Source organism: Natronotalea proteinilytica (assembly GCF_055379935.1).
Map to the genome: position 1 here is coordinate 57,672 of NZ_AP043947.1, position 57,671 is coordinate 115,342.

The 57,671-nt window shown below is 55.8% G+C and carries 39 protein-coding genes (2 of these 39 cut by a window edge); 24 read left to right on the forward strand and 15 right to left on the reverse strand.

Annotated features, from left to right (window positions below; all coding sequences use genetic code 11):
- The 10 genes from ACZ5AL_RS00575 to ACZ5AL_RS00620 form a co-directional block, all read left to right on the forward strand.
- Positions 1–239 carry the 3' portion of an IS630 family transposase gene (locus tag ACZ5AL_RS00575; RefSeq protein WP_464511462.1) on the forward strand. The gene continues 802 nt to the left of window position 1, outside the view, so 239 of the gene's 1,041 nt are visible here — the last part of the coding sequence; the start codon falls outside the window, past its left edge; it ends in the stop codon at positions 237–239.
- 61 nt (positions 240–300) lie between these two features.
- A complete protein-coding gene (locus ACZ5AL_RS00580) occupies positions 301–1,506 on the forward strand; it encodes an O-antigen ligase family protein (RefSeq protein WP_464511463.1) in 1,206 nt (401 codons plus the stop codon).
- A gap of 575 nt (positions 1,507–2,081) precedes the next feature.
- The gene (locus ACZ5AL_RS00585; RefSeq protein ID WP_464511465.1) at positions 2,082–2,456 is read left to right on the forward strand and encodes a glycosyltransferase; all 375 of its coding nucleotides are present in this window, start codon (positions 2,082–2,084) and stop codon (positions 2,454–2,456) included.
- Positions 2,457–2,476: 20 nt separating this feature from the next.
- Positions 2,477–3,595, forward strand: a complete 1,119-nt coding sequence (locus ACZ5AL_RS00590; RefSeq protein ID WP_464511466.1) for a glycosyltransferase — start codon at positions 2,477–2,479, stop codon at positions 3,593–3,595.
- A 690-nt stretch (positions 3,596–4,285) separates the two neighbouring features.
- The gene (locus tag ACZ5AL_RS00595) at positions 4,286–5,101 is read left to right on the forward strand and encodes a glycosyltransferase family 2 protein (RefSeq protein ID WP_464511467.1); all 816 of its coding nucleotides are present in this window, start codon (positions 4,286–4,288) and stop codon (positions 5,099–5,101) included.
- Positions 5,102–5,236: 135 nt separating this feature from the next.
- On the forward strand, positions 5,237–6,574 hold the full coding sequence (locus ACZ5AL_RS00600; protein ID WP_464511469.1) for a capsule assembly Wzi family protein: 1,338 nt from the start codon (positions 5,237–5,239) through the stop codon (positions 6,572–6,574).
- Positions 6,575–6,692: 118 nt separating this feature from the next.
- Positions 6,693–7,751, forward strand: a complete 1,059-nt coding sequence (locus ACZ5AL_RS00605) for an NAD-dependent epimerase/dehydratase family protein (RefSeq protein ID WP_464511470.1) — start codon at positions 6,693–6,695, stop codon at positions 7,749–7,751.
- A gap of 54 nt (positions 7,752–7,805) precedes the next feature.
- A complete protein-coding gene (locus ACZ5AL_RS00610) occupies positions 7,806–9,689 on the forward strand; it encodes a hypothetical protein (protein WP_464511472.1) in 1,884 nt (627 codons plus the stop codon).
- Positions 9,690–9,733: 44 nt separating this feature from the next.
- Complete coding sequence (locus tag ACZ5AL_RS00615) at positions 9,734–11,194, forward strand: nucleotide sugar dehydrogenase (RefSeq protein WP_464511473.1); 1,461 nt, start codon at positions 9,734–9,736, stop codon at positions 11,192–11,194.
- A gap of 338 nt (positions 11,195–11,532) precedes the next feature.
- On the forward strand, positions 11,533–12,762 hold the full coding sequence (locus ACZ5AL_RS00620) for a class II D-tagatose-bisphosphate aldolase non-catalytic subunit (RefSeq protein WP_464511475.1): 1,230 nt from the start codon (positions 11,533–11,535) through the stop codon (positions 12,760–12,762).
- A 10-nt stretch (positions 12,763–12,772) separates the two neighbouring features.
- Here ACZ5AL_RS00620 and ACZ5AL_RS00625 read toward each other — a convergent pair whose 3' ends face one another.
- Complete coding sequence (locus ACZ5AL_RS00625; protein WP_464511476.1) at positions 12,773–13,327, reverse strand: isochorismatase family protein; 555 nt, start codon at positions 13,325–13,327, stop codon at positions 12,773–12,775.
- Positions 13,328–13,526: 199 nt separating this feature from the next.
- Here ACZ5AL_RS00625 and ACZ5AL_RS00630 point away from each other — a divergent pair, with 199 nt between their 5' ends.
- Positions 13,527–14,420, forward strand: coding sequence for a bacteriorhodopsin (locus ACZ5AL_RS00630; RefSeq protein ID WP_464511478.1), 894 nt, complete (start codon positions 13,527–13,529; stop codon positions 14,418–14,420).
- An 814-nt stretch (positions 14,421–15,234) separates the two neighbouring features.
- On the opposite strand, the gene gcvP is transcribed toward ACZ5AL_RS00630, so the two are convergent.
- Positions 15,235–18,117 carry an aminomethyl-transferring glycine dehydrogenase gene (gene gcvP, locus ACZ5AL_RS00635; protein WP_464511479.1) on the reverse strand — a complete coding sequence of 961 codons (2,883 nt, stop codon included), beginning with the start codon at positions 18,115–18,117 and terminating at the stop codon, positions 15,235–15,237.
- 222 nt (positions 18,118–18,339) lie between these two features.
- Between gcvP and ACZ5AL_RS00640 the strand changes: the two genes are divergently transcribed.
- Positions 18,340–20,055: an amidohydrolase gene (locus ACZ5AL_RS00640; RefSeq protein WP_464511480.1), complete on the forward strand. Its 1,716-nt coding sequence runs from the start codon at positions 18,340–18,342 to the stop codon at positions 20,053–20,055.
- A 135-nt stretch (positions 20,056–20,190) separates the two neighbouring features.
- Here ACZ5AL_RS00640 and ACZ5AL_RS00645 read toward each other — a convergent pair whose 3' ends face one another.
- Positions 20,191–21,072, reverse strand: coding sequence for a tetratricopeptide repeat protein (locus ACZ5AL_RS00645; RefSeq protein ID WP_464511482.1), 882 nt, complete (start codon positions 21,070–21,072; stop codon positions 20,191–20,193).
- Between the two features lie 142 nt (positions 21,073–21,214).
- Entirely contained in the window at positions 21,215–21,895 is a 681-nt protein-coding gene (locus tag ACZ5AL_RS00650; protein WP_464511483.1) for a YiaD family glycine zipper/OmpA-like lipoprotein, read from the reverse strand.
- Between the two features lie 351 nt (positions 21,896–22,246).
- Between ACZ5AL_RS00650 and ACZ5AL_RS00655 the strand changes: the two genes are divergently transcribed.
- The 3 genes from ACZ5AL_RS00655 (at position 22,247) to ACZ5AL_RS00665 (ending at position 26,897) form a co-directional block, all read left to right on the forward strand.
- Complete coding sequence (locus tag ACZ5AL_RS00655; protein ID WP_464511484.1) at positions 22,247–23,257, forward strand: sugar phosphate nucleotidyltransferase; 1,011 nt, start codon at positions 22,247–22,249, stop codon at positions 23,255–23,257.
- A 149-nt stretch (positions 23,258–23,406) separates the two neighbouring features.
- Positions 23,407–25,863, forward strand: a complete 2,457-nt coding sequence (locus ACZ5AL_RS00660; RefSeq protein WP_464511486.1) for an endonuclease MutS2 — start codon at positions 23,407–23,409, stop codon at positions 25,861–25,863.
- A 230-nt stretch (positions 25,864–26,093) separates the two neighbouring features.
- The gene (locus ACZ5AL_RS00665) at positions 26,094–26,897 is read left to right on the forward strand and encodes a response regulator transcription factor (RefSeq protein WP_464511488.1); all 804 of its coding nucleotides are present in this window, start codon (positions 26,094–26,096) and stop codon (positions 26,895–26,897) included.
- Positions 26,898–27,450: 553 nt separating this feature from the next.
- On the opposite strand, the gene ACZ5AL_RS00670 is transcribed toward ACZ5AL_RS00665, so the two are convergent.
- On the reverse strand, positions 27,451–28,170 hold the full coding sequence (locus tag ACZ5AL_RS00670; protein WP_464511489.1) for a response regulator transcription factor: 720 nt from the start codon (positions 28,168–28,170) through the stop codon (positions 27,451–27,453).
- A gap of 241 nt (positions 28,171–28,411) precedes the next feature.
- Here ACZ5AL_RS00670 and ACZ5AL_RS00675 point away from each other — a divergent pair, with 241 nt between their 5' ends.
- Both ACZ5AL_RS00675 and ACZ5AL_RS00680 read left to right on the forward strand, forming a co-directional pair.
- Positions 28,412–29,497 carry a M42 family metallopeptidase gene (locus ACZ5AL_RS00675; protein ID WP_464511490.1) on the forward strand — a complete coding sequence of 362 codons (1,086 nt, stop codon included), beginning with the start codon at positions 28,412–28,414 and terminating at the stop codon, positions 29,495–29,497.
- Between the two features lie 56 nt (positions 29,498–29,553).
- Positions 29,554–30,255, forward strand: coding sequence for a TIGR04283 family arsenosugar biosynthesis glycosyltransferase (locus tag ACZ5AL_RS00680; RefSeq protein ID WP_464511492.1), 702 nt, complete (start codon positions 29,554–29,556; stop codon positions 30,253–30,255).
- A gap of 515 nt (positions 30,256–30,770) precedes the next feature.
- Here the strand turns inward: ACZ5AL_RS00680 and ACZ5AL_RS00685 are convergent.
- Positions 30,771–31,049, reverse strand: a complete 279-nt coding sequence (locus tag ACZ5AL_RS00685) for a DUF4290 domain-containing protein (RefSeq protein WP_464511493.1) — start codon at positions 31,047–31,049, stop codon at positions 30,771–30,773.
- Between the two features lie 178 nt (positions 31,050–31,227).
- Here ACZ5AL_RS00685 and ACZ5AL_RS00690 point away from each other — a divergent pair, with 178 nt between their 5' ends.
- A complete protein-coding gene (locus tag ACZ5AL_RS00690; RefSeq protein ID WP_464511495.1) occupies positions 31,228–31,512 on the forward strand; it encodes a hypothetical protein in 285 nt (94 codons plus the stop codon).
- A 15-nt stretch (positions 31,513–31,527) separates the two neighbouring features.
- Here the strand turns inward: ACZ5AL_RS00690 and sov are convergent, their stop codons facing one another.
- From sov to dnaX, 5 genes are all read right to left on the reverse strand, one after another.
- The gene (sov, locus tag ACZ5AL_RS00695; RefSeq protein WP_464511496.1) at positions 31,528–39,105 is read right to left on the reverse strand and encodes a T9SS outer membrane translocon Sov/SprA; all 7,578 of its coding nucleotides are present in this window, start codon (positions 39,103–39,105) and stop codon (positions 31,528–31,530) included.
- 719 nt (positions 39,106–39,824) lie between these two features.
- Positions 39,825–41,024, reverse strand: a complete 1,200-nt coding sequence (locus ACZ5AL_RS00700) for a saccharopine dehydrogenase family protein (RefSeq protein WP_464511498.1) — start codon at positions 41,022–41,024, stop codon at positions 39,825–39,827.
- 28 nt (positions 41,025–41,052) lie between these two features.
- On the reverse strand, positions 41,053–41,751 hold the full coding sequence (locus tag ACZ5AL_RS00705) for a recombination mediator RecR (RefSeq protein WP_464511499.1): 699 nt from the start codon (positions 41,749–41,751) through the stop codon (positions 41,053–41,055).
- Positions 41,752–41,862: 111 nt separating this feature from the next.
- The gene (locus ACZ5AL_RS00710; protein ID WP_464511500.1) at positions 41,863–42,204 is read right to left on the reverse strand and encodes a YbaB/EbfC family nucleoid-associated protein; all 342 of its coding nucleotides are present in this window, start codon (positions 42,202–42,204) and stop codon (positions 41,863–41,865) included.
- A gap of 122 nt (positions 42,205–42,326) precedes the next feature.
- Entirely contained in the window at positions 42,327–44,483 is a 2,157-nt protein-coding gene (gene dnaX, locus ACZ5AL_RS00715; RefSeq protein WP_464511502.1) for a DNA polymerase III subunit gamma/tau, read from the reverse strand.
- 238 nt (positions 44,484–44,721) lie between these two features.
- On the opposite strand from dnaX, the gene ACZ5AL_RS00720 reads away from it, so the two are divergent.
- The 4 genes from ACZ5AL_RS00720 (at position 44,722) to ACZ5AL_RS00735 (ending at position 48,280) form a co-directional block, all read left to right on the forward strand.
- Positions 44,722–45,294 (forward strand): ankyrin repeat domain-containing protein, encoded by a 573-nt coding sequence (locus ACZ5AL_RS00720; protein WP_464511503.1) that lies wholly within the window; start codon positions 44,722–44,724, stop codon positions 45,292–45,294.
- Between the two features lie 110 nt (positions 45,295–45,404).
- On the forward strand, positions 45,405–46,433 hold the full coding sequence (locus ACZ5AL_RS00725; protein ID WP_464511504.1) for a hypothetical protein: 1,029 nt from the start codon (positions 45,405–45,407) through the stop codon (positions 46,431–46,433).
- A 154-nt stretch (positions 46,434–46,587) separates the two neighbouring features.
- On the forward strand, positions 46,588–46,830 hold the full coding sequence (gene rpmE, locus ACZ5AL_RS00730) for a 50S ribosomal protein L31 (RefSeq protein ID WP_464511505.1): 243 nt from the start codon (positions 46,588–46,590) through the stop codon (positions 46,828–46,830).
- A 103-nt stretch (positions 46,831–46,933) separates the two neighbouring features.
- Positions 46,934–48,280 carry a thymidine phosphorylase gene (locus ACZ5AL_RS00735; RefSeq protein WP_464511507.1) on the forward strand — a complete coding sequence of 449 codons (1,347 nt, stop codon included), beginning with the start codon at positions 46,934–46,936 and terminating at the stop codon, positions 48,278–48,280.
- A gap of 24 nt (positions 48,281–48,304) precedes the next feature.
- Here ACZ5AL_RS00735 and ACZ5AL_RS00740 read toward each other — a convergent pair whose 3' ends face one another.
- Genes ACZ5AL_RS00740 through hmgA form a run of 4 tightly spaced genes read right to left on the reverse strand, consistent with a single transcriptional unit; the run spans position 48,305 to position 52,557 of the window.
- Positions 48,305–49,096: an isopentenyl phosphate kinase gene (locus ACZ5AL_RS00740; RefSeq protein WP_464511508.1), complete on the reverse strand. Its 792-nt coding sequence runs from the start codon at positions 49,094–49,096 to the stop codon at positions 48,305–48,307.
- A gap of 11 nt (positions 49,097–49,107) precedes the next feature.
- Positions 49,108–50,100, reverse strand: coding sequence for a diphosphomevalonate decarboxylase (gene mvaD, locus ACZ5AL_RS00745; RefSeq protein WP_464511509.1), 993 nt, complete (start codon positions 50,098–50,100; stop codon positions 49,108–49,110).
- A complete protein-coding gene (locus tag ACZ5AL_RS00750) occupies positions 50,093–51,181 on the reverse strand; it encodes a mevalonate kinase family protein (protein ID WP_464511511.1) in 1,089 nt (362 codons plus the stop codon). Before ACZ5AL_RS00750 ends, mvaD begins: the two co-directional genes overlap by 8 nt.
- A gap of 47 nt (positions 51,182–51,228) precedes the next feature.
- Positions 51,229–52,557, reverse strand: a complete 1,329-nt coding sequence (gene hmgA, locus ACZ5AL_RS00755; protein ID WP_464511512.1) for a hydroxymethylglutaryl-CoA reductase (NADPH) — start codon at positions 52,555–52,557, stop codon at positions 51,229–51,231.
- Positions 52,558–53,407: 850 nt separating this feature from the next.
- Here hmgA and ACZ5AL_RS00760 point away from each other — a divergent pair.
- The gene (locus ACZ5AL_RS00760) at positions 53,408–54,604 is read left to right on the forward strand and encodes an MFS transporter (RefSeq protein WP_464511513.1); all 1,197 of its coding nucleotides are present in this window, start codon (positions 53,408–53,410) and stop codon (positions 54,602–54,604) included.
- Positions 54,605–55,382: 778 nt separating this feature from the next.
- Positions 55,383–57,671, forward strand: the 5' portion of a protein-coding gene (locus tag ACZ5AL_RS00765) for a choice-of-anchor D domain-containing protein (RefSeq protein WP_464511515.1). It continues 6,123 nt past the right edge of the window; only the first 2,289 of its 8,412 coding nucleotides appear in the window; its start codon is at positions 55,383–55,385; its stop codon lies beyond the right edge, outside the window.

The window sequence follows — 57,671 nt, forward strand, 5'->3', positions numbered from 1 at the left end:
GGCACACTTCGAAACGAGTCCAGCGCTTCATCGAGGACCAGGAGCGCTTCGAGACGTTTAGGCTACCGAAGCGGGCCCCGGAAGCGAACCCGATGGAGGACCTCTGGCGCGAACTCAAAGAACAGGTGGCGGCGTGCCTGGAGCGAAGCCTCGACGCGCTTCTGAGCAGTTGTCGCCGATACTTCCAGAACCTCTCGCCGCAGCAGGCACTCCGCACTGCAGGTATCGGCTACGAGTAATGTTTTTCTGTCGACCTACTTAGTAGTAAATAGTGTATGATAAAGCAGTATAACCAATAAAATGCCTAAAATTAAAAGCGATATTAAGCTAGTTGTAATTTTATTTGTTTTAGGCATTTTTATATCCTTTGCTCGGGTTAGTAGCTACAGTGGAATAAGTTATGCTACAAACGTAATATTTAACGCTTTAACAGTAATTCCAATATTATTATCTGTGGCGTTCTTGGCCTTTAATAAAAAAATAAACAAAGCCTTGGGAGGGGTCGTTGTATTATTTTTATTGTTTATAGGTGTTCATTTATTGTCATCTATATTAAACAGTAATGTGTTTAGTTCTGCACGCAGAGTTTATCAGATAATTAGCGTTGCCTCACTTGTTATATTGATATCCATTCTTTTTTTTAAAACGACCCTGATAAATAAGTGGTGGAGCTTTTCGATTTTTTTAGGTGTTTTAAGTTGTGCCACGTTATTTGCGTGGCTAATATTCGACAGAAGTATGGCATACTCGGGAATTTTTAATAATCCTAACTCGCTTGGAGTTTATTCCCTAGTGAGCATGCCATTTTTTATGATTGCAAGAGTCTTAAGTGGTGATAAACTCGTTAGGTTTGGGTGGGGTACCCTTATCATAATAACAGTTATATTGTCATTCATATCAGGTGCTAGAGCATCATTACTTGCATTAATTATACTTGCTGCTGTGATGATGCTCTGGACTTTTATATCGGAGAGTAAAATAAAACACAATTTATTTTTAATAAGTGTTATGCTCGCACCTGCTTTAATTCTTTTGTCTATTATTGTTGATGAGGGCGGCGTTATATATTATGCGGAAGTAGTATCGCAACTTATTTCGGATAAGGGAAACATCTTATCTGGACGAGATCTGCTTTGGATATCAGTGGTCGACCTGATATCGGTTAAACCGTTTTTGGGATGGGGACCAAGCGCTTTGCTAGAAAATCTCACAGAACAACATACAATGTCAACTCACAACTTGTACTTGCAGATAACACTCCAAGTAGGCTTAGTAGGAATATTGGTTTTTATGGCAATTATATTTAAGATATGGAACGTTATGTATTATGGTAGAGGCAGTAGAATTGTGCAGATCTCCGCCTCTTTTTTAGTGGCTGTTTTGTTTCATCAGATGTTCTCAATATCATTGACGCAAAATAGCTTAGCATTTGGTTTTGGTATGTGGTTTATTGTATCTGTCGGGATAGGGGTTTCGTTAAGGACAGCCAGGTTGGAAAACGCATAGTGACAAAAGTTGAGTGTCTCTTCAAACGCGAGCCATTGCCTATTATCCCCAAGAAAGCCGCTGAGGTGTGTCGTTAAAGCATACTTAAACAGCGAAAGAGCGCAGCGTCTTGCCGTTCGAGGATCATAAGCATGTGCTGCAGCCAATCTAACCCATACTGGAATAGATTTGGCTGGCTCTGGTGCGCCTTTTTCTCGTTGTACAGAGGTAAACGACAACCGGGTAGCTATATCCCCGAACCGGCTTTGTGGGATCTGCAGGTGGGTGCCGCAGTCAGTTCAGTGGCAAAAGTTTAAAATGCAATCGCCCTGTCACATGGTACACGACAAAAAATTGCCAGCCTTGACATTATTCCGGGGCATCAGCGGGGCATCCCTCTTAAATCGGCACAAATGGATTCGAGACGACCCGTACTGGGGATCGCTTCCCACGAAAGTCGAAGCGTTTCTTCGGGAAAACCATGCTCAAAACCGTTTAAACCAGACTATGAAGGGACGTCTGACTTTTGTCGTGTACTGTGGCCCTGTCCACCTTACAGAGTGTCGAACAAGAACTATTATTCTCATTTTTTTGCCATGAATGTATTCATTATAGCAAGCGGCAAGTCGGCACATGCTCCACGTTGGGCACGTGCGCTAAATGATAGAGGATTAGAGGTGTCCTTCGTTACGATCCATAACGTCACCGCAAACTTTCCGAGTAGCATTGAGGTTTTAGAGTTGTCATCGAGTGCCCCACTCGGGTATTTTACCGGTTCGGTTCAGTTGCAAGCGTACCTCAATCGTAGAAACCCTGATTTAGTTCACAGTCATTATGCGACGGGATATGGCACATTGGGAGCATTAGTAAGGCATCCACGGAAAATCGTATCTATATATGGATCTGATATTTTTGATTTTCCACACAAGTTGCCCGTTCATAAGTGGTATCTAAAAAAGGCAGTTAGCTAATTATGCATTAAAGCAACATTATGAAAATAGTATTGTTGGCGCCTAGAAGCGAAATACATACTGTCCGGTGGGCAAATGCTCTTGCTGAAAGAGGGCATTCAGTTCATATCATTTCCGGGCACAATAATTCTGGAGATCCCCTTTGTTCAGACGTATACCTGCACAAAATAAATATATGGTCTTTTATTGGTTATTATACCAGTTTTTTTAAAGTAAGGGGGATTCTTAACGAGGTGGCTCCAGATCTCTTCCATGCACACTATGCTAGTGGCTATGGTGCACTGGGAAGATTAGTTGGATATCACCCATATGTGTTGTCGGTATGGGGAAATGATGTCTATGAGTTTCCATACCGTTCTCCGCTTCATCGTTCAATACTTAGAAAAAACCTTTGTGCAGCAGATTGCCTTTGCTCAACGAGTCAAGCAATGGCTGATCAAGCTTATGAAGCAACTAATGTCCCTTCTTCTAAGTTTTACATAACTCCTTTTGGGGTTAAAATGAGCAAATTTACTCTATCTAAAAAGAGTGTATTCAGCACTCAAGAAGAAATATTCATTGGTACAGTGAAAAAGCTAGAGAAAAAATACGGAATCGATCTTCTTTTGAATAGCTTTGCTAGACTACTAAACTCTCTTAATGACAACAAAAAACTGAGGTCCCGGCTACGACTTCTAATAGTTGGAGGAGGACCTGATCGAGAAAAGTTGGAAAGCTTGAGTGAGACTCTTGGAATAAGAGACGTGACCTCATTTGCGGGCAAAATTTCTCATGAGGAAGTCCCTACGTACCTCTCAAAGCTAGATATTTTTGTCGCGCTTAGCAGGTATGAGAGTTTTGGTGTCGCTGTTATAGAAGCGTCTGCTTGTGGGTTGCCTGTTGTAGTCTCTGAAGTTGGAGGGCTTCCAGAAGTTGTGAAAGATAGAAAAACAGGGCTCATTGTCCCAGACGAATCCCCAAAAGCTGCAGCGGAAGCTATAAAAAGTCTGCTGGTAAACCCCAGTCTGTCTCGGAAAATGGGCCGTTTGGGCAGAAAGCACGTCAAAAATAACTATTCTTGGTCTTCAAGTGTAAGTCAAATGGAATATGTTTATAACTCAGTTCTCTCTAGTAATAACAAAAGTAAACAAAAGTGGTGATCAACCTAACTGCAGATAGCAAAATCCGGAAAGGAGTTCGGTTTGGTAGTGCGCAGATTGTGTCGAGATTGCTATCACGAAAGCAGTATCTCGCTATTGCTCGGTCCTATTATAGAAATCGTTGGTCTTCCCGTGAGACATCAAGTTTCAAGCCATTGGATGATCCAACAAAACTAGCTTGGATTAACCCGAGGTCAATTATCCGCTTTACAAATCGACCTGGAATATCTTGTCACAGCAAAATATCGGATATTGCTAAAGTTAAATCAGGTGACTGGGATTTAGGGGGAAAGAAAGTTAAAGACACCTGGATATATAAATCATTTAAAAAAAGGTTTAAGAAGGGAGTGATATGGGAGAATACAGAAATGTACCACCGCTATTGTAGTAGGTACTCCAAGGGAAAAGCAGTAGAATTATGTAAGGATTATGACTTATTATATAGGAGTATTAAGGGGAGTGGGTATAAAACTCAGTTTGAGCTGTTTCTTGATAAAAAAGATCCGATAAGGTCATTTCCATATATGCTGACCAACGAGATTACAGTCGATATAGGTCGAAATGGCAACCCTCTACTTGTAGACAGTAAACATCGTGCTGTAATCGCCCAACTTCTAAATATTAATAGAGTGCCTGTTTTCGTTTTAGTAAGACATAAAAAATATATACATTAATATTTTGTATTGAGCTATGGTGAGCGCTCTCGTTAGCGTAATAATACCGTCGTACAACATGGCAGAATATCTGTCAGCATCGCTTGACTCTGCATTGAATGCAGGAGTTGAAGATGTCGAGGTTATCGTTGTGGATGATGGATCAACGGATGAGACGGAATCGGTGATTAGTCAATATATAGACCCATCCAATTCGCGTTATGACCCACGTATTCGCTACATACGCCAAAATAACCAGGGGAAACCAGGAGCTGTCAATTCTGGGCTCTCGGCTTCCAAAGGTCGCTTCATTACAATTCTTGATGCTGATGATATGCTCCCTACCAAGGGGTTGAGCATGCGGTGCAAAGCACTCGAAGACGAAAAAAAAGACTTGGCTATTGGTGGATTTGAAGTTGTGGACGAGAACGGCTCCTCCGTTGGGAATCGTCCCATCCCTTACGCTCCAACTTCCGAGACTATACGGAAACAGTTTTGTATCTCATACAAAAGCCCTTTTCATTTAGGAGCGTGTCTGTTTTCGCGTTCGCTCTACAATAAGGTGGGAGCCTTTGATAAGAGGCTTCAGCGATGCCAAGACATCGATTATTCTCTCCGGCTTTTGAGAGAAGCAAAAGAAATTGCATGGGTTGATAAGGCCGTTTACCAGTACCGAAAGTACCGAGGCAGTTACTTCGACCGTGCAAAGGTGCGTTTGCGTACACTCTGGCACCGGCCCGCTGTCTATTGGAAGAATTATAGAGGGGGGTATCGCTACATTGCGGTATTCGTTGGTGTTGCCTTAGATACTGGGAAGTTAGTGTACGAATCTATAGGGAATTACAAAAGCTAATATATGTGTGCAGTACATTATAAAGAAGGCCTTTTGGTTTTTGTTTTCTTATTTGGCCTATCTATCTGCTTTGAGTCAGTTGCACAAAAGCAGACAGATAGCGAGGGTAACAAAGCGAAGTACACAATCAGCTCCTTGGGACAAGCCTCTTTGGCAGGCACAACCCCCTTCTGGCACCACGCCAATACGTATGGGCGTATCTCCTCGCAGTCCCATGCAAATCATGTGACGGGCATACGTGGTGAACTTCCTTACTACACATGGAAGGGCGTTGATATCGCAGCAGGTGCTGAACTGACAGCGCGTGTATCAGATGCCCAGAACACCGCTCACTTCACTCAACTGTACGGGGCCTTGCAGTACCAAGGGCTTCGCCTGCGGATCGGACGCTTTCATCATACGGTCGGAGGACCGGCAGTTGAGTCGCTGTCGATGGGAAGTATGACGACGAGCCGCAATGCGACGCCTGTCCCTAAAATTGAGTTGGCGACGACAGATTTTGTTGACATTCCCTTATCGAATGGACGGCTGCAGGCACAGGTATATTTGTCGGAAGGACAACTGGAAGCGAATCGTCACGTGTCGAGTGCTCGCTTACACCAGAAGGCACTGCACCTGAGGGCGCTTATCGGCAACGTGCGAGTCGTTGGTGGGGTGATTCAGAGTCTCCAGTGGGGCGGAGAGAATCGACGCAATGGATGGAGCGAGTATCGGGATATATTGTTTAGTCCTAAAGGCGGTGGAGGGGAAAACACGGTTGCTGCGTATGAGGCGGGTGTTGAACTGCTTCTGGATGAATGGCAGCTGCAGGCCCATCGCCAGTTCTTTCTGGAAGACTGGATTGGGCTCTTTCTGCGAAGTCCGTGGGATGGCATCTGGAGCATCGGAGCACAGCGTTCGTCCGATGATAGCCCCAAATGGATTGACGGCGTCCAGTATGAGTTCATGAACACGATCCAGCAGGATGCCTTACCTGGACTTCCACAAGGAAGAGCTGGGTACTATACACATCACACATATCAAAGCGGGTGGACGTACCATGGCAATGTAGTTGGCAATCCGCTTATTCGTAATCCGCAGTTCCGGTCTTCCACGCAGGCCCTTGATGAGCCTCCCAATACGATGGTCATTGCCCATCATCTGGGAGTTAAGGGGACACCGACGACGCGGCTCAGCTACGAGGCACGATTCACCTACAGCCGCAATTACGGAATCTGCCAAGACCAGATTATCTCAGGTGTTGGAGCATGCAGAATTGGGTCAAGCAATATAGTGCCCCCTGACCTCGAAACCATCCCCCGCAGCGAACTTCGCCAGGATCAGTACGCCACGCACCTCGATATGCGCTATCTGCTTTCAGAGACCTACGGCATGCGCCTGCGTAGCTCCGTGGCGGTGGATTTGGGCGAATTCGACGGCACGCAAATTGGGTTTATACTAGGCTTACAGTGGGATGGGACAATCTCGTTGTAGAGCATCCCCCTCATGATAAACTTATCGTAATATTGACGTGCAGCACACGACAGGATAGCTACGTCCTTGTATGCTATAGCTGTGCCCATCTAACTATTTCATAGCTGTACGATTGTTCATGCACTATCTCATTACCGGAGGCGCCGGCTTTATCGGAAGCCACTTGGCCGACCACTTGTTGGCCCAGGGGCATCACGTCCATGCATTCGATAATTTGTCGACAGGTTCGCTCGATATTATTGCGCATCTGGCTGACCACGACCGATTTACGCTGACCGTGGGTGATGTGTGCGATAAGTCTGCGCTCGAAGCGGCAGCCGATGGATGTGATCGCATTGTGCATCTGGCGGCAGCGGTCGGGGTGAAGCGTATCCTGGAGCACCCGGTCGAAACGATCACGACGAACGTTCGGGGTACAGAGCATGTGCTTGAAATTGCAGCTGCTCGGTCGGTGCCTACGCTGATCGCCTCTACCTCTGAGGTCTATGGTAAAGCGATGGAAACGGTGGAGGGACTCGACGCACTTGCAGAAGACGGCCCCTGGATGCTTGGAGCCACTTCAAAGCGTAGGTGGGCGTATGCCTGCACCAAAGCGATGGATGAGTTCCTCGCGCTGGCCTATGCCGACGAGCGTGGACTTCCCGTTGTGGCGGCGCGCTTCTTTAACACCGTAGGTCCACGCCAGACGGGCCAGTATGGCATGGTGGTGCCTACATTTGTGCAACAAGCGCTCTCGAATTCTCCCATCAGTGTGTATGGAGATGGCCGCCAAACGCGCTGTTTCACGCATGTATTAGATGCGGTGGATATTGTGGATCGTCTTCTTGAAAACGAGGCAGCACACGGCGATGTGTTCAATATTGGACGCCCGCAGTCGGTCTCCATTAATGAGTTGGCAGAGCGCGTGCGTGAAAAAGCAGGGGCGGATGTGGAAATCGATCATATCCCATACGATGAGGCATACAGCGAAGGGTTTGAGGATATGCGGCGTCGTACCCCAGATGTAGACAAGTTGCGTCGCGTCGTAGGAATTGTACCTGCACGTGACCTAGACACGATACTTGAAGACGTTATTGCATACACACGAAATCAGATCGAAGCAAAGACCAATACGACCAACACTGCTATCAACGGTCAATCATCTGATCTAACCCCCGCTGATTTCGCTCGGGCATGATCTGTTCTTTATCAGCGGCTCGTTCTATACGTAAAATAACAGTGCCCATCCCCTATGTTACCTTCGTTACCAGCAGACTTCTGGTGGGTTGTTCTCCAGTCAGGAGGTGTCGCATTCGTGCTTACGCTGTTGGCTACACCGCTGGTTATCCGACTGGCGCACCATTATGATTGGCTCGCGTATCCGCGTGAAGACCGGTGGCACGCGACCCCCACCGCACTGATGGGCGGAATTGCACTGATGAGCGGGGCGTTTGGAGCCGCCGTGTTCGCAGGTGTGCTTGCCGAGTTGCCTTTAGTCTGGTTGGGCGGCGGGCTTCTCTTTGCGGTGGGACTGTACGATGATTGGATAGGCGTGCAGCCTGCGGGTAAGCTTGTGGTGCAAATCGCGGCTACCGCGCTCCTTATTGCAGATGGCTACATGTTTGGAAGCGGATGGCACTGGCTCATCGCTGGGCCACTTACGCTGTTGTGGGTAGTGGGCATCACCAATGCCATTAACTTACTCGACAACATGGACGGCTTGTCTGCCGGCATTGCGGGCATTGCAGCTGTTGTATTGCTGGCTGTAAGCGGTGTAACAGAGCTGATGGCGCTCGCTGCAACCATGGCGGCGGTCATGGGAGCGGCACTTGGATTCCTGCTCTTCAACTTCAAGCCCGCTCGCATCTTCATGGGCGATTGTGGGAGCCTCTTCCTCGGCTTTATGCTGGCGGCAGGGGCACTGGGCGTACAGAATGAGGCGTCCATCAATGCACCCGTGGCGCTCACCCTGCTCCCCCTGGCGGTGCTCGCCGTTCCTATTCTTGATACGACGCTCGTTACGCTTGTGCGCCGATGGGCGGGGCGCTCCATCTCTAAAGGAGGACGCGACCACACGTCGCATCGGCTGGTTTTTATGGGCTTGTCGGAGGCACAAGCTGTGCTCACGCTCTACACGGTGAGTGCTGTGTGTGGCGCGTTGGCGCTTGCAGTACTCTACGTAGATACGCTACTCTTTTATGCCCTCTCGGCGTTTGTGTCGGTGGCCCTGATCGTCTTTGGCATCTATTTGGCACGCGCCAATGTCTACGATGACGAGGTCGGAGTGAACACGGGCGATGGCATGGCGCTTCCCGATACGTCGGAATCATCGGGGCATGTGCTGTACCGACTCTTTGGACACCGGTGGAAAGCAGTATTCGGCGTGTTCGCGGACAGTGCGCTGCTTGCGGCGGCGTTTATTGTAGCCCATTACCTTCGGTTTGAAGGTGGGCTTACATCTGTTCACGAAGAGCGCATGCTGCAGGCGCTGCCACTCATCGTGGCAGCTAAGGTGGCGATCTTTACCGGAATGGGCATGTATCGTGCCATCTGGCGACACGCTGGAACGCCTGAAATTGTGCGCACCATCGCAGCCTCAGCGGTTGCATCGGTAGCGGGGGCAGCGGTGTGGGCAGGGCTGTTTTCATGGTCCACGTTCTCCGTATCGGTCTGGTTTATCGACTTGCTCGTGGCTACCTTAGCCGTTGTGGGCGTTCGGTTTGGGTTTCGCGGGATGCGACAATACTTCCTGGCGCAGTCCACAGCGGGCAAACGGGTACTTATTTACGGGGCAAGCGACTCGGGGGCCTTGCTCCTGCGCGAGATTCGCCAAAACCCAGAACTCGACTACGACCCCATCGGCTTTGTAGACGATGATCCGATGCGCCAGGGGCAGCGTGTGCAAGGCATACCAGTCCTTGGGAATGGCAATAAGTTACCCGATTTGTGCGCGCGATACGACATCGATTTACTCATCGTGTCGCCACGCGCAATGACCGATGCGGAGCGCGCGCAGGCGCAGGCTGCCTGTGCTGCGGTAGATATTCCCTGCCGCGTCTTTGCCATGCGCCTCGCCCCAGCCCGCGGAACGTCCGCGTCGCTGGATATCTCTGAACCCTCTTCAATTTCCTCCTGAAGCAAAAAACTTTTGTTTTAGGACGTTAGCCAATCACATAATTTATGGATGCAAACGGACAACTTCCGACAACTGCCGCTTCGCTAACCAATGCGCTGACCGACAAATCAGCCACCATCGGGGTGATCGGACTTGGATACGTGGGGCTGCCGCTCGCTGTTGAGTATGCGGCGGCAGGGTTCCAAACTATTGGTATTGAACTCAATTCTGAGCGCACAGATCAGCTTAACCGGGGCGAGAACTACATCGATGACCTTGACGATGTGCAGGTCGCGGATCTGGTTGAGCAGGGCCTTCTGCAGGCAACAACCTCCTACGATGATGCGCCCGACATTGATGTCTTTTTTCTGTGTGTGCCGACTCCCGTTACCGAGCACAAAGAGCCCGACACCTCGTACATCGAATCGGCCACAGCATCCATTGCCGAACATTTGCGTCCTGGACAACTCATTATCCTCAAAAGCACAACGTACCCCGACACCACCGAAGGGATCGTGCAGCCCATCTTAGAGAACGCCGCGCAGGCAGAAGGTCTCGGGCTTGGCCACGACTACTTTCTTGCGTTCAGCCCCGAGCGTATCGATCCGGGGAACGAGGAGTTTACCACCGCAAACACGCCGGTTGTGGTAGGCGGGGTGACCGATGCCTGCACCGCCGTTGCTGAAACAGCCCTCCATGCCATTATTGAGCACGTGCATGTGGCTCCGTCGCCCAAGGTGGCAGAAATGGAGAAGCTGCTCGAAAATATATTCCGATCGGTCAATATTGCGCTCGTAAATGAGCTAGCCAAGTTGTGTGACCGAGTCGAGGAACTGTCGATATGGGATGTGATTGAGGCGGCGAAAACCAAACCGTTTGGATTCATGCCGTTCTACCCGGGTCCGGGGCTGGGTGGCCACTGCATCCCAATCGACCCGTACTACCTGTCATGGCTCGCCCGGCGCTACGATTTTGAGACCAGCTTCATCACGCTTGCAGCGCGGGTCAACGAGAGCATGCCGTACTACGTGGCAGAAGCTGTGGTCGAGCAGATTGCACGGCAGCCCGTTGCGCTGTCTGGTGCAACCGTGCTGGTGCTTGGGGTGGCATTCAAGGGCAATGTTGATGATACGCGCCATTCCCCTGCTGAAACCGTTATTCGGCTTCTAAACGAAAAAGGAGTAGAGCAAGTCGCCTTTGTGGATCCGCATGTGGACCATTTTGAGGTGCACACAGCCAATGGAGAAAAGCACGCCGTAAAGAAAGAAACGCTTACGCCCGACGTGTTGGAAGCGTACAACGTGTCGGTTCTCATCACCGACCACGATGCCCTTGACATCGAAGCCATTGCAACCCATGCGCCGGCGATCGTCGATGCCCGCAACGCACTAGCCGATATCACCGACGAGCGCCGCTCTAAGATTCAGCTGATTGGTGGGGGCAATCAAAATGGACTGCAGGTTTCCCCACTGCATGCCAGTGATGGGCACTCTGGGCATCCATCCAACAAGGCAACGATTCAATAGCGCAACAACCGCATGGGGTGTGGGGTACACCATTTCCCATGAGCGCTTCGCGCGCCGTTTGTTTTCCATCGCACTGTTTTTGGCACTATGGCTTTGTTCTGGACGCTTTTGCTGCAATCGCCTCGGGAGGAATTCATTGTTGGTGCGCCTCCTTTGGGCATTGAGTGGTTAACGATCGCCAGTGTGATCGTGCCCGCCGTTTTGCTCGCTGTAATCATATATCTCGGTTCCGAAAAAGCGGTACACTAACCTTGCAAAGATGCTTTCGGTGTAGAGCAAAGCAGACGGAAAAGAGCGCTCATGGGTGCCGTATCTAACCGTACAGGCCCCCCGTTGGTATGAGCGTATCGTCTATGCCGCAACGCACTGATCTTGACCGTTGGCTTGCCGACCTGCGCAACGGAGAAGCACACTACACGCTCCTGGCAGTATGCCCCACCTCCGATGCGGTGCTGCGGGCTGCGCTGTCGGCGGCCTCCGATGCGCAGGCTCCTCTCCTTCTCGCAGCCACCCGCAACCAGGTGGATGTGGACGGCGGGTACACCGGATGGACCCCCACGTCTTTTGTCCAACGGGTGCGCGCGCTCCGTCAGCAGATGCCGCTGTCTCCTCCTGTCTTGTGTTGTCTGGATCATGGCGGACCGTGGTGTAAGGATGCCGAGCGCCGTGCTGCCGTCGACTGGGAAACTGCATACGAGGGCACACAAGCAACGCTTCGGGCAGGACTTGAGGCCGGATATCGCTACGCTCATATCGATACGACAGTAGACCCCCACCACGATGGTCCGCTACCGGTGGCTATCATGGTGAAGCGAGCCGCCATGCTTATCGAGTGGGCCGAGTCGTACCGAACGCGGCACGGACATCCGCCAATCACCTACGAGGTGGGTATTGAAGAGGAGGCGCCAGGCTCCTGGGGGGATCACCTCGAACGCCTCCAACAGTTCTTGGATCAACTCTATACGACATTGCCAGAGGCCCACTATCCGTCGTTTGTGGTGAGTGATGTCGGTACGTCGTTTGGCACGGGGGCGTTTGACGAAACCAAAGCACGCCGTGTGGTCGAACAGGTGGATACGTACGGAGCTCTCGTCAAATCACACTACAGCGACTTCGTGACGCCGCTTGACGGGTTTCCGCGAACCGGAATCGGGGGCGCTAACATTGGGCCCGGGCTTTCTGCAGTGGAATATGACGCACTCTGTGAGTTAGAAGAGTTGGCTCGTCGGCTCGATCGGACACCGCACTGGCATGACGCGCTGCGCCAGGCGCTTGTCGCGAGCGGACGGTGGCGCAAGTGGGTGGATACGGACGATGCACCGTTCGAAGCGTTACCGACCGCTACGCAGCGTATGCTTTTGAGTACGGGCAGCCGCTACGTGTGGACAGATCCTGACGTGCAGGCCGCCCGATCGGAGCTGTTTGATCAGGTTGCCGACTACCGCGATGCCGATGCGTATGTGCAGTGGCGTTTGCGCACCGCTGTGTTAGAAATGCTGCATGCGTTTAACCTGGTTGGCCGTGCGCGGTCGCTACGCCGTGAAGAGGCAGATGTGAGCAGATCATAAGCCGTTGAGCTTACAGCGCTTCCGGTCCATCACGAAGCAGCGGCTGGATGGCTCGGAAGGTGTCGGTATCGGCGCGACGGAGCCACTCAAACGCCACCATTTCGCGCGTAACGATGTGCGCTCCGGCTCGGCGCATGCGCTCAAGCGCTCGTTGCTTGTCCAGGGCGCGGCGCGATCCTACGGCTTCATCCACCACAAATACCGTGTGGTCTAAAGCGCATGCCTCTAACACCGTCTGCTGCACGCACACATGCGCCTCCGTGCCCGTCACGACCCATTGCGGGTAGGCGTTTTTTACAGTGTGCGATGCGTCGGTCTGCATCCACGAAAAGTGCATTTTCTGATGCAGACAGTCAGAAGCAAGATAACACTGAAGCGGCGAGACCGTCGGTCCAAGTCCTTTCGGGTACTGCTCGGTCGCATGGACGGGAATGTCGAGTTGTTCGGCAATGGCGGCCAGCCATGCAATGGATGAAATGACGGCTTCTCCGTCATTAATCGCCGGAGCAAGTCGTTCTTGCACGTCAATAATCAGCAAGCAACTCCGGGTTGCGTTGAGTAGCATAGCAGCGAATAGACGTAAAAAAGGAAAGCGCTTTCGGTTAGTGTGCAATTTACGACCTCATAGTTACATAATCGCACGTCTAAAACAACAAAGTTACTTTAGAAACTTGACCGATAGTTGGTGAAAAAAGTATTATACAACCGTGGCAATCCGGCGCCGCACTCCGCATCACCCATTGAAAAACAGAGAGGTTTCACGAATGGACGACTTCGACTTACAAGGCGCAAAAGAAGCGCTTGGCAACGCAACATTTGAAAACTACGTGGGCCTGATGGAAGGCTACACCGAGATGGCATACCAGCTCTCGGCCCACGTGCTTACATTGGGATACGCCGTTATGCTGGCGGGGCTGCTCTTCTTCGTGTTGACGATGAACACGGTGAAGCGCAAGTACCGCATTTCCAGCGTGCTCTCGGTTGTCGTCATGGTCTCGGCCTTCCTGCTTCTGCTTGTGCAGCAGCAAAACTGGCTGAGTGCCTTCGACTACAACGTCGAAAATGCACGGTACATGCTTAGCTCAACCGACCCGGGCGACCTGTTTAACAACGGGTACCGGTATCTGAACTGGCTCATTGACGTGCCGATGCTGCTGTTCCAGATTCTGTTTGTGGTGTCGCTTACCACCAGCAGCTTCAGCTCGGTGCGTAACCAGTTCTGGTTCTCTGGTACGGGTATGATCTTGACCGGATACGCGGGTCAGTACTACGAAGTGACCGATCCCACCCTCTTCTTCATCTGGGGCACGATTTCGACCCTGTTCTTCTTCCACATTCTGTATGTGATGAAGCAGGTCATCGACCAAGGTAAAGAAGGCGCTCCGGCAAAAGCCCAGAAGTACCTCGGCTCCATCTGGACGCTCTTCCTCTTCACCTGGATGCTGTACCCCGGTGCCTACCTCATGCCGTACCTCTTCAGCTTTGCCGCTGAGCCGGCTTTGAGCGAGGCTGCTGTTGTTGGGCGTCACATGACGTACACGGTCGCTGATATTGGTTCGAAGGTCATCTACGGTATCTTCCTGACGCTCACGGCGCAAGAGATGAGTAAGGCCGAAGGCTACGATTGGGAAGCGATGGAAGAAGGCGCAACGGCGTAACTGCGCTTAGATCCTGACGTGACTTTGTATTCTCCAAAGGATACAAAGACAAAACGCCCTCCCGGCACTGTGCTGGGAGGGCGTTTGTTATGGAGGCTGTTTGTGTCTCTAGTTCTCTGTCACACGTCACTCTTCGGGTAACACATGTACCTCTAACGTACCGAGAATAATCCACAATCATGTCATTGCGAGCGCAGCGAAGCGCCCCGACCCCAGGAGTACTCGTTCGCTAGTGCTCACAGCGCCACGCCGGTCGCAAGCTGCCTCCTCGCGATGACAGTTTCGGCCCCTAACTTTCAGGTGTAATAAAGCACTAAGTGAAGTCACGTGTCAATATTGGAGTTCAAGAGGGAGTGACAGCCTGCCCGATGATAATAACAAAACACCTGTCCTCTCGTGGCGATGTGCAACAGGAATGACCTTACGGCCCCTCTGCCTCGCCACGCTTGCCGGGACGCTCCAGCATTCCTAATCCACCACCTGGTTTCTTTACTTCGGGGGGGGGGTACGTTGGACGCAGAGCGTCCATTCGTCCGTCGCGACGCAGAGCATCGCGACGAGGACGCAAGCGGGAGTTCGCCTCCGGGGTTGCGTTGTGTATACACCATAGCTTCTCTGAGGGGGACGTGATGAACGCCTTCCACGGTTCCTTCCTCCTCGGGGAGGAAGGGTAGGATGGAGGGGAATCCATCCGGCAATCCCCAAAACCATTGTTGAGGGCACTTATGGTGCCAGGATTTACGGATAAAGGAACGGATGGCGGGGGTTGCTCATCCACCCGTCCACACATCCACCCCTTCATACCTAACTGGCATCACGCCACGCCTTCTTTGTACGCGTCCATTGGAGGGCAAGCACACACGAGATTGCGGTCGCCGTAGGCGTCGTCGACGCGGCGCACGCTGGGCCAGAACTTGTCGGTACGGAGCCGCTCTACCGGGTAGGCCGCTTTTTCGCGTGGATACGGGTGGTCCCATGTATCCGCACTCACGTGCGAGGCCGTATGGGGGGCTTCGGTAAGTACGTTATCCTCCGCATCGGCCATGCCCAACTCAACTGACTGAATCTCGGAGCGAATCGCAATCATGGCCTCGCAGAAGCGGTCGAGTTCATCCTTCGACTCGCTCTCGGTGGGCTCAATCATGAGTGTGCCAACAACGGGCCAACTCATGGTAGGGGCGTGGAAACCGTAGTCCATTAGCCGTTTGGCCACATCTTGCTCGCTGATGCCCAACTCTTTGCGGAAGCTGCGCAGGTCGAGGATGAACTCGTGAGCCACGCGGCTATTCGCACCGGTGTACACGATGTCGTAGTGGGTGTTGAGGCGCCGGGCTACGTAGTTTGCATTCAGGATGGCGTTTTTGGTTGAGGCGGTAAGGCCCTCGGCACCCAGCATCTTGATGTACGCCCACGAAATAAGCAGAATGAGGGCGCTTCCGTACGGGGCTGCCGAGACGGGCGCGATAGCGTGTTCGCCGCCTACATCGGCTAATGGATGGCCAGGCAGAAAGGGAGCCAGATGCTCTGCAGCGCCCACGGGGCCTACTCCGGGGCCGCCGCCGCCGTGCGGAATGCTAAACGTCTTGTGCAGATTCAGGTGGCACACATCCATGCCAATTTCGCCAGGGCGGCACACGCCTACCATCGCGTTCATGTTGGCGCCGTCCATGTACACCTGGCCGCCGTGCTCATGCACCACGTCGCATACCTCGCGGATGTGCGTCTCGAATACGCCGTGTGTAGAGGGGTAGGTGACCATCAGGGCCGCTAGGTGGTCGCTGTGCTTCTCGGCCTTGGCAGTGAGGTCGTCCAGGTCAATGTCGCCATTGTCGGCACAGTCTACGGTAACGACTTTCATGCCAGCCATCGAAGCACTGGCGGGGTTGGTACCGTGGGCCGATTCGGGGATGAGGCAGACATTGCGGTGGCCTTCGCCACGATGCTCATGATAGGCTTGGATCACAAGCAGCCCCGTGTATTCGCCCGAGGCGCCCGAGTTGGGCTGCAGCGATACCTCTTCAAACCCGGTAATTTCAGCGAGCCAGCTCGACAGCTCGTCAATCACCTTGGCGTAACCGCTGGCCTGCTCGGACGGTGCAAACGGGTGCATTTTCCCAAAGCGCGCATCCGAAATAGGCATGAGCGAAGCCGTCGGGTTCAGCTTCATGGTGCACGATCCGAGCGGAATCATGCTTGTGGTGAGCGACAGGTCTTTGGCCGCCAGGTGGTGCATGTAGCGCGTGATCTCCGGCTCCGAATGGTAGCTGTTAAAGACCGGATGGGTGAGAAACTCGGTGGTGCGCTGCAGTGGCCCGTCGTATCCACTGGATAGATCAGCTGCCAGGTCTTCGGCGTGGAGTGAACGCCCGTTCTGGGCACCAAAAATGCGAAGCAGCGTGTTCAGTTCGTCGGTGGTGATGGCTTCATCGAGAGCAATGCCAACCGAGCCGTCATCATAGTAGCGCAGATTGACCTCGTGCGCCTTGGCGGTGCTCCGGATGTCTTGCGCAGTGAGCCCGTCAGGGTCTACGCGGAGGGTGTCGAAAAACGCATCGTGGCGTAGGGTGTGGCCAAGCTGTTCGAGACCGGTGGCCAGGGTTTTTGTGGCATCGTGGATACGTGTGGCGATTTGGGTGAGCCCCTTCGGGCCATGGTACACCGCGTACATGCTGGCCATGACGGCCAGGAGTACCTGGGCGGTGCAGATGTTCGAGGTGGCGCGGCCCCGGCGGATGTGCTGCTCTCGGGTTTGCAGGGCCATGCGCAGGGCAAGGTCGCCCTCGGCATCCTTGGATACGCCAATCATGCGACCGGGCATCTGGCGCTTGTGGGTTTCTTTGGTCGCAAAGTAGGCGGCGTGCGGACCGCCATAGCCGAGCGGAACGCCGAAGCGTTGGGTGTTGCCCAATACCACATCGGCTCCCCAGGACCCGGGCGCCTCAAGCAGCGTCAGGCTCATCAGATCGGCGGCCACGGCTACATACGCGTCGTGCGCGTGGGCTGCGTCGCAGAATGCCTCGTAATCGCGGATGGCGCCGTCGGTTGCAGGGTATTGGACGAGGGCGCCAAACACGTCCTCGGTGAATGCGAACGCATCGGGGTCACCCACAACCACCTCTACGTCTAGCGGCTCGGCGCGCGCTTTGACTACCTCGATGGTTTGCGGATGGCAATCGGCTGCCACAAAGAACTGCCGGGCGTCTTGGCGACGCGTTACGCGGTTCAGCATCATCATCGCTTCGGCGGCTGCGGTGGCCTCATCAAGCAGCGACGCGTTCGCGATTTCCATGCCCGTTAGGTCAATAGCCATGGTTTGGAAGTTGAGAAGCGCTTCCAACCGGCCTTGGGAGATTTCAGCCTGATAGGGCGTGTATGCCGTGTACCAGTCCGGATTCTCCAGAATGTTGCGCTGGATAACGGGCGGAGTTACTGTGTCGTGGTAGCCCATTCCGATAAAGGAGCGATGCACGTCGTTGGCATCTGCATAGGCGTTCGCCGTAGCGAGCAGTTCTTGTTCGGTTGCGGCGCTGGGCAGGTCGAGGGGACGGTCGCTCCGGATTTCGGCGGGGATGGCTTCGTCAATCAGTGCATCCAGCGAGTTGGCTCCGATCGATTTGAGCATTGCCGCCCGATCAGCAGGCGAGGGGCCAATGTGGCGGTGCGCAAAGACATCGGTTGAGCGAAGGTCAATAGGCATGCGGATACGGGGCAAGTGGCCAGGGAAGAGCGTAGTTGTGCAAGTAAGACGCTGTATAAACGAATCCTTAAAAGCCGGGTTCAGTCAGAGCGCGTGCTGCCGATGCAAGAATGCTGAAGAATGTTAACGAGCGTGGTATACTTTCATGGGTAACGCGTGGGGGATACGGGGCTGCTGGCATCTGGGCGCAGGGCCTTCTATGTTGAAGTTGTTCATTGCACTATGGCTAACGCTCTTTTTGGTATGATCCATCGTTTACTGTATAGTCTGGGCGGCTTGAGTCTACTTGTGATGCTGATGGGGCCCGTTGCATGGGCGCAGGCCGATCAAGTGGTTCACAACGCGACAATTTACACCATGCATCCGGAGCAGCCCGAGGCCGAGGCGATGGCCGTGCGAGGCGATCGGGTGCTCATGGTCGGATCCGATGAGCAGGTCCAGCAGGCCTACCCAGAGGCGCCCTCGCTCGATGCAGAGGGCCACGCTATTGTGCCCGGTTTTATCGATGCGCACGGCCATCTTACGGGACTGGCCGAAACGTTTTTACAAGCCGATCTAGTGGGCACCGAGTCGGTTGACGCGGTGATTGACCGGCTTGAATCATTTGCTGCGGACCTGCCCGAGGGGGCCTGGCTTGAAGGCCGAGGGTGGGATCAAAACGAGTGGCCCGGCGATGGCGACTTTCCCACGCGTCAAGATCTTGATGATGCCTTTCCAGATCGTCCGGTGTACCTGGTACGTGTAGATGGTCATGCGGCCTGGGTCAACACGGCAGCGTTGGAGGCCGTTGGTATGCAAGAAATAACAGACCGGGCGGATCCAGAAGGAGGAGCCATTCTGCGTGATGACGCCGACCAACCCACGGGCATTCTGATTGATACGGCCATGGGACTGGTCAGTGGAGAGATCCCATCTGCAACACGCGAGCAACTCGACGATGCGTTGGAAGAGGCGCTGGAGCATACTGCCCGCCTTGGAATGACCGGCGTGCATGATGCGGGCATCGGGCGCGAGGCGATTGAGCGCTACGAGCGCTTCATTGGGAAAGATCGCTTTCCGATTCGCGTCCACGCGATGCTCGACGGGCGCGGAGAGGCGTTTGATTACTATTGCGAAAACGGACTCATCTATGATTTGGCGGGGCACTTGAGCGTGCGAAGCGTCAAGTTCTATATGGATGGGGCACTTGGTAGTCGCGGGGCTGCCCTGCTTGATGACTACTCCGATGATGAAGGGAACCAGGGGCTACTCATGCGGAGTCCGGAAGGTCTGCAGGAAGATGTGGAGCGGGCGCTTCAATGCGGCTATCAGGTCAACACGCACGCCATTGGCGATCGTGCCAATCGCGAGGTGCTGAATGCGTACGAAGCCGCGCAGGAAACGTACGGTACGGCTTCAGGGCGGCACCGCATTGAACATGCACAGGTACTCCATCCCGATGACATGACGCGTTTCGCTGACCTGAACGTGATTGCCTCCATGCAGCCTATGCACGCTACAAGCGACATGGGCTGGGCCGAAGATCGATTGGGCGACGAGCGTGCGGAAGGGGCCTACGCGTGGCAGTCGCTGGCAGAGCGTGGTGTTGATCTGGCGTTCGGGTCCGACTTTCCTGTAGAGCCTGTTGATCCGCTACAAGGCTTTCATGCTGCTGTAACACGTCAGGATGCTGACGGGCTGCCCGAGGGCGGTTGGATGCCCGACGAGCGGATGACACGCGAAGGCGCGCTGCACGGCTTTACGTACGGAGCCGCCTACGCGGGCTTCAACGATACCGATCGGGGACGACTTGCGCCTGGTTATTACGCAGATTTCGTTATGCTGTCGGATGATATCATGGAAATACCTGCAAACGAACTGCTCGATGCAGAAGTTATTGCCACCTATGTAGGGGGTACGCGTGTCTACGCTGACGAAGCAGCCCCTGAAGCGCCGTAATATGGAATCAATGGTGTCCTGCAACGAGGGTACACAAAAACGGTCGATGAGGAGCATATCCTCATCGACCGTTTGCTATGTGCCACCTGTGTGACAGGGTGTTCTTTGCTACAACGCGTCTACAGCACGCGCAGGTTAATCGCACTCATTTTCGAGATAGTGTTGCGAGCGGCTGCTGTAGTCCCCAAACGCTGCATCTTCAAAGGTCTCGCAGGCTTCCGCAGTGTCGCCCAAGTTGAACTGCGACTCGGCAATGACAAAGTGAAACTTAGCAGCCGATGAGCGTCCGCCATCATGCAGGTTGAGCCCCTCTTGAGCCGCTGCAATGGCATCTTCGTAGTTCCCAAGCTCAAACAACGCCATGCCACGATAGAAAAACGCATTGGCATTAGGATCGACATATTCTTCGAGCGTATCCAAGGCATCGATTGCATCCCCGGGATTGTCGTTGCTAAGTGCCTGCGAGGCGCGCGAGATATACTCCTGGCGGATGCGTTCCGTTGTCATACCCACTGTGCGCTGATCACCGGTTTCCTCACCAACGCTAATGGCTTCCAGCATCATTTCAATGCCGTTTTCTTCATCTTCAAGGCGAAGGTAGCCGAGCCCTTTGCCGTAATAGAAGTAGGCCTCATCCGGGGCAAACTCGATGCCCTTTTCAAAATGATAAACTACGTCTTCATTGCGCTCTTCTTCAATCGCGTTATTGCCTTGGGTGCGTGCGAGCTGAACCAACCGTTCACCAATTTGCTCTTGAACGCGTGATTGGTCTGCTTCGCCAGCAAGCCGGTGGGCTTCTTCCCATTGTGCATACGCAGTATCAAAGTCGCCCTGTTGGCGGGCTTGTTCGCCTTGTCCAAAGGCCTCTTCAATTTGGGCACGTAACTCATCGCCGCCTTCGCTTTGGGCGTGAGCAGGAAGAGCCATCAGGCCCGCAAGCAGCACAGCGGCTAAGCCATACGCCAGCACGCTGTTTAGCAGCGAGCGGGGAGCAGAAAAAGGAACAGAAGTAGTCATGGATACAGAAGTTCGTGAGTGGGATACAGCGGTGTCAGCGGGTTGTGTGGACAGCATGTTCATAGCGTCAGGCCTCCGGGTATGTTTCAGAAACACTTCAAGCAAGAAGCAGATGGTCGGTTTGAGTGTGTGAGACTTTTACTTAGTTTGACGCTTGGACGCGCTCGCGATATTCTTCGCTCGCATAAATGGCAACTTCTACGCGCCGGTTTTGCTGGCGGCCCTCGGCACGTTCATTAGAGGCCACCGGTTCCGTTTCGCCCCGTCCGACCTCGTTCATGCGTTCTGCTGCTATGCCTTGCTGGCGCAGGTACGCCGATGCCGCGTTAGCACGCCGTTCCGACAGGCCCTGATTGTAGGAGGCATCTCCTTGCGAATCGGTGTGGCCCACTATGAGCAGCTTCGCTTCTTCAAAGTCGTTGAGGCTCGCAGCTAATTCGTTAAGGTTGGTGCGCGCAGCGGGCCGCAGGTCAGACGAGTCAAAGTCAAATAGAATGCCTGTATCGAAGGTGACCTTAATCCCTTCTCCGACTCGTTCGACTTCAGCATCTTCCAACTCGGCCTCCAGTTCCTCCGCCTTTCGGTCCATGCGTTGTCCAATGATGGCCCCCGCCGTACCGCCGATAACGGCGCCAAGGATAGCCCCCTCGGCGGTTCCGCCGGCTGCGCGTCCAATGGCAGCTCCGGCAGCGCCTCCTGCTCCAGCGCCTACAATAGCCCCCTGCTCGGTGCGGCTCAGCGTTTCGCATCCTCCAAGTGTAAGGCCTGTAGCCAAGAGGAGAAGGGCCAACGGGAATGCAAGAAGTCGAGGAAGCGATTTCATAAGCGTCACGCTTAATGATGGCGGAAACAAAGGCGAAAGCGAAGGCACACGAAACGTAGGCCTCCAACAGCATCACCTGCTGGTAGAGAATACAAAAACAACCCACGTGCCAAACGAGCAAAAGGCGGCCTTGTGTGCTGAATCCGTCATAATGTGGGGGATGCAGGGGGCACCTCGTTCAGAATAATGTACACATTATGTCGTGTACCGCGGAGTTTGATTGAAAATTACTGGCATGCATGGTAGCAATCTGGTATTTATACAGTAGGTAGCTTGCATCCATACGGCGTTTGCACGGGAGTTACCCATTGCGTTTCGTTTGCTCCAGATACTATTGACGACACTGTTATTATGAAACTGATTATTCCTATGGCGGGCCGCGGCACACGCGTACGCCCGCATTCTCATGTCACACCGAAGCCGCTTCTATCTGTGCGCGGGATGTCTATCGTTGAACGAATCGTAGACACCTTTTCCGCGTCCATCGATGTATCTATTGATACGGGCGTGTTTGTGCTAGGGCCTGACTTTGGACAAGCGATTCGCGACCAGCTAACTGAGATTTGTGCCGCACACGATATGACCGCTGAGTTTGCGGTGCAAGAGCAGGCGCTGGGCACTGCCCATGCCGTTGGGTCTGCAGGGCATCATCTGGAAGGCAGCGGCATCGTTGTCTTTGCCGATACGCTTTTCGGCATGGATGACCAAACGGTGCTTGACCCCGACGCCGATGTGACCATGTGGGTGCGCGAGGTGGAGGATCCGAGTCGCTTTGGCGTAGCGGTACGCGAAGGCGAGCGCGTGGTGCGTCTCGTCGAAAAACCGGACGAACCGATCTCAAACGAAGCCATCATTGGGATCTATCACGTGCGCGACTTGGCGCGCTTGCATCAAGAAATTGAGTATCTCATCGAACACAACATCCGCGGCAAGGGCGATGAGTACCAACTCACCGATGCCTTCGATCGGATGCTCCAAGATGGGGCGGTGTTCAAAACTGCGTCGGTTGATGCGTGGATGGACTGCGGTACCATTCCGTCGCTCCTCGAAACCACGCAGCGTATGCTGAAGCGCGAGCCCGACGATGCCGTGCAGGGCACGGTAACCGATAGCGTAGTGCACGAACCAGTGTACATCGGTCCGGGAGCCACCGTTGAAAATGCGGTAGTGGGCCCCAACGTCTCTATTGAGGCTGGAGCCACGGTACGGGGCAGCGTGGTGCGCGACAGCATCCTCTTTGCCGAGTCCACCGTGGAAAACGCCGTTCTGGCTGATTCCATCGTAGGGCAGCACGCCACGGTCGATCCCGAGGCTTCCGTCGTTAACGTAGGCGACCACAGTTACGTGGGCCCCCGATCGTGACGACGATCAACCTGTAAAATCAAGGCGAGGTCGTCAAGCAGCAGGAGCCTCTGCGGTTTGCCCTCGTTGAGCATCAGCGGCTGGTGTCAGCATCGCCTGGCATCAGCCGTTGTGTGTTTGTTCGCTGTTTTGGAGAAGTGTTTAGCAGGATGCATACGTATCCCGATTCCATTGAAACGAAACTTGGCTTTGACGTGGTGCGCCGCCGCCTAAACGATTTGGTACGCGGGCCCCTGGGGCAAGAACGATTGTCGAAGATGAAGCCAGCCCGTTCGGCCGACTGGCTACATACCGAGTTGCAGCGCGTAGATGAGTATCAGCAGGCGCTGCGGTACGACAAAACGCCTCCGCTGCAGCATGTGCACGACCTGCGCGACACGCTGCGCAAAGCCCGCCCAACGGATGCGTATGTAGATGCCCAGGCGTTGCATGAGGTGCGTCAGGTGCTCGTTACAGGGCAGCGTCTGGCGCGCTACTGTGCCGATCGTAAGGCCGACTATCCTGCGCTGGCCAAAAGCGCACGTCGCCTCGCCCCGCTCGATGACCTCGAAGCCCATCTCGCATCCATCATCGACGATACCGGGTCGGTACGCGACGACGCCTCCGAAAATCTAATGCGCATCCGCCGCCAAATCCGCGAGCGTAAAAGCAACCTGCGCCAGACGCTCAACCGGGAGTTACGCAAGGCGGTGGGGAAGGGCTATGCCACCGAAGAGCAGCCGACCATTCGAGCCGGACGTATGGTTATTCCCATTCGGGCCGAGGCCAAGCGCAAGGTAGATGGCTTCATTCACGACAGTTCGTCGAGCGGGCAAACCGTGTACATCGAACCTGCAGCGTGTCTTTCGCTGAATAATGAGGTGCGCGAGCTGGAAGCCGACGAGCGTAACGAGATCAAGCGCATCTTGCGGGAAGCCACGGGGCATCTCCGCCATAACGCCGACGCCGTCGAGACGAATTTGCGTGTGCTGGCCCAGTTCGATCTGCTGCAAGCCAAAGCGCGCATGGCCAACGAGATTGATGCCCATGTGCCGCACCTGAACGATGACGGTTTCGTGTCACTGGCCGAGGCGCGCAATGCCGCATTGGTGTTGCACCGTCAGCATGCCGACACCCCCGAATCCGATGAGCCCGTGGTACCCCTCACCATCGAGTTGGGGCGCGACATCACCACGCTCGTGATTACCGGTCCGAACGCCGGTGGTAAGACGGTGGCGATGAAAACGGTCGGTCTCTGTTCGCTTATGGCGGCGTACGGATTGCCCATTCCAGCAGCGCCCCACAGCAATGTACCGCTTTGGTCGAAAGTCATTGTAGACATTGGCGATGAGCAGTCAATTGAAGATGACCTTTCTACGTTTAGTTCGCATGTGGCCAACCTGCGTCACATGATGCAAAACGCTACACCTAACACATTGGTCTTGATTGATGAGGCCGGAACGGGTACAGATCCTGAAGCAGGCGGCGCGCTGGCTCAGGCCTTGCTTGAGCGACTGACAGAGGTAGGCGTGCGCACCATTGCAACTACCCATCACGGTGCGCTGAAAGCGTATGCCTACGAGGCAGAGGGGGTCGAGAATGGATCCATGGTGTTTGACCAGGAGACACTGGCTCCTACGTATCAGTATCAGCAAGGGGTGCCGGGGTCGTCGTATGCGTTTGAGATTGCCGAGCGGATGGGCCTCGACCGTTCGTTGCTCGACCGAGCACGCACTCTGGCAGGCGAGCAAATGGCCGCACTAGAGGACCTGGTGAAGACGTTCGAGACGCGGACGCAGGCCCTCGAAAAACGGCTGCGTGAAGCCGAGGAAGCCGAGCGGCGCGCCCAGGCCGAGCGAGAGCGCTTAACTCAAAAACGCCAAACCATTGATAAAAAGCGCGAGGAATATCGCCAGCAGGCGCTCGAAGAGGCCGAACGGATTGTCAACGAAGCCAATGCCCGCGTGGAGCGCACCATCCGCGAAATCAAAGAGGCCGAGGCCGAGCGCGAGGCGACTAAAGCGGCGCGTGAACGGCTAGAGGAGTACAAGACCGAGGTGCATAAACGAGGCGAAGAGGCTCGTAAGGCAGAACAAGATGCTCGGGAGGGTCCTGAAGGAACAGATTCCGGCACACAAAAATCCACCACCCGCAAGAGCAAGCCCTCCCCGGCAGGGCCTATCGAAGAAGGCGACCAGGTGGTGGTCGATGATGGATCGACCGAGGTAGAGGTGCTAGAGCTTGAAAATGGCGAGGCGCTCGTTGGGGCGGGCCCCATGCACATGCGCGTTCCCGTGCAGCGTCTCACCAAAGTAGGCGGCCCGAAGGATGCCGATGCCTCTACAGGAAGTGGATACACCACATCGATGGAGTCGCTGCAGGCCTCACATCGCATTGACCTGCGGGGTGAACGGGTCGAGGAAGCGCTGCAGCGTACCCAGCACTTTGTGGATGATGCCGTAGCAGCTCAGCTGAACACGGTTGAGATTCTGCACGGCAAAGGCACCGGAGCGCTGCGCGAAGCCATTCACGATCATCTGAGGCAGCGTCCCGATGTGGCCCACTTCGACATTGCGCCCATTGAGGAAGGGGGAGCGGGTGTCACGCACGTCACGCTTGCGGCATAGAAGGCAAAAGAGTCTCCTAACTATGGTGGAGATTGCAACATTGTATTGAAAGACGGGCGGTGGTGGCTAAATCGTTTCATTGTTGCCACACAAAAAAGGCACTCTCGTCATAGATTTTGGTTCAGTAGAGACACACGTCCCCCAGCGTGTTGCGGCGATCCGGTGCAGACCTGCAATACCGGTGCACGCCCTTTGCACTCTCGTTTTCACCGAATCGACGATAAATCGCCATGATGAAAGATGCCCAATCCCCACGGATCTTAGTTGTTGAAGATAACGAAGAGCTAAGCACGAGTCTCGTGCTCTATCTGGAGTCGAAGGACTACGACGTAACGCTGGCCACCGATGGTGAGTCGGGACGTGAGAAAGCGGTGGCGCTTCCGGGCTATGATCTGATTATCTTGGATGCGAAGCTCCCCGACCGCGATGGTTTTGCTGTGCTTCGACAAGCACGTGCTGAAGGCGTGCAAACGCCTGTCTTGATGCTTACGGGGCTCGGTGGGCACGAGCACAAGATGGAAGGCTTTCAGTCGGGGGCCGACGATTACCTGACCAAGCCATTTGCCACGGAAGAACTGATGGCTCGCATCGAGGTGCTGCTCCGCCGTGAAGCACAAGCCTCCGAGGAAGGCGGTGTGTTTGAGGTGGGCGGTCTGACTGTCGACCTGGATGGGCAGTCGGTTGTGAAGAGCAGTAGCGGCGAGCCTGTAAAGCTTACCGACCTGGAGTATGCCCTGCTAGAGTACCTCATCCGCCGTCGTGGACGTACGGCTACCCGTGAGCAGATTCTGCGCGATGTGTGGAATCTGCCCGCCGAGGTCGAAACGCGCACGATCGACCGCCATGTGAATGCCTTGCGTGACGCTATGGAAGGCGACGACGAATCGAACTGGGCCATTCGAAGCGTGTACGGCATTGGCTATAAGCTGATTGGCGCCACCCGCGTGGAACCGCCCGCCGACGAAGACACCCCTGATGCCTCCGATGCGGCGGTGTCATCGTCGAGCGATCGAGATGTGCAAGCCCATGTGTAGCACACAGAACACAAACCGCGAATAGATGCCTTCCCCTTGGCAGAGCAGCCTCATCTGTCAAGGGGAACGTGTGTTTGTGGGGCGCTGTCGCACCTGAATGATAAGGTGTGGGGACCGCAGTGTTTTCTTCTTCGAACCCCCTCTCCCTTATTCCGCTTCGCTCCATCAGTCGCCCTCCGGGCTCGTGTCGGGTTTCTCCCCCTTGGCCAAGGGGGAGATGTCCACAACCTGAGATGGTGATAATCGTTGATGATCGCTTGCCTGTCCTGAACTCGATTCAGGATCCACTCGCCCGAGCAAACGCCCAGGTGGGTTCTTCAGGTGGGTTCTTTTTGTGGGGTCCAACAGTCTCTCATTGAACAGACGGTGGGGAAGTCAAATCTCCCATTAACGAAATATCAGAAAGAAAGTTATGTGTAAGGACTAGCCTTAGCCAAGGGGGGAGATCTCCACAGGATCACGCCTGCGGCGAAGCTCGGAGACAGAGGGGGTTTGAGCGGTTTTGCGATGATGTAAACCACATGTCAATCAATTAACATTGAACCGCTGCCTTCTAATCGTCATTCGAGTCGTCGAAGCGGTAGCCAATGCCGTATACCGTCTCGATGTACGTTGGGGCCGAGGGATCGGGCTCGATCTTTTTGCGGACCGAGGCCATGTGGCGGTCAATCGTCCGTGTAATGATGTTCTCGTCGATGCCCCACACGTCGCGTAGCAGTTGTTTGCGCGTTACGGTGCGGCCTTTGTGCTGAATTAGGTAGCGCAGAATGTCGAACTCCAGTGCAGTAAAGCTGATCTCTTCATCGCCTCGGAAAGCCTCGTGCGTGGTGAAGTTGACCTCCACATCTCCGACTTCATACACATCCATGGGCGCTTCTGAGGGCGGCATGGTACGCTGCATCACCGCCTTGACGCGGGCAGCCAACTCTTCTACATTGAATGGTTTGGTGACATAATCATCAGCGCCGAGCCCGAAGCCCTTAAGCTTTGATTCTTGTTCGCCCCGCGCTGTAATCATAAGTACAGGTGCACTAAAGCCCATCTCGTGTGATTCCTCCAACACCTGAAACCCATCCTTTTTGGGGAGCATCACATCAAGCAAGACCACATCGCATTGATCCATCGACTTCATCTTAGCCAGCGCCTGTTCGCCATCTGAGGCCGTTTCAACATCAAACTCTTGCATGTCAAAGTAATCGCGCAAACCCATGAGGATGTCTTCATCATCCTCAACAATAAGCATCTGGTAGGTGCGTTCGGTCGTTTTAGCCATAATAGCAGGGGGGCAGGTTCGGGGAGTAGCAGGAATGAGAGCGGATAGAAACCGACAGTACAGCTAACAAATATACGAAAACAAACGCAGCATCCAAATCATATGGGGCGTCCTCACTTCATCATAACACACCGTTACGACCTTGTTGCGCTGCCTCTTGTCTCGGGGGCGCATCATTCAGTGGGGACGGCGCGTGTGTAGGGCTGCCACGCTTTTTCTCTTCACCAAACCACGTGCTTGTATGACTGAGACGGCTCACGACTTTCTGTTTGATCTGCTCGATACGCCCAGCCCAACCGGATTCGAAACCGAAGGACAACGCGTGTGGATGCGCTACGTGTCCGACTTTGCCGACACGGTAGATTCAGATGCTTATGGCACGGCCTGGGCCACGGTTGATGCCGCCAATGATGAGGCGCCGCGATTGGTTCTTGATGCGCATGTCGATGAAATTGGGTACATGGTGCGTCATGTCACCGACAATGGATTCTTGCATGTAAACCGTATTGGCGGCTCTGATCGGGCGATTGCGCGGGGACAGCGGGTGCGCATTCTGGGCGATAAGGGGGAAGTGCAGGGTGTTGTAGGCAACACGGCTATTCACCTGCGCGACCGTAAAGACGAGTCGATTCCGAAGGTACACGAGCTGTTCATCGACATCGGTGCCGATAGTGCAGACGCCGTTGCCGAACGAGGCGTGCGGGTAGGCCATCCGATGGTGTGCGACGTAAGCCCAACGCATCTCACAGACACACGCATCACAGGGCGGGCGATTGATAACCGGCTAGGTGGATTCATCATGGCCGAGGTGCTCCGTCGCCTTTCTGAGCAAGATACGCCTCCGCCGTGGACGTGCATTGCGACCAACTCGGTCCAAGAAGAAATTGGCGGGCACGGTGCCAAAATGATTACGCACCGTCTACAACCGGATGCAGCAGTGGCCTTCGATGTAACCCATGCGACCGACTCCCCGGGTATTAGCGCTACTCAACATGGAAGCGTGAAAATGGGCAAGGGGCCAACCGTAACGCATGGCACGTCAAATCACCCCCAGGTCGTACAGCGGCTTATGCAGGCTGCCGACACCCACGAGATTGCACTGCAGCATGAGCCGTCGAGCCGACGCACCGGAACCGATACCGACAGCATCTTCCGGGTACGAGCGGGCGTTCCCAGTGCGCTCGTTTCAGTGCCGCTGCGCTACATGCACTCAACGGTAGAGGTGGTAGATACCGACGACGTAGCACAGTGCATTGACTGGTTGGTGGCCTTTATCAACGACCTGAGCCCCGACACCACATTCGGGAGCGGGTTGGATACGCAGTAGCGCTTGGATGGATTGAGCACCTACATGCTTCTTGTAAGACACCACCACGGTTTGCTATGACTTGCTCTCGTGTGGCGGTGATCGTGCCCACGCTTAATGAAGCGTCGCATATTGCGGATACGCTTCGGGCGCTGCATGAGCTGCCGCATCCGCCCATTGAATGCATTGTGGCTGATGGCGGATCTACCGATGCCACCCGTGTGCACGCCAAACCGTATGCAACGGTGGTGCAGAGTGCTCGAAAAGGGCGGGCGCAGCAGATGAATGCCGGGGCACGTGTTGCTACGGCCCCGGTTCTGTTTTTTCTGCATGCCGATACGAAGATTCCTGCTGCCACGTGGCGCGTGATGCATCGCGTTTTGGCAGAGCCGACGGTAGAAGCCGGGACATTCCGATTGCGTTTTGACCGTTCCACCCCATTGCTTCGGTTTTACGCGATGTGGACGCGCCTGCCATGGTGGGGGCTGGCGTTTGGAGATCGCGGGTTGTTTGTACGACGGGCTGTGTTTGACGCCCTGCAGGGCTTTCGACAGATCCCTATTTTTGAGGATTTGGATATGGCCTACCGGTTGGTACAACGGGAGGGCTTTCGGTTTGTGCAGGAACCGGTGGTTACATCGGCTCGTCGGTTTCGCGCAACAGGGCCTGTGTGGCAGCAGGTGCACAATCTATCGCTATGGAGTCGCTACATGATAGGGGCGCCGCCGGAGCAACTGGCCGATGCCTATCCGTACAACGCACATGTGCGAGACGCGTAGTTCTCTGTCACACCTGAAAGGTATGGTACAGAGATCGTGCTAAACTCTGTCTCCCAGCCCCCTCCCCAAAAACCTGTCATGGTGAGCGAAGGCCGACGGAGGAGGCCCATGTAGCCGCCGAATCGCATTCGGTGGAACCATCTCCTCGGCGTTCAGCAGCTTAGGGTCGAGTGGGCAGCCTTCCTTATCTCGCTGTCATCCCGACGCCTCCGCCGGAGGGATCTCAACACCCACCGTCAGCTCATCTGACACCGCGCACAAGAAACCATCCCGCTCTCCTTCAAAGAGAACACGCGGAAACAGAAGGACGCAGAGCGTCCGCATTCCGTCGCGACGCGGAGGGGCCGTAGGTCATGCCTGTTGTGCATCGCGACGAGGATTCAAGGAGAGGGGCTCGGTACGTTAGGGGCACATGCGTTACCCGAAGATTGACGTGTGGCACAGCAGTAGTGGCCCTTCTTCATCATTGACAGGGCAACGCAGCGTAATACGACGATTTGGACCGGTAACCGTATCTACCGATAATAGCCCTGCTCTTCGTCGCGCACGCGCACCACTTCTTTGACTTCTTCCTCGTCGAGCTGCCCCTGACTCATACGGTCGAGCAGGGTTGCGATTTGATCTTCCTTGGTGGGGGCTTGGCGCCACTCCGGGTGGGCCTGTTCCACCAAACTAACCAGGATGCGCAGGTAGGGGTACCGTTCTTCGGGCGTTTCCAGATCAGCAACGGCACGTGAGAAGAGTTCAGCATTGCGGCCAACCTGGCGGTCAACCATCTTTTCGGTATAGCGCATGAGGACAAACGGTGCAAAAAGGAATACAAAGACGTGACTTATGTAAAGCGGAACGAGCCGCATTAGTGGGTAGACAAGCCCTACGCATGAATTGTGTGGTGTGTTGCACGGCATCGGCAATGAATCTCGACTGCTTAGGCTCCGTTAGTATCATCCCTCTCATAACCAATGCGTTGCTATGAGTACGCAGTCGAGTGAGCACACAAGTTCGTATCGGTTAGAGCTGTTGCCGGTCGTTCCGGCCTTTCATCGGCGGGCCTTGCGCGACAAGCAGTTTCGCAAAGGACAGTTGGTGTATTATGGACCCCATCCTACGTTCTATGGAATTGGCGAGGTGAAACGCACAAACGGTCCGAACATCGCGGTTGACTTTCGGGGGACGGGTACGTTTGACGTACACGAAGAGATCATGGATGAGCGGTATCTCATTCGCATCCCACAAGAGAAGTTAGACAAACTGTAGTGGGTTCGGGTACGGTCAGTTCTGTGACAGATCTACGTTGAAGGTAAACCCCCCGTTTACCGATGTGAACGAGGAGGTGCGGCTGTCGCCGTCTAGCATCTCATACTCCAGAATAAAGGAAGCGCGTACGCGGTTACCTAGATCGTAGCGAATTTCTGGGGTGATACGTACGCGTGTTGTTTCTGTCTGTACGGATACGTTATCGCTCCGCAGGGCATCGGAGATGCTGTAGTCGGGGTCGGCAGCAGCATCGTTGATAGCGCTAGAAAGCGAAAACCGCTGGTCATTGCGCACTTCAAGGCTTCCTTGCAGCCGAAGCGTCAAATCGTTTTCGAGTCGTCCAACCGAGATGAGTGGCAGTTCAAACCCTTGCGTTCTATAATTGACGTTCAGTTGAATCTCATTTGTGCGACTTTCTTCAATGTTGAGGTTCGACGTGCTTAGGAAGATAGACGTGGTGCGGTTAAACGAAATGCCCGTGCTTACGTCATTCGTCCACGACATGTCGATTCCGATAAGCGGTCGAAACGAGCGCTCCAAGTTTGTCTGGCGGAATTCGAAGTCGGAGCGTGTGTAGCTAATGGGCGATCCCACTGATACCGACGTGGTGTCGCCGGCGCTGTCGAGAGAGCGAAAGCCTGAGCTGAACGTGCCGGTGTAGCTGTGTTCGAGGGTTGCACTTCGGGCTACGCTGCGTATCAGGGGCCAGTCGCTTATGCCGGAGTACGAGATGTTCCAGTTGGGGAGGGGGAACGGTAAGAATCCATTGCTGCCCAGCGTGCCAAGGCTGTTGAGGTAGGCCCGGCGCGTGTCGCGAGCTACACTGGCATTGGTGAGGGGGACGTTTTCTGCATCGAAGACAGTGCCTGGGGCGGCGTCTTGCGCGTCACGAAGCCGGTCGAGCTGTTCGGAGACTAAATTTTCGTAGCTTCCAAAGACCCAGGCACTTACCGTGTTCGTTCCAGACTCAGTAAGGCGTGGAGCTAAGTTATCGGTTGGGAATCCGTCGTCATCGAGTTCAGGGAAAAGGTCGGTGGTTTCTTCTTCGGTCCACTGTACATTCCAGTTCAGGTTCACCTGCAGCGACGGGCTTAGTCGCATGCCTGTACGGGCATCAATTTGATCGGAGTCGGTTAGTCGATTGGAGGTAACCGTACTCAGTTCGTCGTTGATCAGGCGGCGATCGTTGCTAATCGAGCGCGAGAAGCCAAAACGATACCCCAGGCCAGGGCCCTCGCCCCTTAGCGCGTCAAGAAGCGTGTAGGGGCGCTCGGGTGAATCAGCGCCTTCCGGCAGGGTGCCGATGTTGTTGAGCGTGGTCTGGCGGTTGGCGGTGTAGCTAAACGAGAGCGGGTCCATATCGATCACAGCGAGCGCTAATCGGCGGCCAATCGTAACCGGATTGGGCAGCGGCAGGTCAGAGAACGAAGGGCCGTCGTCTTCCTCATCATCGTTCTCGGAGTCGTTTTCATTGTCTCCATTTGCGTCCTCCTCATCCGGTGTACGCGTGTCGCGGCCTTCGCGCGCGGCCTGATCGGCTGCGCGCATCCGATCGACAAAGTCAAATCGATTCCATACCCGGCCAGGGTCAAGGGTTAGTCCGCTGCGGAGTTGGACGTTGTTTTGGGCTGTGGCGCCCAGGTTGGTGCCTTCATCGGCATTGCGCCAGGTGAAGTCAGCGCGGTATGCAATGTCTTCCAGGCGAACCCAGTCGAAGGCGTCTCCTTCAAGCAGGGCGGGGCGTAGGGTGCTGTTGAAGGTTTGGGTGTACTGGCTGGTGCGGGGGCTAGCCCCGTCTAAGAGTTCACGAAGCACATTACCTTCAGAGCGAGGGCGCAGGCGTTCTTCCGAAAACACGAGACCCGCGTTTTGTTCTTCTTCGGTAATGTCGCCATCTTCGAGCGCCTGTTCCTCCGTTTTTCCAGCAATGGTGCGTTCAATGGTTGTTTGGGTTGAGTCGGTTACGAGCACGGTGCGCTCGGTTTCGCGCCCAATGTCGTCGAGGTTTTGCTCGGTATTTGTGCTAAAGCTGGTCGTAAGAAACGAGAACGGATTGTACTGCAGCGAAATGCCGCGGGTATGTGTAAAGCGATGATTTTCGCGGAAAGGGTTATCGATACGGTCTGGCAGGCGTGTTTCAGCAGGGCGCAGGTCCGTAGGGCGTGCACGTTGCTCGGAGAACGACCGTCGGGCACTGGTATTGAAAGAGGCCGACTCGGGGATGTAATTCCACTCCAGGCGTCCTAGCCGTCCTAAAATCGGAATGTCTTCCAAGAAGGGAAGCGGGCGTATGGTGCGTTCGCGTCCAAAGGATGTGTTATAGTCGAAGGCGCTTGACCATTGCCAGGAGTTGTCAAGGCGTTGGCGCGGACTGCGGCCTTCGCTATCGCTGTAGCTGATGTTGAATGAGAGCGCGTCAATGGTGTAGCGAAGCAAACGCGACTCGGACCCGCTTTTATCGAGGCTGAAGGTGAGCGACCGGTTGAGGTTAAAAGTTTGTACCGAGGTGCGCAGGCTGTCGCGGGCCTGGCTGCGTTGGCTATCGGTAAGGGATGGATCCTCATCGATTTGGGCTTCAATTTCGCCAATCTGTACATCCCCCCGGTTGGGGTCGAACCGAGGGGTAGACGTGTTCGACCGCATTTCAAGGGTGAGGGGCATGCGCCACCCATGACGGGCCGGGAGGAAGCGATCCATGTTCATGTCGGTTCGTACCGACCAGTTTTCGCTATCGCCCTGTTCGCGTTCAGTGAGCGTGCTGGAGAGCGACCCGAAGCCGTCGGTTTGGCGGTTGAAGCGGGCGCTTACGCGGCCAAAGTCGGCCAGGTCAATGTCGGCCTCCCCAAGGGCTGCCCAGCCGCCCTCTTCGTCGTACCCTGACACACGCAGTTCATCAACCCAAAGCGTAACTTCGTTAAGCGGGCGATTGTCTTCTCCTTTATGACGTACTCCAATTACGACATTGTTTACGGCATTGAGCGACGGGTTCCCCTTAATGTTAAGCCGGGTGCCATCGGGCGAGTCGGGCGTAGGGACAAGAACGGTTCCGTCCTCATCCACATTTGTGAACACCGAATCCATGGAAGCACCAGCGGCGTCGCGCGTGACTTTGAGTTGGTTGAGCGCAGACACCGGCACATTCATTTCGTTCTCTTGGGGCCACAGTTCAGTACGGCTGTTGGTGCCATCGGGAATGCGGCTGGCCGTAAGTGGTTGTTCGTACTCGTAGTAGTCGTCGGTTTCGTTGCTTCCAAATCGAACAAATAGACGAGCGTTGTCCTCAATCAAGTCGCGCTCGATTCGAGAAGAGCTGCTGCCGTGGATGTGGGCATACATGCGAATGTTGCTATACCGAAGCAAGTCGAGCCCCTGCGAGTAGCTTTGAAACACACCACGTTGGGTGTTGGGCGTGAGGTCGCTGACAGACACCACCATCGACTGTTCACGGGCGAGCTGCTGGGCACCGCGGCTGGTGCGGTCGCGTCCGATAATGGCGCCAAGCGGTGGAATGTACGTTGGGTTCTCTTCATTATTAATGCTGGATACGCGTAGTTCAGCAGGCCCTTCAACGAGTGTGTCTTCTGCGGCGACCCGTTCGGAGGCGCGCCACTGGCTCCCCACAAGTTCAAACTCGGCCATGCGGAGCGTCATGGGGACCTCGTGGCCTCGCGTCCATAGGCGCATGGCTTCAATCCGATTGAAGTCGTCGATGTCGCCAACGCGGCGTGTGTAATCGCGCACGGGAACGCGAATTTTGTACCATCCATCGCCGACCTCGCCCACCACAAAGTTGTTCGTATTCTCGGGGCGCGCTTGCTCGTCGAGCTCGCTGCGGCTAAGTGGGATTTCGTATTCGTAGTAGTTGTTGTCGAGGTTGACGCTACCTGTGAAGCTAAGGTCTTCGGTATCGGGCGACCGAGAGCGGCCTCGCGCTTCAGATACATTTTCGGCCAGGCGACTCTGAGCCTCGAAGGTGTTGAGTTCAAGCCCCGAAAAATACCGGCTGAAGCGTTGTTGCAGCGTGGCACCTTCTGGGTAGAGCTCACGCGGGAAAAAGTCGGGGTCTTCAAAAAAGATATTATTGCCGTAGAAGTGGTAGTTGTCGCCCGAGGGGTCGGCCTGTGCGCGTGCAATTTCGGCATCTAGGCGCAGGCGTTGGTCGTTGCTAAGACCGGCGCGGTTGACATTTTCGATCGCCTCCAGAAAGTCTTGGAACTGGTATTCCTCGGTCCATTCAATAGGGTAGTTGCCCTGATGCGACGAAACGAGCCCGTCGAGCCCCAGGTCTTGCGTGCAGTCGCTCGTTACGTTGACGGTGCCGTCTTGCTGACCGGTGGGGCGGCGCGTCCATTCGTCGAAGCGTACGTTACTTTCGAAGTCGCACGAGAGGCCGTCTTCGGTGTTGAGGCGTCGGTTGGGAATGATATCTTCTGAGATGCTGCCCAAGTTTAGGTAGAGTGTGGCGTCGCGTCCGGCCTCTTCCTGGTTGTTTTCGGCGTACGGTTTGATGATGAACTCGACAAACTCCACATTCTGCAGGCTGAAGTCGGTAAAGCCTTCGGGGAGACGGCGCATCATGCCGCCCCACACGTCGCGGGGGGAGCGGATGAATTCGTCGAGTGCTCGGTTGTAGTTGTATGGCCCGCGCTCCCACGGACTAAAGTGCAGGTCGAGGGTGCGCACCGTGGGGTCTACTTCACCGCGCGTGTCGCGCTCGGGAAAGACATCTTGCGTTTCAACGAGTTCTGTGGCTTCGGGATTGCCGCGCACGGTAGAACGGCCGGCCACGCGGTCGCGGTTGTTGGCGTTGAGCTGGTACCAGCCCAGCATGCCTCGCCAGTTAGAGCGTAGGGAGTCATCAACGGCAGAGGGAGAGTCGGAGCTTTCGGGGAAAAGCGGAGGGGAGGAGATAATCCACTCATCGGGCTGCTGGCGAAGCGAGAAGGTGTTGCGAAAGCCCTCAAAGTCATCAATGAATGAAACGCCGCCTAGCTCATCAGGCGCAAAGTCGAGGCCGGCGCTTTGCAGGTCGTCGCGGGCACGGTCAAACGCATCTGTGCGAGCGTGGCCAGGGCGGAGCTGTGCGAACTCTCCAGAGAGCGAGATGCGGCTATCGGCCCGTGTCTGGATAAACGGCAGTGCATCTACGCCCCGCGTAAGCCAGTCGGGTTCGATCTCAAAGGAGCCATCGAGTCCCCAAATGGTATTTTGGATGGGCTCCTCGCCAACGCGAAACTTGTCGATGGGGGCGCGTTCGCTAAGACGCATCACGGTAGCGCCCAGCGAAAGCCGGTCGCGCACGCGGTAGTCGGCTCGGGTGCCCAGCAGTGTTTTTTGCTGAATCTGAGCCAGTGTGTTTTGCTCATAGTTGATCTCAACATCGCGCCCGGCCGTTAAGTAGGTGGGGTTTGTAATGTTTACTGTGCCGCCTTGATAGTCGACTACATAGTCTACGCCCTCTTGCAGACGAGTGCCGCCTGATCGCACCTCCACCGACCCCTCGACCAGTCCAGCAAAGGCGTCCAGGTCGAAAAACTCCTGCACTGTGCCTTGCAGTTCGCCTCGAATGCGGAAGCGATCGCGTCCGGTGTTTTCATTGCGCGCGGTTTCGCGCTTCTGTCTGTACATTTCGCGGAAGGCAATCTCTTCGGCCTCGGCCGCGGGATTTCCGCTTTCAATGGCCGCATCCACAATGCGCTGGCCGAAGGGTTCCACATACGGAAAGAGAAGCAGGCCCTCAGAGGGGTCAATGGTAATTCCAGGAACGAAGTCAAACTCGTTATTGGGCTGCAGGGCCCCGCTGCTGTTGCGTCGGTCGAGCCCAAGCACCTGCATCAAAGGCGTTTGGCCTGCAATTGCAGGGATGGTGTTGGTTGCACTTTGCCCCGACGGCTCGTACTCAATGTCCACCTCAAAATTGTCGGCGGTAAAGCCGCGCCCTTGCAGAGGATAGATATTGCGCATCTGCAAGTACCAGGCTGCCGGATTGGATTGGGCTCCTGGTTGAGTGGGGTTGGCCGGACGCAGCATTTTGAGGGCCAGTCGGTCGGCATCCAGGCCAGCTCCTGCGCCCCCACTGTCGCCCGAGAGGTCGCCTACTTGCACGGTGGGCGCGCCCTGTCGCCGATACCGGTAGCTTACGGCCAGTGCTTCGTTCGACCGTAAGCTTTGGCTAAGCGAAATGTAGCCGAGGTCTTCGTTTAGCTGGTAATCGCGCCCTTCCTCTAAGCGCCGAAACGAGCCGGTCTGGAAATCCTGCTCGTTTAGCGTGTTGGTAAGCTGATCGGTTAGGATCGACGAAGGCGTGCTGGTGTCTCCATCGCGCAGGGCGTCAAGAATCGAGGCGTCGTATTGGTCGTTATCGGGGGAGGGAAGCACCGGGTCGGTGAACTCATCCGCGAGGTCGAGCACGGCGGTTGGCTCGCCCAGATCGACCATTGCCACGCCACGGCGCACGTTTTGAGCATCGGGGTCGGGCGAGGTTTCAAGGCGCCACACCTCAATATCGCTAATGCGGTCGAAGTTGTCGAACTTGGTAATGGTGCGTGGATCGTCGAGTGCGTCTTCCCAGCGGTTGCGGAAGTAGTAGCTAAGGAAGAAGTGTTTGTCTTCGTCGTAGTCCGTTGTTTTGAGATCAAACTCGGTGCGTTCGGCGCCGCCCTCAATAGAGAGCGAATTGCTTTGGCCGTCTTGCTGGCTTGCTACTGCTGTTAAGTTGAGGTTGCCAACCTGAAACTCGCTCTTGATGCCAAAAAGGCTTTGCCCGCCCCGAATGAGTGACGACGGGGTGCGGAGCGATACGTTACCGGCCTCCACCCGCTGTACGATTTCATCCTCGTATCCGGTGTAGACGATGCTGACTTCGTTCTGGTACTCGAAGGGATTATCGGTATCCCAGTCTACGTCGATTTGGAGTTTGTCGCCAACGGTGCCGGTAATTCCCAGGCGCAGGTCTTGTTTGAAGTCCGGGTCGAGTTGGCCGGCGTTTCCAGTTGTGGCGGCGCGTTCGTCGCTGCTGCGGTAGTTGAAGCCGGCGTCGATATCGGCATTGCCTACGATGCGTAGATCAACTTCGGGAGATCCGAAAATGGTGGAGAAAGCACTGGCTTCTCCACCCGGAACCGAAATGTTGAGGCCGAGGGCTTGGCGGTCTTGTGCGGCGCGGCGCTGCTGCTCTTGGGCAAGGTCGCGCCAGTTCTCGCGTTGGTTGGCAGCATATCGTTGACGGCGGTACGTGTCGGACGAGAGGCGGTAGCTGCGCTCATTGGGGGCGGTAGCGCGGTACGATTCGGCATCGGTGCCAAAGGAGAGCGTATCGAGTTCAACGTCGGGGGGCGGCGTGTGCGCATCCAGGAAAGGAATGGAGCGGGCAAACAGCGACGAGGTTTTCCATACGCGGTTGCGCAGTGCACGCGTGGTGATGGCGACCGAGGTGGTGTCTACAAGAAGGGAGTCAGGAGCTATGCCAAGAGGGTCGAGAGGGGCCGGTACGGTGTCGTTGGTATCGAGAGGGGCATCGAGGGCGTGGTCGTTATCGAACTGGAAGCGCGGGCGCTCTTCGGTGGTGTCCGCGGCGAGTGGTTGGGCGGACACAGATTGGGGGTCGGCACTACGCGAAGTCTCCCCCGGATTAGTGGGCGATCCAACAATGCTCCACGCCGCAACCAGGGCGAGAGACGTTAGGCCTGAAAGCGACACGGGCATCCAAGGCCAGTACAGCAGAGGTATGTTAGAAAAGGGGCGCAACGGCACAGGTACAAATGCAGCAAAAGCAGATTACGACACGCTGCGGGCACAGCACGTGCAGGGGTCCACGCTAAGAGCAGTAGCAGTACAGGCCGATACGCATAGGTTGGTTGATGCCGAAAACCAGTGACTGAAGGAGACACGACGCCCACACTGGCGCAGACGTTCCTGAAACGAGGGACCGGACTCTTACAATGTAACAACTGTGTTCCTCGAAGGCAAGCCTCCTGAGTGGCTTTATTTGTGCGTGGATACAGCCGCCTCTGTGGAAGAACAGGTGGTAGTGGATAGACGCTAAATGATAAGGTGGTTGGATACCGCAGTTTTGTCTTGTTCGAACCCCCTCTCCCTACGGGTTTCTCCCCCTTAGCCAAGGGGGAGATGTCCACAGGATCACGCCTGCGGCGAAGCTCGAAGACAGAGGGGGTTTGAGCGTGTTGCGATGATGTAACCACATGTCAATCACTTAATACCTTACCGCTACCGAACAGATTTTTGAAATGTTGCCCGTGGTGTTCTAAGGTTGTGCCACGATGCTCAGTCAGCAAATGGTATCGGTTTTTGGGCTATGCTGTGGTCGTGTCCATCGGCTGCTTATCCGTAATATCGACGTAGCCATCGTACCAGGTTTCTTGGATGTCAAGCCCGTATTTGGCCAGGGCCTTGCAATATTCATCTTTGGGAAGAATGGCCTCGGGGACATCGGCACCGCCTTCGGCCATGTGGTTGCGGCGTGCAATCATCTTGGCAACGACAACGGTAGGCAGGCTTGTGCAATGCATCATGGCGGTGATCTCGTGGTCTTTGTCGTACCGCTCGATCATTTCATAGATAAGCGTTTTAGGCTCTCCGTTCTTTTCGCCCTGCACCATGACGCGCATCAGAACGGCGTCTTCGTAATCGCCACTTAAGTGGTCGCGCATGCGGCGGACAAGCAGGTCGCGGTACGTGAGGTGGGTACGCACACCAATTTTGCGGTTTTCGCCAAAGCCCAAGCCGATGACGAAGCGCATTTGGTGCGCATGACCGGGCCAGCGAATGGTTTTGTGATCGAAGTGCTCAAGCTTCCCCGTGAGGGATTCCGTTAGCGTCGAAAGGCCGCCTTGCGTGCAAAACGCCTCCATGTGACCAAACGGATCGCCAAAGTGAATGGTCTCATCATTGGAGAGCGAATCAACTTCGACGAGCGCGCCCTCTTTGATGTGCTGGGCAGGCCGGGTGTAATCGTCGAGGATGCGCTCGGCAGACCACGAGATACGGAAGTTGAACGGCGGTTGCGGGTGTAGCGGCACATCTCCCACACGGATGGCGGCAGCGGTGGGCCGATCAAACGCCTCCAGGCCGCGCATGGTGAGTACGTTTACAAGGCCGGGGGCAAGCCCACAGTTGGGCACGATCCAAACCGCCTTTTCGCGGGCGCGTTCGTGCAAGTCGAGTTCTTGCTGTACCAGGTCTTCATTGCCTCCCAGGTCGCAAAAGTTGATTCCCAGGTCGAGACAGAGTTCGGCCAGGTCGGGATTGAGTTCAGAGGGGGCTCCGCTAATCACACAGTCGCTGTCGCGCACGATTTGCGAGAGGACGCCCAGGTCGCGCGCATCCACCTGAAAGGAGCGCAGTGTGCTGTTGGGTTCGACAGAGTCGTGGAGCGTTTGAAGTGCACGCGAGCGCGTGTCGCATACCTGCACCTGACTGACGTCGTCGTGGCGGCACAGTTCACGAACAACCGCCGATCCGATAGCACCAGCGCCAATGACAGTAATAACCATGAGTTCGGGGGAGAAAAAGTAAGCAGAGCTATACAGCCCCGCGCCCTTCAAGAGCACGGGCAAGTGTGGCCTCGTCGGCATACTCAAGGTCGCCACCAATAGGCAAGCCACGGGCGATGCGCGTTAGCGTTATGTCAAACGGCTCTAGCAGTTGCGCAATGTAATAGGCCGTTGTGTCGCCTTCTACGTTCGGGTTAACCGCCAGAATAATCTCCTCCACAGGCACTTCGTTGGGAAGCTCTTCAGAAGATGTATCGGCTCCAGAATCATCATCAGGTTCAGGCGATGGAGCGCCGTTGGAGGCGTCTTCGGGGCCCGAAAACGACGGATCGATGCGTGCCGCTAACGACCGGATGTTCAGGTCGTCGGGGCCTACGCCGTCAAGCGGCGAAATTACCCCGCCCAACACGTGGTACAATCCGTTATAGTCGCCGGTGCGTTCGATGGCGAGCAAGTCGCTCGACTTTTCAACCACGCAGATGGTCGAACGGTCGCGTCGGTGCGATGCGCAAATGGGGCAGGGATCCTGATCGGTGACCACGTGGCAGGTTGAGCATTGCAAGACCTGGTCTTTCACCGCAAGCAACGCTTCGGCAATGGCCTCCACATCTTCGCGAGGCATTTTGAGCACGTGATTGGTGAGGCGCTGAGCCGTCTTGCGTCCAATTGTGGGAAGCGTAGCAAACTGCTCTACCAGCGCCTCTACCGATTCGGATGTAAACTGCATAAGATGTATAGAGGGAAGAAGCGGTCATGGACAGGCACACCGCACCCAGGGGAGATGGACGAGCCCTACGGACTCGCCCTTCCCCAAAACGTAGCGCAGTGCGTGTATGCGTTACAAGCCCAGTTGACTGGGGTCCATGCCAGGAGGCAACATGCCGCCCATGGAGCTTTTCATTTCTTGCTGGGCCATTTCGCCCGCCTCTTCAAGCGCCTTGTTTACACCAGCAATGACGAGGTCTTCAAGCAGTTCAAGGTCGTCGGGGTCTACCGCGTCCGGCTCAATCTCGATGGCCGTGATTTGCTGGTTGCCATTGGCCGTGACTTTCACCATGCCGCCGCCTGCTTCGGAAGTGACTGTTTTCTGGGCGAGCTCTTCTTGAGCCTGCGACATCTTCTTTTGCATGTCCATCATTTTCTTGAACATGTCGCCCATGTTGGGTCCACCGTTAGCCATAATCGTGTATTCAGTTGGTCAACAGAAAGAAACAGAGCACGGAAGGCCGTGCCGTTGCAATATCGGGAATGCAACGTGTAATTGGGGCATGTCGATCCGAGCAGCCTGCCCGATGAGCCGTTTTACCACACGGGTTCGGCCCCAAACATGGTGAAAAGGTCGTTGAGGCCGTCGTATTTTTCGCGCAGTTGCTTGATCTGGGTGCGTGGGTCGGATGGGGTTGCGTCTGATTCCGCTGAGGGTTCAGGCGCACGCACTTCAAGCGCAATGCGGTCGATTGCATCGTGGAGTTCATTGGGGAGCCGGTTGAGTAGCACCTCCTGGTTGTCGCGCAGCGTATCTCGATGCAGGCGTTTGGGTACAGCAAGGTGGAGGGTGCCGCGGTTGCACCGCAGCGGATCGGCGTCGTTAAGCAGACTGCCCAGGTTCATGCCGGTTTGCTTCACAGCTTTCACGTACTGCGGCCACGTTTGTTGGAGGGTTGCCATAACGCGATCGCCCGAGGCATCCGGTGCTCCAGCGGTGGCATAGGCACTGGCGTCGGCATTCTCTGTAATCGCGTTCGTGGGGGCTCCATCGCCGCCAGAGGGGTCGTCATCGTCGTCGGAGAGGGCAGGGGAGCCGAACAGGTCGAGGTAGCCCGTTTCGGTTTCGGAGCCCGAGGGGTTCGGGGTTGGTTCAGCAGGGGCCTCAGATGGATCTGCAGCAGAAGGGATAGGAGCGTCGGCTTCCGGCTCCTCCGATTCGGGGAGCTCCTCATCGGAATCCGAGGCGTCGGTGGATGCTGAAGCAGGGGTCTCCTCTTCCTCTACGTCAGGTGTCGTTTGCGGGGGCGTGGCGGCTGCCTCGGGGCTGTCATCGTCTTCGCTCGCTTCGCCCGTTGCATTCGGTGGCGCGGAGGCGGGAGCTGAAGGGGTGGGGGCTTCAGGCGGTTCGCTGTGTGAGTCGGGGGCAGGAGGCCCGGGGTCGGGTTCTTTGGAGGCCGCCGGTGAAGTGGCAGAAGCCGTAGCCGATGCCTTCGGAGTGGAGGGGGCCGCTGCTTCAGGGTCAGATGGCGGGGAAGATTCCGATCCGTCGGGCGAAGAGGGAGCGGGTGAGGTGGGCAGCGTGCCGTCCTGTGCATGTTGGGCCAGCGTATCCAACTGAGCTAATGCTTTTTGCACGTCGCCTGCGCGGGAGAGGTGCGCCATGTTGAGTAGCGCCAGTTCGAGCTTGAGGCGCGGCTGGCTGCTTTGCTTGACGTCGGTTTCGGCTTCGCCCACGATCATGAGGAGGCGCAGCAGGTCGGCTTCGCTGAAGCGGTTGCTGCTTTCTACGTAGCGCGGACGCGCGGATTCGGCGATGTCGGAGAGCGCTTCGGGACCCAGTGTGTGCGCCACGAGCAGATGGCGAAGGTGCTCGGTGAGTCCGGCCAGGAATTCTTGCAGGTCGTAGCCCGTGCTCATCACGTGCTGTACCAGTTTGAGCACGCCGCCGCTGTCGTTGTTGGCCACATGGTCAACCAGTTGAAAGAACAGGTCGCGGTCCACCACGCCGAGCGCCTGGGCGAGTTCGCTGTAGGTGAGATTCTCGCCACAGAGCGAAACAGCCTGGTCGAAGGCGGAGAGGGCATCGCGTAGGGCGCCATCGCCTTTGCGGGCGATGAGCATGAGCGACTCTTCGTCGGCGGTGATGCCTTCGTTCTCGCAGATGTGCTGCAGCCGGGTTACGATGCGAGGCACGGGGATGCGCCGAAAGTCGAACCGCTGACAGCGCGATAGGATGGTGGGCAGCACTTTGTGCGGCTCGGTGGTGGCAAAGATGAACAGCACGTGCGGCGGCGGCTCTTCGAGGGTTTTCAGCAGCGCGTTAAACGCCTGGTTCGAGAGCATGTGCACCTCGTCAATGATGTACACCTTCTTTTGGCTGCCCTGCGGAGGGATGCGCACCGACTCGCGCAGCTCTCGGATGTCGTCGACTTTGTTGTTGGAGGCGGCATCAATCTCAAAGATGTTGAGGCTGCGCCCGTCCTCGAACGACTGGCACGAGTCGCAGGTGCGGCACGGCTCGGCGTTGTCGGGACGCTCCTCCAGCGGCGTTTCGCAGTTGATGGCTTTGGCCAGGATGCGCGCTGCGGTGGTTTTGCCCACGCCGCGCGGTCCGCTAAAGAGATACGCGTGAGCCAGCCGGTCGAGCCGGATTGCGTTTTTGAGCGTGTCGGCCACGTGGTCCTGGGCTACCAGGTCCGAGAACACCGCCGGGCGGTACTTGCGGGCAGTAACAAGATAGCGGTCGGCCATAGCGTGGGCGGGGCGGCAAACAAAAGCAGCAACGAGAAGGACAGGACGGTGCAATATACGGGCTGCACAACATGCCGTCAACCCGTGTACGAGTCAATGAGGGCGGCGTTGCGCGGTGGAGGTGGATGGGTTTGCTTGCATGTCAGTCTGCGACACTTTAACTTTTTACTATTAGAGTAGTATTTGGGTTTTTGAGACTTTGAGCGTGGTTGATATGCGGTTGATAGTTTGTGTTTTAATGATTGGTCTAACTGCTGCCTCCGTTTGTGGGTGTGTACCTCCTCCCGAGGAAGCGCTTGTTGATCGGGGATATGCGTTGGAAACCCAAGACTTTTACGACGCGGCGCGGCATGGAGATACGGAGGCCGTGCGGCTGTTTATTGAGGCGGGGATGGATCCTAACAAGCAAGCACGATACGGCTTTCCGCCTCTGATTGGTGCTTCGTACTATGGCGCTACAGAAATTGTGGCCATGCTTCTTAGCGCAGGGAGTAATCCCAACGTACAGGGGGGGCGCGGAGAGACGGCGCTCCGATTTGCAGCCTCAGAGGGACATGACAACATCGTGGATTTGCTTCTCCAGTTTGGGGCCGATCCTAATATCGAACAAAGGGAAGGGGGTACGGCACTGATGGGAGCTGCTTTTGGTGGACATATCGATGTGATTGAGCGCTTGCTGGATGCAGGCGCAGATCCTTTAGCCCGCTCTGAAGAGAATGAAACGGCGCGCTCTATCGCTCAGGCGCAAGGGCATGAGGAAGCAGTTCGTGTACTCGTCTGCGCTGTGGAAAAGAAAAGGACGATCCAGTAGAATAGAACCACTGGCGTCACGTTTTTTTTTACACTTGAATGTTGCATTACATGACGTCCGTATCTAAAATACTACTATCATAGTATTTTTATAAAAACCATATAGCGACTATGCGCGTATCAAACTTCATACTGATCGTTCTTTTTCTGCTGGGCTCCTCGGTCTTTAGTGTGTATGCACAATCAGAAATGGGAGCCCTCCAGCAGGTGCCCATTCAAGATGCGGAAGCCCCCCTTGATGCCGTTCATTTTGTGGAGCCCATAGGTGAGGACTCGCTAATCATTGCTGACGGCACAGGGCGTCTTGCGCTTTTTGTCGATGGTGCGTATGCAACCGATCTTGGTGAGCAAGGCCAGGGCCCCTGCGAACATCAGTCGATGTTGGCAACCGATCGATACACGTCGTTGGTTTTCGGACTTGATCGTAGCCAGCAGCGGATTTTGGCGTACGATGCGGCATCGGGCGCCTGTCTCGGCCAGATACAATCGTCAGACCTACGGCGTGCCACGGGGCTTGCCAGCGCCGAGTCGAATCTGTTTCTTACGCGGGGGCAGTACACATCGCAGACCGAGTCCGATACCCCGCTTTTCTTCCGTGTTGACCGTGAACAAGAGGTAGAGGGTGAACCTGTAGAAGGGGCCGTTGTGGTAGAGGCATCGTTCACGCTGGCTGATCTTGATCCGGTTTTGCTTCCTGTTCCGATCAGTGTGCGAACGCCCGTGGAAACGCATGGGACATCGGTATATTTTGCGCTTCCGTTATCTCCAAAGATTGTTCGATATGACCGCGAGACTGAGCAATTCTCGTCGTTTGAGATTGACCTTGCGCTTCCGACTGATGATGAGGTCGCATCGCTTGCCCCCGAAGACCTACTATCGCTGGTAGAGCGCGAGATCGAATTTGTTGAGCACCTGCACGTCACTGATGATCATCATGTGGTAGTTGCTTCGCGGCGTGGAACAGGTGCTGATGGCGTATGGCGAGTGCAGGTGTACGATCATAACGGCACGAAGCAAGCCGACCAGACCGTTGAGCATCAGATTGTTGACCTTACTGGAGAGCACATTCTGCAACTCGTGACAGGCGAGACCGAAGATACGGTGTATACCGTTAGGCAGGTGCCGTATGCGTTGCCATGATGATATAATCATACTCCTGCTTCTTCAGAGGACTTAGCGCACTCTTCGTGCAGTGAGATTCGAGAGCCGAAACTTTCATGGAGATCAGACCGTGTGCATTGATCTGAACACTGTAGCTGCACCCCAGATATTGCTAAGGGCCCGTTCCAAACCCATGAAAAAAGATCTGCACCCCGAGTATACGCCGCTGACCGTCACATTGGCAGACGGCTCTACCATCGAAACGCGTTCGACTATGGACGCCGACACCTACGAGTCGGATGTCGATTCGTCCAACCACCCGTTTTACACCGGGCGGCGCCAGTTTGTAGACACGGCCGGGCGCGTCGAGAAGTTTAACCGGCGGTATGGTCTCTCCAGCGATGAGGACGAGGACGAAGACGAAAACGACGAGTAACCATTCCAGCGCTTTACTCAGAGAAGGGGCGACCTGTACTGCAGGCCGCCCTTTTCTCGTTACACGCCTTGTGTTTTGTTTCACGCGACACCCCTAAACGTATATGAGTGCCTCCGTAAACCCCGTATCTATTATTACGCAGAAGCGCGACGGTCATTCGATTGCTGCGCCCGATATCCAGGCGCTTGTACAGGCATACACCAACGAAGAGGTGCCGGACTATCAAATGAGCGCCTTTCTGATGGCGTCGTTTCTGCAGGGGCTTGATGATGCGGAGGCCGCCGCCCTTACCGATGCGATGCTGCACTCCGGCACGGTGCTCGATCTAGGCGATACGCCTGGTATCAAAGTGGATAAGCACTCGACCGGCGGTGTGGGCGACAAGGTGTCGCTTATTCTTGCGCCCATTGTGGCCTCGCAAGGCGTGCCGGTGCCCATGGTGTCGGGGCGCGGTTTGGGGCACACCGGCGGTACGCTCGACAAGCTGGAGTCCATCCCCGGCTTTCGCACCGATCTGTCGATGGAGGCGTACAAGGCGCAGCTGGAAGACATCGGCATCGTGCTAATTGGGCAGACGGAGGAGATGGCGCCTGCCGACCGCAAGCTCTACGCGCTGCGCGATGTAACGGGTACGGTGGAGTCCATTCCGCTCATTGCAGCTTCCATTATGAGCAAAAAGCTCGCCGAGGGCATCGACGCGCTGGTGCTCGACGTGAAGTGCGGACGCGGGGCATTCATGAAGACGGAGGAAGATGCCCGCGCCCTTGCCGAAACGCTGGTCGCAATTGGCGAGGATCATGATACCCCGACTGTGGCGCTACTCACGGACATGAACATTCCACTCGGACGGGCTATCGGCAACTGGCCGGAGGTGGCGGAGAGCATCGCCTGTTTGCGTGGCGAGCACGACGACACGGCGCTGATGGAAGTCACCTACGCGCTTGCCGGCGAGATGCTGGCGCTGGGCGATGTAGCCGACACGCCTGAAGCTGGCCGCAAGCAGGCTCGTGCGGCTGTGGCATCTGGCGAGGCGCTCGACTGCCTACGCACCCTTGTTGCTGCGCAAGACGGCGACGTGAGCACCATCGACGACCCGGCCACCCGCCCGCAGTCGGAGCCCGTTGCGACCGTTACAGCGCCCGACGATATGCACGGCTTCGTGACTGATATTGATGCGCTTGCGCTCGGGCACCTCAGCGTAGATCTGGGGGCAGGGCGTCGCACGAAGGAAGACACGGTGGATCCCACAGCCGGACTCACGTTGCGTGCGCATGTAGGAGATGCCGTGGAACCGGGGGATGTGCTTGTAGAGCTGTACACGGGCCGCACCGATCGAATTGAGGCGTTCAGCGAAGCTGTGCTATCGGCGTACACGGTAGGCGATGCGATGCCCGAGCGCGGTGCTGCCGTGTGGGATCGCTACACCAACGGTGGTTGGGCACAGGGGTGAACGGTTTGTCATATCCCCGAACCATCATCGACCGGCAGTGACACGGGTAGCTCTGCGCGGGGCATTGCGCAGGGCCGCCTTCAAATCGCCGGGATTGCCTCCGTTCAAGATGATCGATTCGATGCCCTGCTCGGCTAGCGCAAGGGTAGTCTCTACGCGATGGGTGATGCCGCCGGTTACATCGGTGCCTTCGGGATCCGAAAGAGTAGGGAGCAGGTCAGCGGCTGTGATGGGCGTAAGGTGGGTGAGCGTGGCGCCCTGGGCGTCGTACACCCCATCGGTGTTGCCGCACCAGAGTACGCGGTCGGTAGGGTGCCCTTGCTCGCGAAGCGCATCGATGGTGGTGCGAAAGACGGTTTCGGTGGAGCAGATGGCCCACGATCGCGAGCGGTCGAGCGTCACATCCCCACAGACAACGGGTAGCGCACCGTGGGTGAGCGCCTGCTCCAACGCGGCGATGTGACAGGAAACAGGTGCGCCGTCATCGGTGATAAGCAGGTTGCTGGGCCGAAACGACACCGCTGGCACGTTAACGGCTCGAAGCGCGTCGATTACCGCGCAATGCAGCCGTCCCATTGCGTGTTGAATTGCGCTGATGGCTTGTGCAGCAGACGTGGACTCGCTATCTGCGTGCGCCGCAGCTACGTGTCCGAATGAGCCGCCGCCGTGTCCGAGTATAAGGTGTCCTGCCTGCTCCGACCACTCTTCGGACAGCTCCTGCGCCAGCCGGCTGAGTACCTCGTGGCGGAGCGTGAACGCGGTGGTTTTGTCGGTAATGAGGCTGCCGCCCCATTTGACGAATGTACAGGCAGGCATAGCAGATCGGCCTAAAAGAGCGGATCAGCGGAGGTTGGGCCCGCGCCCACGCCATCGCGAATGGTGTAGTGGACGGCCTTCAGTTGGTCGAGCCGGTCGGCCACTTGGGGTTCATCCGAAGCGGGGCAGATGACGTGCACGTTCGCACCGGCGTCCATAGTGGCGTAGGCCGAGAGGCCATCGGTGCGCAGATTGCGCACGGCTTCCAGCACGGTAAGCGTGCCGGGCGACCAGTAGAAGATGGGCGGTTTCGAGGACATAGTAATGAGGTGCAGTTCCACGCCGTCGGTTTCGATGACGGTACCCAGTTGCTCCATGTCACGTGCGTTGATGCCGGCACGGGCGTTCTCCATCCGTTCGTCGATATGCGCCATGCGCTGTTCGTAAAACGGACTGGAGGGGGCTCGCTCATGACCAAGGCGCGAGGAGACTGGCTTTGGGTCGGTGTCGACCACGGCGATAACATCGCGCAGGTCCCAGTGAGTATGCGGCGCGATGGAGGTAGCCGCATAGTCGTCGCCTTCTGGCCAGGTTACGTATCCACCCAACACAGAGCGGGCCGCCGATCCTGATCCACTGCGCCGTGCCCAAACGGATTGCGCCTCGGCATCCATATCCATATTGAGGGCTTGTAGGGTAGCCAGTGTGAGCGCAGCGAATCCAGAGGCCGATGAACCGAGTCCGGCTTCTGCGGGAAAGACATTGCGCGTGGCTACGGTGAACGTACCGGTGCGCTCGGCAAACGTGCGGATGCGGTTGAGGTGCGCAACGATCGGCGCTCGAAATTCAGCATCTGCAGGGGTGAGTGTATCGTCATCGGTCGTAACGAATACCTCATCGTTGCCCTCCGTGCCCTCATTAAAGGCGACGGTGGTGCGGGTGGTGCAGTGCTGCAGCGTCATGGAGAGCGACGGCGCACGGGGGATGGCGCGATCGATGTCACGGACGCCCCAGTACTTCACAAAGGCGATATTCGAGGGGGCTTCGACAGTTGCTTTAGCCATGCACGTACGGGGTTTCGATGGGATGGGCCCCCTCTACACACAGGGGCACGTTGAATTCGGATAGGTGACGCAGGTGGTGCCACATGGGCGTGTCGGGATCCGGATGATAGACGATGAGCGACCCGGCTCCGCTTCCAGTGAGTGCTCCCGCGCCTGATATTTTGGCCGCGCCTCCTTTGCGCTCGATGGTACGGATGCATTGCCGTACTGGAGGGGGAACCACGCCCAGCGCTTCGAGGCAGGCTTCGCCCTCGCGCAGCAGCGTAAGGAGCGTGTCCGACGAGACGTCGGGGGTGGCGAGCGTGTCGCGCAGGCGCCGCGTGGTGGTTTCGATGCGGTCGAGCACATCGGTGAAGGCGGCGGGGTCATCGGCACGGCGGGCGCGCACCGCATCAACCACAGTGCCCGTAGATTCGTTGGGCGATCCGGTGTGGTAGATGCGAACATTGTCAAGGACCGGAGCGCGTGCATGCACGGAATGCCATTGGAGGGCATCGCCATCCGATTCAGCCCACACGAGGCCACCGCGTAGAATGGTGGCAGGGTCTACGCCCGAGGGCGTGCCGTGCTGTCGGCGCTCGATGTCGAGCGCTATGTTGAAGAGCGTGTCGTCGGAAAGATCGGCGTTGTGGTGGGTTAGGCAGGCCTTTGCCACGGCCACGCCAACCGCCGCAGAACTGCCAAATCCGGCGCCTACAGGCTGGCTAGATTCGACGGTAAGGTCGATCGGGGTTTGGGCAAGAGAGGGGGCGTGACGAGCGGCTTCACCCAGGGCCACTTTCACAAGGTGTGCGGGATCGCTTCCACGCATGCGAGCAAAAGCTTCTGCCGTGGGGGTTTCGTTGTAGGTATGCCATCGGCGGCGCACCGTATCGGCGTAGGTTTGGATGGCCGTCCAACTCGTCTCTTCATGATGCTCCCATTCAGCCAAATGAATGCCAACGCCTGCTGTAGAGCGTGAGTTTATGGTGGCATGCAGCCAGAGGCCAAGCGCAGCGACAAGCGCAGGGCGCTGGTAGACGACGGCATGCTCGCCCATCAGAATAAGTTTAGCAGGTGCGCGTACGGTAGTTGCGCTCATGAAAAGGAGGTGGGGTGAGACAGGAGGTACGAAGAGGAGCGCACGGACTAGTTGGCGTTGGAATGTCCGTTGGGCGAAGATGGGGTGGGGCGCCCCAATTCGTTATGGGCACGTGCCAGATGGTGAGAGCTCAAGGCGCCCATGAGTGAGAGTTCACCGGCAAGCACGGTCGCACCGAGCATTTCAGCGACTTGCATAGCAGCAGCGCCAGGTTCATCGGGGTCAAGCGAAATGCCCATGAGTGAGAGGGCATCGGACTGGGTTTGTAGCGTTGTGCCGCCTCCTACAGCGCCAAGAGGCACATCCGGCATGAAAATAGAGACGTACACCCCGTCATCGCCACGGGGCTCAATGCAGGTGGTGCCCAGCGCGCCTTCAACCACCTGGGCAATGTCTTGTCCGGTGGCCACAAAGAAGGCGGCTACCATGTTCGCGTAGTGGGCGTTCATGCCCATGGAGCCGGCGGCGGTGGAGCCAATCATGTTTTTGCGATATTGCACCTCCACCAGATCCTCGGCGGTTGTTTTCAGGTAACGTTTTAAGACATCAGCGTCCAGCTCGACCTCGGCAAAAATGCGTTTGCCGCGTCCTTCTTGAATGTTGACTGCCGAAGGCTTTTTGTCGACACAGTAGTTGCCCGAAAGCGAGACAAACTCGATGCCGGTTTCAGGCACAATGAGATCTTGGATAACACGGTTGCATGCCAGGGTAGCCATGTTCATGCCCATTGCATCGCCTGTGCCAAATCGAAAGCGGAGGAAAACCGTGGAGCCAAGAGCAAACGGGCGAATGTCTTTTAGTTCGAGGTAGCGGCTGGTGGATTCCACCTGCGTACGGATCTCATCTTCGTTTTCTTCGATCCATGTCGTAAACTGCTTGGTCTCGCGGATTCCGCTCGTCCGAAACACAGGGGCGCGCGTCATCCCAATGTCTTCAACGTGGACAATGGCGCCACCGGCAGCGCGAAGGGTTGCGCAGCCGCGGTTTGTGCTGGCAATGAGTGCGCCTTCGGTAGTGGCCAGAGGCACGTAGCGGTCGTCGTTTATGTAGTCGCCCCGAACAGGTACCGGACCGACAGCCCCCATGGGCACTTGGGCCACACCGATCAGGTTTTCGCAATTGCTGCTTGATACCGTTTCGGCATCAAACGAATAGTGGTGCAATCCATGGGTGGTTGCGCCCGAAGCCCGTTCAAGGGCTTCTCGACGTACGGAGGCCGCTTCGCGCGCGGAGAGGTCAGACGGAAGCTTGTGAAGCGAGAGGTCGCCGGTGGCAAGGGCTTCTACAAGCTGCTCACGCCGTTCGTTTGTAAGCGAAAAGGGAACGGCCTGGGAAGATACTGTGCCGTTGGTCGTGGTTGGACTACCGCTACTCATTGCCCTGCATTCATTTGGTTTCGAAGGACTTTCGTTACCACGTATGTTCATAGTAGATGTTTGCTGAAGATCAAGAATCAATGGAGCGTTTGCACAGAACCGGCTTGCTCTCGGATGAGTCGGTGCTCCATTGAGCGCTTAACATTGAGCGCTTAACGGGTCGGCAGTGATACGGCACTGGGCATGGCATGCATTATGATAAAGGAGGGAATGCTCATGTTGAAAGCAGAAACACGGGTCAATCAATGCCTGGATTGGCGTAACCAAAACGTACAAGCCTGGAATGGGATGCACCGAAATGGGAATGTATAGATACAAGTCATTTAGTCAGTGATCATCACTAAAAATACAATGCACGAACCCGTTGTCGAACGTAGTACGCTTACAAGCCAGGAATTAGGGAAGAAGCCAGGGTGGGGTATTAACCTATCACATCGAGCGTGTGATAGATGTAAAACTGGGCTCGTTGCGACGAAACCAATAGCACATCGGTACAGGAGCGTACAACTAAAGCCTCCTGGGACACAAGTATACGCTGCCATGCAGCGGGTAAAGGTTCACCCGCATAGTGTTCGTGACGCGCCAAACAAGGGCGTCAATACATGTAATTACTACTTCTTACAATAGCATGAGCACGGCTGAGGTGCAAACGCTGCATTGATTGGTAACTGACTTTTGCCAAACTGTACGCACTCACCAGGCAGAACGTAACAGTGCACAATCAAGACGAATGCGAATATACGACAATATGCCGCCATCGTTGCGCTCTTCATCGGTGCAAGGTAAACAGCATCTGGAATAAGCCGTACCGAAGGCGATTTCGCTATTCTCCTATTCCCAGCCTTAGCTTGTGAACCTGTGGTCCTATAGAGGGGCAGTACTTGCCGCCTGTACGCTTGCCTTTTTTGCAACGATGGTAGCCCGGCTTGCAATTAGTCCGGTCGTGCCTGCCATCAGCGATGCGTTTGACGTTTCGAATGCGGCTATTGGAATAGCACTTACAGGCATGTGGCTCGCGTATGCCCTCACGCAATTTCCGAGCGGGCTGCTAGGCGATCGATTTGGCGAGCGAACCATCATTCTTATCGCGGTAGCTGGAACGGCGGGGGCGAGTGCGCTACTTGCTGTTGCGCCCTGGTACGGTGCGTTTTTAGTGTGTGCCGTTCTACTTGGTGGCATGGCCGGATTGCACTACAGTGCAGCTACCTCGCTGCTCACACGAACGATTCCCCAGACCGGATCGGCGATTGGCATTCACTCGGCCGGTGCACCATTAGCCGGAGTGCTTATTCCCGTGGCTGCTGGGTTTGTTGGGGCCTGGCTTGGGTGGCGCTATGCCGTTGCACTGGGCGCCATCGTTTCACTTCCCACAGCCTTATTGGTAGGGTATGTAGTGCGTCCAACGCCGCCAGTACGTCCCGATACCGCAATTCGATCACGTATCCGGCTCGCCCCTATCGTAGAGCTGCTTGCACGCCCCCCCATTGCGATAACCGCTGTGTTGGCATTAATCGGTGCGTTTGTATGGCAAGCCACGGCGTCATTTCTGCCTACCTTTCTGGTCGCATATCATGGATATTCTGAGCCGCTTGCTGGCGGGTTGTTCTCCGCATACTTTGTAGTTCAAGGACTTGCACAACCCGGCATTGGCATGCTTTCCGACCGTGTGGGACGCGAAGCGGCAGCTCTCTTAGCCTCAACGGTTGGAGTGGCTGGTTACAGCGCGTTTGTCTGGGGAAGTTCACTGAGCGTGCTTATAGCAGCCACAGTGGCTATTGGGATTGCTATGAGTTGGGGCGCTGCGCTCCTTCCTAAGTTTATGGACCACCTCAGCGCAAAAGAACGAGGCGCCGGATTTGGATTGATCCGAACTAGCTATATGGTGCTGGGCGCAAGCGGAAGTGCGGTGACAGGCATTGTTGCAGATGGGGCAGGCTGGGCAGCGGCTTTTTGGATGCTGGCTGGCCTTATGGGCGCCATGGGGATCGTGCTGTCTGTTATGACCATATTTCGAGCACAGAAAGAAGCGACATCTCCTCAACGCTAAAATATGAAGCAGCTGGGTAATCATTGACCTGTGACAACGGATTGTGCTATGGGTTCAGAAGGCGCAGCGCTCCCCATCGTCCTGTCATCCCGGACAAGGCGCCCCTGGCGCCGCTGATCCGGGATCCATTCCGCCGGTTGAAGGCTGCCTTTACGTCCGGCACGCACCCATCTATATGGGCTATTAGGGGATGGATCCCAGATCGTCGCTACGCTCCGTCTGGGATGACTGTGTAGGGGCATAAACACGCTTCTGCACGTTCAACGGCAGATACATGTATAGCACAACGCGTCTTGACAGGGCAGTAGCTGGGTTACGAATAGATTCAGCAGTGCCCCATTAACTGTATTTTCATCATTAATGTTGTATTTCAGTTGCTACTCTGTGAAGGGAGGGTTACGATTACATACCCACACAATCACATTGTGTAAGCTGGTTCAGTAAAAGACGCCATTTTGCTCTACGCATTAGACTAATCAGTTTAAAGTGTAAGCTTCCCCCTATCTTTTACCAGCTTGCTAAAAATCAGAGCGTAAGACCTACTGGATCAATCAGAAAGTCTCTGGTTTGATTGATGGTGTGTTGTTGGCCATTGCTTTAAAGTAGCGAGCAGCTAGCCATCTAGGGTACTATTCTGAAGTCTATGCTGAATTGTCTTTCACATAACTGAATAACTGCTATGGAACATCGTAACCATTCGCGGTCCTTTCTTGAGGACATACCTATACCAATACGGACAGCCCGTGCGCCCATGTGCACGCGGCTGGTTCCGTTACTGATGGCGTTTTTGCTTGTCGCAGCGCCATTTGTTACGTCCCCAGCGTGGGGGCAAGAACTTAACCATGACGCGCCCGATGAGGCCATTACGGAAGGTGTGCTGCACATCAAGGTTACCGAGCAAGCCAAGTCGAGCGTACAGCTTACGCAAGACAATGGCGTGGCCCAATTGGGCATTGCTTCGGTTGACCAACTCAGTGCGCAGTACGGCGTAGAGCGCATGGAGCGCATCTTTCCCACGAATCCGCGCTACGCCGAGCGTCATGCCGAGTGGGGGCTCGATCGGTGGTACCGTGTCTATTTAGATACGCCCGAAGTCGGGCTCAGTCGTGATGCGGTGAGCGCCTTTCATGCCGATGCCAACATTGAGATGGCCGAGCATGCGCTGGAGAAAGAGCTTGTGGCTACCCCGGTAGAAACCACCGAGCGCACCCTCGACCTGATCGATCAGCTGACGGCGCAAGACGACGGAGAGATTCCTAACGACCCGCTCTTTGATCAGCAGTGGCACTTCCACAACACTGGCCAGACGGGTGGTACCCCCGGTGCTGATATTAGCCTCCCCATGGCTCATACCGTTGAAACGGGAAGCCAGGATGTTATCGTGCAGGTGGTCGACTCGGGGATTGAGATCGATCATCCCGATATTCAGAATAACCTGTGGATCAACCCCTGTGAAGAAGACGACGGGCAAGACACCTGCGGCAATGGGTACGTAGACGACATCTACGGCTACAACTTTGCCGACGATGTGTCTAGTCCAGAAATTGTCAACCCTGGCGTTATAGACAATTCCCACGGTCTGCATGTCTCTGGAACCGTTGCTGCAGCAAATAACAATGACGAAGGCGTAGCCAGCGTAGCAGGTGGCGATGGTACCCCAGGTAGCGGCGTCCGCATTATGACCGGACTCACATTTGGGTCAGTCAACGGCGGATTTGCCGAAGCGCTCGTCTATGGCGCGGACAACGGTGCGGTTATTTCCAACCACAGTTGGGGGTACACCTCGCCAGGCACTTTTGAGCAGCCGGTGCTTGATGCGATTGACTACTTTACCGAAGAAGCCGGTGGACCTGATGCTCCGATGGATGGAGGGTTAGTCGTTGCCGCAGCCGGTAACAGCAACTCCGATGCCGATTGGTATCCGGCTTTCTACGAAACAGCGATGGCTGTTGCAGGCACCGATCACAACGACAGCAAATATTCCGGGTCTAACTTTGGCGACTGGGTTGAAATATCAGCGCCGACCGGCGAAGCCTTTGATCATCCGGTGTGGAGTACGATTCATACCTCACAAGGCGAATATGGAGGCGACATCTGGGTAGGTACCTCGATGGCATCGCCCCACGTAGCAGGTGTTGCTGCGCTTATCGCATCAAATCAGCCCGGCTTTACGTCGGATCAGTTGCGTGCGCGCCTCATCGCAACAGGCGATCCCAACAACGCTCCCGAAACCATTGGCCCGCGTGTGAACGCCTATGCCGCGCTCACCGCCGATGACACCCCGCCCGATCCCATCACGGATCTGACAGTGGTGTCGCCTACGATGGCCTCTGGTGCAGCGGTGCAGCTTGAATGGACCGCTACCGGCGAAGCTGAAAGTGAAGGCACGGCGACTAGCTACGACCTTCGCTACAGCACCGATGGACCGATCGACACGGAAGATGACTTTGCGGCGGCTACGCCCATTGAAAATCTTCCACCGCCTCAAGAAGCGGGGACCACAGAGTCGTTCACCGCGCAAGGCCTTCCGTTTGACACGGAAGTGCACTTCTCTATCAAGGCGTTTGACGTGTTGGGGAACGGATCCGACCTGTCCAACTCGCCGAGTACCGTAACCGGCACAGCCCCTGAACTGGCGCTGACGCCCGATTCGTTCACTGAAACCATCGAGACCAATGAGGTCCGCGACGTTTCGATGACCGTATCGAACACCGGCCCCGCCGATAGCGGACTTGAATACAGCTTCCCGGGCTTTGCTGCCCAAAATCTGCTGCGTCAGCCGGGTGTAGAGGCAAATAACACCGCTCCACTTGGACTCATGCGCGACTTCCAGAAAGGAGAAGATCCGCATGCAGGTGACGGTCACCCCGTCTTGTTAGGCGCAGGTGGTCCTGACGACTTCGGTTATAGCTGGATTGACAGCAACGAAGCAGGTGGTCCGGCCTTTGGTTGGGTCGATGCTTCTGAAGAAGGCGACGAAGTTACAGGCGTAAGCGGTACCTGGGACGGCAATGCCTCGATTGATATTCCCTTCTCGTTTCCGTTCTACGAGGACGAGTACACCGAA

What these genes read in the sequence shown, in the direction of transcription:
- ACZ5AL_RS00650 (WP_464511483.1), bottom strand. Translation starts at nt 21,895, where the DNA reads ATGAAATCGCTTCCTCGACTTCTTGCATTCCCGTTGGCCCTTCTCCTC.
- ACZ5AL_RS00725 (WP_464511504.1), top strand. Translation starts at nt 45,405, where the DNA reads ATGCGCGTATCAAACTTCATACTGATCGTTCTTTTTCTGCTGGGCTCC.
- ACZ5AL_RS00710 (WP_464511500.1), bottom strand. Translation starts at nt 42,204, where the DNA reads ATGGCTAACGGTGGACCCAACATGGGCGACATGTTCAAGAAAATGATG.
- ACZ5AL_RS00655 (WP_464511484.1), top strand. Translation starts at nt 22,247, where the DNA reads ATGAAACTGATTATTCCTATGGCGGGCCGCGGCACACGCGTACGCCCG.
- ACZ5AL_RS00615 (WP_464511473.1), top strand. Translation starts at nt 9,734, where the DNA reads ATGGATGCAAACGGACAACTTCCGACAACTGCCGCTTCGCTAACCAAT.
- gcvP (WP_464511479.1), bottom strand. Translation starts at nt 18,117, where the DNA reads ATGCCTATTGACCTTCGCTCAACCGATGTCTTTGCGCACCGCCACATT.
- ACZ5AL_RS00735 (WP_464511507.1), top strand. Translation starts at nt 46,934, where the DNA reads ATGAGTGCCTCCGTAAACCCCGTATCTATTATTACGCAGAAGCGCGAC.
- ACZ5AL_RS00595 (WP_464511467.1), top strand. Translation starts at nt 4,286, where the DNA reads ATGGTGAGCGCTCTCGTTAGCGTAATAATACCGTCGTACAACATGGCA.
- ACZ5AL_RS00680 (WP_464511492.1), top strand. Translation starts at nt 29,554, where the DNA reads ATGACTTGCTCTCGTGTGGCGGTGATCGTGCCCACGCTTAATGAAGCG.
- ACZ5AL_RS00660 (WP_464511486.1), top strand. Translation starts at nt 23,407, where the DNA reads ATGCATACGTATCCCGATTCCATTGAAACGAAACTTGGCTTTGACGTG.
- ACZ5AL_RS00665 (WP_464511488.1), top strand. Translation starts at nt 26,094, where the DNA reads ATGATGAAAGATGCCCAATCCCCACGGATCTTAGTTGTTGAAGATAAC.
- ACZ5AL_RS00740 (WP_464511508.1), bottom strand. Translation starts at nt 49,096, where the DNA reads ATGCCTGCCTGTACATTCGTCAAATGGGGCGGCAGCCTCATTACCGAC.
- ACZ5AL_RS00685 (WP_464511493.1), bottom strand. Translation starts at nt 31,049, where the DNA reads ATGCGCTATACCGAAAAGATGGTTGACCGCCAGGTTGGCCGCAATGCT.
- rpmE (WP_464511505.1), top strand. Translation starts at nt 46,588, where the DNA reads ATGAAAAAAGATCTGCACCCCGAGTATACGCCGCTGACCGTCACATTG.
- ACZ5AL_RS00620 (WP_464511475.1), top strand. Translation starts at nt 11,533, where the DNA reads ATGAGCGTATCGTCTATGCCGCAACGCACTGATCTTGACCGTTGGCTT.
- ACZ5AL_RS00750 (WP_464511511.1), bottom strand. Translation starts at nt 51,181, where the DNA reads ATGAGCGCAACTACCGTACGCGCACCTGCTAAACTTATTCTGATGGGC.
- ACZ5AL_RS00670 (WP_464511489.1), bottom strand. Translation starts at nt 28,170, where the DNA reads ATGGCTAAAACGACCGAACGCACCTACCAGATGCTTATTGTTGAGGAT.
- ACZ5AL_RS00630 (WP_464511478.1), top strand. Translation starts at nt 13,527, where the DNA reads ATGGACGACTTCGACTTACAAGGCGCAAAAGAAGCGCTTGGCAACGCA.
- ACZ5AL_RS00610 (WP_464511472.1), top strand. Translation starts at nt 7,806, where the DNA reads ATGTTACCTTCGTTACCAGCAGACTTCTGGTGGGTTGTTCTCCAGTCA.
- hmgA (WP_464511512.1), bottom strand. Translation starts at nt 52,557, where the DNA reads ATGAGTAGCGGTAGTCCAACCACGACCAACGGCACAGTATCTTCCCAG.
- ACZ5AL_RS00720 (WP_464511503.1), top strand. Translation starts at nt 44,722, where the DNA reads ATGATTGGTCTAACTGCTGCCTCCGTTTGTGGGTGTGTACCTCCTCCC.
- ACZ5AL_RS00640 (WP_464511480.1), top strand. Translation starts at nt 18,340, where the DNA reads ATGGCTAACGCTCTTTTTGGTATGATCCATCGTTTACTGTATAGTCTG.
- ACZ5AL_RS00590 (WP_464511466.1), top strand. Translation starts at nt 2,477, where the DNA reads ATGAAAATAGTATTGTTGGCGCCTAGAAGCGAAATACATACTGTCCGG.
- ACZ5AL_RS00580 (WP_464511463.1), top strand. Translation starts at nt 301, where the DNA reads ATGCCTAAAATTAAAAGCGATATTAAGCTAGTTGTAATTTTATTTGTT.
- ACZ5AL_RS00675 (WP_464511490.1), top strand. Translation starts at nt 28,412, where the DNA reads ATGACTGAGACGGCTCACGACTTTCTGTTTGATCTGCTCGATACGCCC.
- ACZ5AL_RS00625 (WP_464511476.1), bottom strand. Translation starts at nt 13,327, where the DNA reads ATGCTACTCAACGCAACCCGGAGTTGCTTGCTGATTATTGACGTGCAA.
- ACZ5AL_RS00585 (WP_464511465.1), top strand. Translation starts at nt 2,082, where the DNA reads ATGAATGTATTCATTATAGCAAGCGGCAAGTCGGCACATGCTCCACGT.
- ACZ5AL_RS00605 (WP_464511470.1), top strand. Translation starts at nt 6,693, where the DNA reads ATGCACTATCTCATTACCGGAGGCGCCGGCTTTATCGGAAGCCACTTG.
- ACZ5AL_RS00690 (WP_464511495.1), top strand. Translation starts at nt 31,228, where the DNA reads ATGAGTACGCAGTCGAGTGAGCACACAAGTTCGTATCGGTTAGAGCTG.
- ACZ5AL_RS00645 (WP_464511482.1), bottom strand. Translation starts at nt 21,072, where the DNA reads ATGACTACTTCTGTTCCTTTTTCTGCTCCCCGCTCGCTGCTAAACAGC.
- ACZ5AL_RS00705 (WP_464511499.1), bottom strand. Translation starts at nt 41,751, where the DNA reads ATGCAGTTTACATCCGAATCGGTAGAGGCGCTGGTAGAGCAGTTTGCT.
- mvaD (WP_464511509.1), bottom strand. Translation starts at nt 50,100, where the DNA reads ATGGCTAAAGCAACTGTCGAAGCCCCCTCGAATATCGCCTTTGTGAAG.
- dnaX (WP_464511502.1), bottom strand. Translation starts at nt 44,483, where the DNA reads ATGGCCGACCGCTATCTTGTTACTGCCCGCAAGTACCGCCCGGCGGTG.
- ACZ5AL_RS00700 (WP_464511498.1), bottom strand. Translation starts at nt 41,024, where the DNA reads ATGGTTATTACTGTCATTGGCGCTGGTGCTATCGGATCGGCGGTTGTT.